Raw genomic sequence first — 55,962 nt, forward strand, 5'->3', positions numbered from 1 at the left:
GATCCCCGAAGACGAGCAGATCGGCACCGTGACCGCTGATGGCGCTTATGACACTCGCAGGTGCCACGCCGCCATCATTGCCCGGGACGCAGAAGCAATCATTCCGGTACGGCGCAACGGGCGATTGTGGAAAGAGGACGGCCCCGCCGCCAAGGCGCGCAACGAGATACTGCGCGCTTCGCAACGCTTCGGCAGGGCGCTGTGGAAACGATGGAGTGGTTATCACATCCGAAGTCGCGTGGAGGCCAAAATGCTATGCCTCAAGGCATTCGGCGAACGCATCATGGCGAGGGACCCAGACAGACAAACCGCCGAAATCCACATCCGCATCGCTCTCATGAACCGATTCTCGGCCCTCGGCACCGCCGAGATCGTGTGTGATGGATGAATCCGCCGCGGAAAGGGGAAGCTCGTCCTCAAAACGAGTTGCGCAACAACGCCGACCTGTAGGTCGGGGCTGTAGGTCTGCTCATGCATCCCAGCTACCACGCTGGATTCATGAGATGAATCCCACATGGGATTTGTGCAACAGAGCCGGCAGACACACAAGAAAATCTTATCTCCCAGCTGTCAAAACAAATCCCTTACCGGTCAAAAATCGACACTCTTGAGGAAAGTGCGTCCAATCGGGATCTCTTCTCCATCAACGATCAGTTTTCTTCCAACCTTCTTGGATATCCATTGCTTATTGACAATGAAGCTTCGATGGACGCGCGCAAACTTCTCTGCAGGAAGCAGGTTCTGCCAATCCCCAAGAGGACCGGGCACGTGAATCTTCCCGCCCGTCGTTCGGATAATGACATAGTCACCGTCTGCACCAAGCCAAACAATTTTCCCCACGCTGGTTCTCTGAAAGCTGCCACCGCCGAGGGGGATCTTAATCAACTCCTCCTCTTTCTTTTCTTTCAAAAACACCTGCGCGCGGGAAACCGCGACCCCAAACCTGTCAAAAGTTATTGGCTTGACCAGATAATCCGCCACCCCCAAATCAAATCCTTGCACTGCACGACCAGGATACGCAGTCGTCACGATCGTTACGGGTGGCGGTGTCAGAGAGGCAAGGAATTCAAACCCATCTGCCTGCGGCAGGGACAAATCCAAAAACATCAGGTCTACTGTTTCCGCCTCGAGCATTTCTCGCCCAATCGATGGCAGAGCAGTGGCCCCAACAACGTTCAGGTCAGGATGCCGCTCCGCAAAGGTTTCAAGCAAGCGCCGTGCCGGGGCCTGATCTTCCAGAATTATACAACTAATTGTCATTGCGGCTCACCATCCACGGCTAATCTAAGACAATAGACACTCTCAGTTTGTTCAATTTCCAGTTTGTACCGGTTTCTGTAGGCAAGTTCCAAGCGAGAGCGAATGTTGTCCATTCCAACCCCGCCAGCCACAGTTTCGCCCAGTGCCGTTTGATAGGGGTTCCTACTTTCAAAGAGTATTGAACCGCCGTCCGCCTGCAATCTAAAGGAAAGCTTGAGCGTTTGCCTATCGTCCAGGTTTGCACCATGCTTGAACGCATTTTCAACGATTGGCAGCAGTATAAGAGGTGCAATTCTATACTCCTGCATGTTTCCTGAGGTTTCGAAATCCACTTCAACTCTGTCCTCAAGCCCCAGTTCCTGGAACGAGATATACATCCTTAGAATTTCCATCTCTCTTTCCAGAGAAATAGATTCTGCATCCGCTTCATACAAAGAGTATCGAAGTATGTTGGACAAGTCTAAAATAGATTTCGCGGCTAATGGGCTTTGCGCAATCGCGATTGCATAAATATTATTCAATCCATTCAGCAGGATATGAGGGTTTATTTGCTGACGCAGCGCGGTGAGCTGTGCTGTTTTTTCCAGTCGCTTCAGTTTTTCCACCCGGCTTTGCTCGACGGCATTGTCCGAAAATGCAAGGATGGAAAAAATGGATAGGACAATAAACCAAATCTTGAGAGAGGTCCAGAAAGGCCCTTCAATATTCAGAGTATATTTCGACACCCCATCTTCAAGAAAAAACGCCTCGAGAACCTCAGAGGCAATTGCAAAGAAGAACAGTGAAAAAAATGTGGCCCAGATAAAGTGCCACAGCTTCCCCTTTTTCAGATAGCGGGGACGAATGAAAAAAACTAAAAACGCGGCCAGAATGGCGCGCAACAGATTGTTAAATGTCATAAACAATTGAGAGTCTGTATCAGCATTGCTCGGAAGAACAGCAAGCGTCCCCAAGACAGCCGCCAAAGCAAAGAAGCTTGCAAGGTTCGTTGGCAATCCAAGAGAGACTTTTTCCACCAATCCCCTGCCCCGCGCGCCTTTACCGTCCAACCATACCGCCAAAATGCTAGCCTACGATGGTATCAAGTACTGGCGCTGTAGAAAACCGACTAACGGCGGAATTCTTTCGACGAACGATCGCGTTTGGCCAACTTGTCCAACGATGCATCCTTTCACCGAATGTGTCTGGCGCGGGCTCCCGGGATGGAGAAATAGAGGACAGAGCGACATCGCCTCCGTGTCTCCTTCTTACTATCAGCCGGAAACAAACAATGCGCATATCAAAGAAATCTGGAAACCTGAGAGCTGCTCGCAGGAAAAGCCTGGGCTGCGGAAGGCTTTGGACTGCGGCGCTCCTCATTTTCTTGAGTGCCAACATCCCCAATTCGGCAGCGGCACAATCAGGCCGCATGAACCGGCACGTTCCAGTTGCGACGCAAAACGTGACCACGTCGCCAAACATCACCACCTATAAAGCGGTTGCCGTGACCCGCGCCATCCAGTCTGCCGTCCTGAGACCGGATTCAGAAGGGCGGGTCGAGACAGTTTTCATGACATCCGGCCAGACTGTCGTGCAAGGGCAGCAGCTGCTAAAACTCGACTCCGCGAGCGAAGAGCTGAAACTTGCGGCCGCCAAAGAAAATGTCGAAGTCGCCGAACGGGTTTTTGAACGGATCGGTGAGCTGAAGTCACGGGGCGTTGCACCGGATGCTCAATATGATGACGCAATTCTTCAGCTGAGTGAGGCGCGCTTTGCGCTGAAAGAGGCTGAGCTGGCGCTGGAGCGCCGTTATGTGGTGGCGCCATTTTCGGGCACACTTGGGCTTGTGAACCTGAGTGCAGGAGCACATGTCACAACCGATACGGATGTAGTGCAGCTAGAGGATCTTTCCTCTTTGTTGTTGGACTTTTCCCTGCCCGAGCATACCGATGGGTCGCTGCAGCCCGGAAGCAGCGTGTCCATGTCCCAAATGACCAGCCATGCAAGCCACACTGCAAAGGTTATTGCGATCGCCTCCGGTATTGATCCGCAAGCCCGCACCTATTGGGTCCGCGCCGCCATTGAAGATCCGAAGCCGTGGATGAAACCCGGCATGAGCTTTATGGTCACACTCACCGTTAAGGGCGAAGAGTACCCCGTCATTCCTGAGGTTGCGATACTCTGGGGCAGCCGAGAGGCCTATGTCTTGAAAATTGTCGAGGGTAAAGCGCGCCGGACTGCCGTAACAGTCATCCGGCGGCGCAACGGGAATGTCTGGGTGGATGGCGATCTGACCGATGGCGACATCGTTGTCTCGGACGGTGTGCACAAGCTAAGGGACGGCCACCCGGTTTCGGTGCCGCAAAACCAGTCTGGTCAGCCCGCGTCGGTCGGCGAGGCAACACAATGACCCAGCATTCCGATCAAGGTCAGCACTCTGATCAGGGCCTGTCAGCACTGTCCATTCGCCGACCATTGCTTGCAATGGTCATGAATCTACTGATCGTTTTGGCTGGTTTTGCAGCCTTCATGGGGCTGGACGTCCGCGAACTCCCAAATGTCGACCGGCCTTTTGTGATGGTGCGGGCCAACTATCCCGGCGCCTCGCCCAGCACGGTTGATTCCGAGTTAACCAGCCCGCTGGAAGACGCGGTTGCCCGAGTTTCCGGTGTCCGCCGGATCGGCGGATCCAGTGAAGAGGGCAATACCCGCGTCTGGCTGGAGTTCGAGCCCGGCACGAACCTGGATGTGGCAGCTACGGATGTTCGCGAGGCGGTCAGTCAGGTTGAAGCCAATCTGCCTTCGCGGGTGGAGAAGCTGACGATCACCAAAACAAATGCTGACGCGGAACCGATCGTTCAGATTGCGGTTGTCGCCGACCAATTTGAGGTCATGGATCTCAGCGACCGCATCGAAAACGATATCATGCCGCGCTTCTACTCGATACCCGGCATCGCAAGTGTCGAACTATTCGGAGTTCGCAACCGGCAGCTTCGGATCGAGCTTGACCCGTTGCAGCTGAACCGGTTCCAAGTTTCGGCCTCTGACGTTCTGGATGCATTACGCAACGCGCCTTATGATATTCCTGTGGGCAGCTATCTCTCCAAGGATCAGGAACTGCTTGTTCGCGCAGATGCGTCTGCCATCACCGAAGATCAGGTTGAACAGATCCAGATCAACGAGGCCTTGCGTATCGGCGATGTGGCGCAAGCGTATTTTTCACCGGAAACCGCCGAAAATTTCGTGAGGCTGAATGGGGAACCCGCAATCGGACTGGGCATTCTGCGTCAAGCCAATTCCAACACGGTGGAGATTTCTGATGGCGTTCACGATTTGGTCGCGACGCTCAATGATCGCTACACCGACCTGACATTCACGATCACTTCCGATCAGGCCGTTTTCATTAAAAGTGCCACATCTGAAGTTGTGACCACTCTGCTGCTGACGATTTTTATCGTTGTCCTCTCCATCCTGCTCTTCTTTGGCAAGCTGAGGCCAACTCTCATCCCCAGCCTGGCCATTCCAGCAGCCTTGATCGGCAGTCTCGCCAGCTTTTGGCTTTTTGGGTTTTCGATCAATTTGATCACCCTGCTCGCCCTTGTCTTGGCCACCGGCCTGACCGTCGACGATGCGATTGTTGTGCTGGAAAACTGCCAGCGCCGCCAGGCCCAAGGTGAAAGCAGCCGTCAGTCAGCACTCATTGGCACACGCCAGGTATTCTTCGCGGTGCTGGCCACAACAGCTGTTTTGGTCGCAGTCTTTGTTCCTATTTCCTTTCTGCCTTCCTCCACGGGCCGTCTGTTTCGGGAATTCGGCTTGGTGCTCGCGGTTTCGGTCTGCATTTCATCCTTTGTGGCTTTGACCTTGGTCCCCGCAATGGCTGCGCGCATGAACCTGGCTGTCCAGAACCCGAAACAAGGGCCGGTGCATCGTGCCGGTGCCGCCGCACAGCGGGCTTATATGGTTTTGGTGCGGAAAACGCTGGCACATCCCATGCTGATGATCGGCGGCTGCCTGATCTTTCTGGGCGCTATCGGGTATATTTCTCCGCAAATCCAAAGTGAGCTGGCACCAGCCGAGGATCGCTCGCAGTTGGAAATCATGGCAAGCGGCCCTGATGGGGTCGGCATTGAATACATGCAAAAGCATGCTGACAGCATTGAAGATATCCTGCTGGATCCTAAGCACAATGATGTCATTGCTTCAGTTTACACCATTGTCGGCCGCCGCGACAAAAACCGCGTGTCCTCGGCCGTGACCTTGGTTCCCTGGCAAGAAAGAAGCCAATCCCAGCAGGACATTCTGGCAGACCTAAATCCTTCTCTGAGCAGCGTAGAAAGCCTCAGAGCGCGCGGGTTCAGCCGCGGCAGTCTCGAACTTGGCTGGGGCAGCAAAGCTGCATTTCAGGCGTATCTGACTGGTCCACGCTATGACCTCATACACCAAGCCTCACTGGAGCTTGCCCAGGCAATGGAGGCAGGCCCCTTCGAAGATGTGGAGATATCATACAATCCGACACAGCCGCAGATTTCCTTTGAAATCGACAGAGCCAGCGCCGCTGAATTGGGCGTGTCTCTTGATGATCTGGGCATACTCTTGCGCGTTCTGGTTGGTGGTGAAGAACTGGTTGATCTGAATATTGATGATCAGGCGGTGCCAATTGTCGTGACAGGTCCAAATGGGTTTTTGCAGGATCCAATAGATCTGCAGGGCATCTACATCTCTTCGGAGACAGGCATGCAGGTTCCCTTATCCAGCGTCACGCGGATTTCACAGCAGGGGGTCGCGTCAGAACTGGATCGGGCAGGACAGCGGCGTTCGATCGAAATCGAGGCTGAAATCGGGGATCTGCCGCTCAGCGATGCCATCGTGGCCTTCGAAGAGCTTGCGGAGCAGGTTCTACCGCAGGACATCGACCATATACTCACCGGCGAAGCACAGGGGTTTATTGAAACGAACCGTGATATTCTTCTGTCTTATGCTTTCGTCTGCGTCATTGTCTTCCTAGTTCTCGTAGCCCAATTCGAAAGCTTGAAGAGCCCGCTTGTGGTGTTCCTGACTGTACCCTTTGGGTTGGCGGCCACTTTGGGTGCGATGATTGTTCAGGGGCAGACGCTGAACATCTACTCCCAAATCGGGCTCATCCTGCTGATTGGACTTATGACCAAAAACGCCATTCTGCTGGTTGAGTTTGCCGATCAGGAACAACGGATGGGCAAAGAGCTGCGACTGTCAGTCGAAAATGCAGCAGCTGCACGGCTCAGACCCATTGTCATGACTTTGCTCTCCACGATGCTCGGAACATTGCCGCTGATCCTGTCAACAGGCGCAGGCGCCGAAGCGCGCGCTGCGATTGGGTGGACCGTGTTTGTTGGTCTGGGCCTGTCTAGCTTTTTCACGCTATTCCTTGCGCCATCCCTGTATGTGCTTCTAAAGCCTAAACGCACCTAATTCGCCAACACGGCTTCAGCAATCCGCGCCGAGGGCACTCAGCTCCCGGCGGGACAAGCCCACTGGCCTTCAAAGCAGGGGCTGCAGAAAAGAGCGGTCGGAGCGGTCGCAACACTGGGAGCCCGCTTTGCGTCACTGCAACAGGCGGATGTGCGAAACCGGAAATTGCATGACCGGCTTACAGTAATCAGTGCAGGCAGATCCCTAAAACTCACAAGGCAAAAATCGCCGAGTTCCGCAAACTACTGATCCAGGCCCTAGAACCCTTATGCCCTGACAAGTCTCCGTTCCATCAGATGATACCCTGTTGGAGCAATCTGTTTACGGAATTCAGGATCATGGCTGACCAGAAGAACCGCCTGATCAAGCTCGGTCAGGCTTTCAACCAGACGTGCATAGTTTTCCGGATCCAGCGCGTTTGTCGGCTCATCCAGAATGAGCACTTCCGGTTCCATTGCCAGAACCGTGGCCAGCGTCACCAGCCGTTTCTCGCCGCCCGACAGCTTGTGGGTAACCCGGTCGCGCAGGTGCATCAGCCCCAGACGTGACAAGACCGCGTCAACCATCGCCAGGGCTTCTTGCTTGGATTTGCCCAGGTTCAACGGGCCAAAGGCGACATCTTCGGCCACAGTCGGGCAGAACAGCTGGTCATCGGCATCCTGAAAAACGAACCCGACACGGCGGCGTACCTCATGAAAGTCCGGTTCGCTGATGCAAGGTTTTCCGAAGGCCGTGACAGTACCGCTATCGGGCGCAATCAATCCCATGATGATTTTAAGGAGCGTCGATTTCCCTGCTCCATTTGGCCCCACAATCGACAGCCGTTCCCCCGCATGAAGCTGCATCGAGGCGCCCTCCAGCACCGGGTCGAGGCCGGGATAGGCAAAATGAATATCCTTCAGATCAAGAAGCGGCATAGACAACCTCAGCCCAGATCAGGGCGGCAAGGGCGGCGGCAAGGGCCACGGCAAACAACAAGTCGGCCCTGTTTAGGCGGAAGTCTTCCAGCAGGATGATCCGACCAGAGAAGCCCCGGCATTTCATCGCCGCCAGAATGCGTTCTGACCGTTCGATGGCACGCACCAGCATCATCCCCACCAGATAGCCGTAGCTGCGGTAGGTGTGCCAGTTGGTGCCGGGACGAAAGCCGCGCAGCTTCATTGAGGTACGCAGGCGCTGGTATTCCTCGCGCAGGACGTCGATGTAACGGATGGTGAACATCATCAGATGCACCAGCCGCTCCGGTGTCTTGAGCGCAAAAAGCGCATGCCCCATCGTCACGGGCTCCATGGACCCGACCAGCGTCATGACCGCCAGGATGACGGCATTTGCGGTCAGGGCAATCTCGGCTGCGCGCCGCAGGCCTTCCCAGCTGGCCTCCAGCCCCCACACAGAAAAGACAGGGGTGCCCGGGATGGTGAACGGCAGCAGCACCAGCATGAAGATGATGAAACTGTCCATCATCGCCATCCGTTTCAGCGTCTTCCGCGGCGGCAGACCAGAGAACGCCAGAAGCCAAATCGACAGGCCAAGCGCAGCTGACAGCACCCAAAGGTTGCTGAGCGAGACCACCACAACGGCATAGACGGCTGTCATCACGATGCGCATCCGCGGATCAAGCACTGTGACCTTTGCGCCCAATGCGCCAAAGCCGCTCAGCGGCTTTTCATCGCCCGTCAGAACATAAGTCATGTACCACTGCCGATCTTGCGCCGCGCCGCGATGTAAAAGCCCAGGCCGAACAGGCCAAGGATGTAACCAATACCCCCAAGGACGGATTGAAAGTTCGATTTGTTCTTGAACGCGGTCAATTCCTGTCGCAGGGGGCGCAACTCGGTGCGCAGCATGGCTGCAAGTTCCGTGCGCGCCTGATCGGACAGGCCTGCAGCTATGGCAGCTGACGGCACTGCAGCAACGCCGGCCGTTGTGGGGGGCGCTGTGCCGGGGCTTTGTCCCAGAATTTCTGCAACCTCGGCGGCGTCCATGACGGCCTCTGCAACATGACCGGCACCAAGATCGCCGCGAAAGATATGCGTCACAGGTTCAGAGGGGGTGAACAGGAAGAAACCGTCGGCATCAGTCGTTGTGTCGCCCAGTTTTCCGCCAGCTTCGTCAAAAACCTCGATCAGCAAGTCCGGAGCCATTTCGCCATTGGAAAAGCCGACTTCGCCCTCGATGTCTGATCCAGAAGGAAACACAGAAGAAATCACATTGTGCGCCAGTGCAGGCAAAGGCGCCAGCAGTGCAACGACCAGAACGCAGAAGCGGATCATGCCAGGCTTCCTTTCTTTGTGTCAGCAAACAGTTCGGGCTTCACCCGCCGGGCAAGGAAAATGGCGGCGCCGGACAAAAGCGCCTCGATCAACATCACTGGGATATGGGAAAAGAACACAAGCTTGGCGGCAAGAATGAATTCGTCACCAGACAGCATCAGCGATACTGCAACAGCAAGAGTCGTGAGGGCAATTGCCACACCGCCGCCAATGCCTCCCCAGATCGCCCCCTGCAGCGGCGAGCCACGGGCCACCAGTGGCCGGAACATCAGGCCGACCAGAACTGCAGGCAAGGCAATGTTCACGGCGTTTACGCCCAGCACTGTCAGCCCGCCAAAGCCGAAGAAAACCGCCTGCAGCAACAGGCCGACAAACAGGGCCGGGAACGCGGCCCAGCCCAGCACCAGCCCAGCCAGCCCGTTCAGGATCAGATGAACCGAACTGGGGCCGATCGGCACATGGATCAGCGAAGCGACAAAGAAACTGGCCGAAAGCACCCCTGCCGCCGGAATACGTTCCAGCGGCAGTTTACGCAGACCCATAGCAACACCGCCGACGGCGGCAATCGCGCCGCCGATGACAACCGGGTTCGACAGTGCGCCGTCTACGATATGCATCGGTCTACTTTCACTTCAGCTCTTCAGCGTGGATCCACAGCACTGCATCCTGGCTAAGCTCCTTGCCTTCGTGTTCCGTCGCCGGACCGGAGCCCAGAGCGGCAAAGCCCCAGTAACCCGCTCTCGGAATCCCAAAAGAGAACACGCCGTTTTGATCGGCAATGGCCACAATCGCTCCGCCCGGCATCTCACCAACGGTGGGGCTGGTGGTGGCAAACTTGTCGAGATCAGGCTCAGCCGCCATAAATTCGATTTCAATCTCGGCACCCGGAACCGGTTTGCCGTCAGCCAGAACCTGACCAGAGAACGTGGACCCCACAATGACGTTGTAAGGCTTGTTCAGCGGCAGGATTTCGGTGTCCAGGCCAACCGGCTGATCCCAATCAGACGGCAGCGTGTTGCGGTTCAGCACGACCTTGGCAATCTGCTGGATGTAGATGTCTTCGCTTTCCTCGTAATAAGGCGCGGGCACAGTCACCACAACATAGTCGCCGGAGCGTTTCACCGGCACCGAGGCCTTATAGGCCGAGGCTTCGTTCTCAACTCCTTTGAAGGTGGCTGGCTCCAGACGATCCGACAGGTCAATCTTCTCGCCCTTGTGGATCATGAAGAATTCTTCCGGCTTGCCCATATCCATCGCATGGCCATTGGCCATCGGGTGCCAGAACACCAGCCCCATCGGCACATCGCCAGGTTTTTCGATCAGCGCTTGCTCAGTGTAGTTCAGCTGGAAATGCGCCGACGCAGCAGTCGGCAGGGAAACGGCCAGAGCTGCGGCCAGGTAGTTCAGTTTCATTTCGTCCTCATTCAACGACGCAGGCGCACCTGCAATCAGGAATGAACAACGGGGAGTAGTGGCACGGGATCGCCTGAACGACAGTCGCGCCAGACGCGCACCCCGGCGTCCGGTGGAAAAGACCCGATTCTCCGCAGACGGAGTCTCGGCCCTCGTGTCCGGCAGGTCTCCTGACTCGCGGGTCTCGGTTCCGCTGGCCTTCCCGGGACATGTCCCAGTGGCGTTTTCAGCGTCACTCACCGCTCACAGTTGCGGGGGCAGTCACGGATTTGGTCCCTTTTGGGTACGCCGCACCGTGTTCCCTATTTCTTCCGCTGCGCATTGAAACACTCGCGGAACCGGTCACTCTGGCTGAATGTCAAACCGCCTATTCTGTGTCAAGAGAATCCTATTCTATTCACCTGACCGCTGCCTTCCATAGTTTTGCCTGTCTGGCTGTTCCGCCCGATGTTTCGCCGCCTGTGCCGCAACAACTGCTGTCAGAGGAACAACATCAAGTCGCGGTGCATCCCCCAGTTCACTTTGCCGGTTCTGTTGCTGGCGGCGCCAAACTTCACCGTGGTCGATTAATGGGATGATGGGCTGTGCAGACAGCTATCTGCACATGGGTCATCCGTCGCTTGACCGGCTGAAGTAGGTAAACTGGCACAGGTTATGGGACTATGCCTTGGGCTGGCTGGACCGCCTGCTGTCGGTACCCCGTTTTTCCTGCCTGAAAATGCGGCTGCCAGATGAACTGACACCACCCAACGGACACACCACTATTTCAGCTGGCTGTCCTTGGAGCCGCGCCGGTTGATGCCTGCGCGCGCCTGGCGGACTCCATCGCGTTCTTGCTGACAGTCAAGGCACAGCTTAACGCCGGGAATTGCAATGCGGCGCTTTTCCGGGATTGGCTCCTCGCATTCGGCACAATGGGTCAGGCTTTCGCCCATGGGGCGTTTCTGCGCCTTCAGCCGCGCCAGTTCATCATTGATCGAAGCTTCGATCTGCTCGGTCACTGCGCCGTCCTGCGCCCAGCCGCCTGCCATGGTCCTTCCTCCTGTGCCAGAGGCGAGATTTTAGGGACGTCGAGGCCAGCTGACCAGTGGCAACCGACGGCAATTTCCGAGTAATTCTGTCAACTATTTGATTTTGTTGAACTTTTCGTTGACCACCCTGCCACTGGCCGCTACATAGAATACAGAATTTGCACGCAAGCCAGAATCACCGGCCGCAAGCAGCCAGCGCTCCAGCCCCCCCACAGGGCAGCCAGACAGCTCGCTACGCCAGCAACCAAAGTGATTTCAGCCAGCCGCACAATGATGAGCGGACCACCAGCCAGCACTTCTGCCAGCTCTCCGCCGCGCACCCAGCAATGCGCCAGGCCCGCGCCAGGCAGATCTCCCCGCAAGCACTTGCCAGCAAGGAAGGTCAGCACATCTGACCGAATGTTTCGCGTGCGAAACATTGCGGCAGAAGCACTGCCGTAACACCAGCGTCATTGTCAGAAGCAAAAAAAGCGGTGCAATGCACCGCCCTTCCCTTTGCTGCCGCCCCCTGAGATCAGGCGCCGTTCAGCATCCCTTTGTCCATCGCCAGGTCGCGCATCTTCTTCTGAAGCTTCTCAAACGCCCTGACTTCGATCTGCCGGATACGCTCGCGGCTGACATTGTACTGGGTGCTCAGCTCCTCCAGCGTGACGGCCTGATCCATCAGGCGGCGCTGGGTCAGGATGTCTTTCTCGCGATCGTTCAGCACGTCCAGCGCCTCGACCAGCAACTCGCGGCGGGCCTCCAGTTCATCACGGGCCTCATAGTCGCCAGCCTGGTCAGCGTCCTCGTCCTCCAGCCAGTCCTGCCATTGCATCGTGCCTTCGCCCTCTGAGCCGACGGTGGCATTCAGGGACGCATCCCCGCCGGACATGCGGCGGTTCATCGAGATCACCTCGTCCTCAGTCACGCCAAGGTCGTAGGCAATCCGCGCGACATTCTCGGGGCGCAGGTCGCCATCTTCCAGCGCGCCGATGCGGGCCTTGGCCTTGCGCAGATTGAAAAACAGCTTCTTCTGCGCTGAGGTGGTGCCGAGTTTCACCAGCGACCAGGACCGCAGGATATATTCTTGGATCGAGGCACGGATCCACCACATGGCATAAGTTGCCAGACGGAAGCCCTTTTCGGGGTCAAAACGTTTCACCGCCTGCATCAGGCCAACGTTCGCTTCTGAGATCACTTCGGCCTGCGGCAGGCCATAGCCGCGGTAGCCCATGGCAATCTTGGCCGCGAGCCGCAGATGGGAAGTCACCATCTGATGCGCAGACTTTGCGTCCTGCTCCTCGACCCAGCGCTTGGCCAGCATGTATTCTTCTTCCGGCTCCAGCAGCGGAAACTTGCGGATTTCCTGGAGATACCGGTTCAGGCCGCCTTCGGGCGTCGGGGCAGGCAGGTTTGCATAATTCGCCATATTAAAGTGTCCCTCCCAAATGTATAAGGACTTAACATTAGCGCATATGTGATAGCGCTAAGCCCTTTTCAAGGACCGCTTATGGAATTCTTGTATGTTAGCCCGATGATACCGGTCTGTGAATTGCATCACAGGCTGGAACACGCTTATTTGCTGGCAATTTACTGACGCAGTGCGGCCAGCAACTGCGCCATGTCCTGCGGCAGCGGCGCCTCAAACCTGAGCGGCGCGCCCGTCACCGGGTGATTGAACCCCAGAACAGCAGCATGCAGCGCCTGGCGCGGGAAAGCCTGCACCGCCGCCTGTGCGGCTTCGTTCAGAGCCTTGCTTGCCAGTTTGCGGCGACCACCATAGGTGGGGTCACCGATCAACCCATGGCCGGCATGGGCCATATGCACCCGGATTTGATGGGTGCGGCCGGTTTCCAGCCAGCATTCGATCAACGCTGCACAGGACGGATTACCGAACCCCTCCACGATGCGGGCACGCGTTACCGCATGACGACCACCCTGAAACAGCACGGCCTGGCGCTGGCGGTCCGTCTTGTGGCGGGCCAGCTGGGTGGTGAGCTTGAGGATATTGCCCGGCTCAAAACTGGCACCTCTAACGCCGCGCAGGCGGGGATCGTTTCCATCCGGCACCCCATAGCAGATTGCCTGATAATAGCGCTCCACCGTGTGTTTCTCGAACTGCACGGCTAGCCCCTGGTGGGCAGCATCGGACTTGGCCACAACCAGCAGACCGCTGGTCTCCTTGTCGATCCGGTGCACAATGCCGGGACGCTTCACGCCGCCGACACCAGACAAGTTGCCACCGAAATGGTGCAAAAGCGCATTGACCAATGTGCCCGACGGCGAACCCGGCGCCGGGTGCACCACCATGCCTGCAGGTTTATTGATGACAATGAGATCGTCGTCCTCGAACAGGATCTCCAGCGGGATGTCTTCGGGGCCGATGTGGCTGTCCTCGGCCTCTTCGACTTGGATGGCGATCTGCGCGCCCTCTTCAACCTTGGCCTTGGCGTCCTGCACCACAGTGCCATCCACAGTCAGTGCACCCTCTTCGATCAAACGCGCCAGTCGGGTGCGCGACAGCGACGCCTCCTCTGGCACATCACGCGAAACCGCTTTATCAAGCCGCTTAGGCGGGTTTTCCGCGATGACAAATTCAATCCGGCGGCTGCCCATGACTGATCCTTCCGAGACCGAAATCCAACAGGAACCGCCACAGATCCGGTTTCTGCGGCGGCTGGTGACCACGCTGACCGTGGTGATGATTGGCGGGCTTGTAGTGATTATCTCGCTGCTTGTCATCCGCCTGCAGTCAGGCGATGCGCCGCTGCCCGCAGAAATCACACTGCCCGCAGGCGCCAAAGCCGAGGCCGTGACGCTGGGACCCGACTGGATCGCCATTGTCAGCCAAGACAACCGCATCCTGATCTTCGACCGCGACAGCGGCGCGTTGCGCCAGGAAATTCAGATCACCAAGTAACCGGCACCGGGCGCAGGTCCGGTCAGGACCGGAGCAGCACCTTGTTGGAATCAATAGCAGCGGCAATCTGTGCGTATTGCGTCTGCCGTTCCTGCGCAGCTTCTGCACTGCGCAAAAGGACGGTGGCCGCCTCCTCAAGAATACGGACCGCCTCCTGGTTTACTGCAGCCTGGGCGACAGAACTGACGGCTGTCAGCGGCCGACTGGTGCGTTCGGCAGGATTCGCAGAGCTGGTCACGGTCACCCGGCCTCGGGTGGGATCGCTGTTTTGGCGGGCCAGCCGCTTCAACCGCTGAGACGTTTCCTGCAGGACACCGCGCACCTCGTCGTAATCGGTGCCGTCCGGAATTCCATCTGCGGCGGTTTCCAGGCGCTCAGACAGGCAGTCCACATTCAGCGCCGGATCACCCGCTGCCCGGCAGAACGCCTTTGCTGCCGCCAGTGTCGCGAGCATTTCACTCAGGAAGGCGGCCGAACCGAACTCCCCTGCGGGGATCACAACCGAATACGTAACCGGAGCCTGAGCCAAGGCCGGCACGCTTCCGGCCGCCAGGCAGGAGATGCCTGCGGTTAGACCTTTGATGGCTGTCTTGAACATCTCATACCCTCGCTACGCTCCAAAAACCGCCTATTGCGCGGCTTGCTCTGGCAGCATCCCGCCAGACCACCCCTTCTGCCCTGTCGGCATATTGCCCGCCGCACGGCCCTCAGCTAAATTTCACCCATCTTAAAGCATAAGGTTGTTTTTTCATGCGCACTAGTATCTTGCACGCAGCTTCCCTGATTTTACCACTTATTCTTGCGGGACAAACGGCACTGGCCCAGGCTGATCCGGCTCTGGACGAAGCCAAGCGGCGCCTGGCCTGTGGCGCCGGTATTCCGGTTGCTGCCAGCTACTTGCCGGGCGGCTCTCTGCAGGTGACATGCCAAGCCACTGGTGCCGAATCCGTAGCGCAGGCAAACAGCAGCAGCCTGCCCCAAACAGGTCTGTCAGCCGGTACCACTGCCGGGGTGGTGGCCGGCGCATTGTTTATCGTTCTGGTCACCGATGATGATGACAGCACCTCGACAACAACAACCACAACAACCGGCGGCAACTAGAGCAGATTGCCTTAAAGACAGGGAAAACATTGCACCTCACGCCTCTTGCCGAGGTTCGCAAAAAGGGGCGCTGCAACACACTGCAGCGCTCCTATTTCCCTGATTGCCCCGCAGAAGCAGACCGGCCAGCCCTGCATCGCCGCACGGCGGAAAAATCAGTCAGGTCGGATGGCCGCCTGCAGTGAAGGCAGCAACGCAACCAAATAGCTCGACAGGTTCAAGGAGAGAATGGTACCGCCTCCCCGGCTTGAACGGGGGACCTCTGGATCCACAATCCAGCGCTCTAACCAACTGAGCTAAGGCGGCACTGAGGGGCGATTTATAGCACGCACCTGAGGCGTGCAAGAGGTTTTTCGTCTTTCCCAACGATAAAACTGCAGCGAACAGCAATGCCGGATGCGCCTCAAATCCCGCACAGCAACTGCCGCGGACATTTATCCACAACCGATTGCAATTGCTCCCTAATTTTGCACCGTCCCAATCAGCACCCGGCTTACGGGAACGACAGCTGCCAAGTCTGCTCCACCAGATCCTGACCATAACTGCGCACCGGACGGCTGTCGCGCAGCTGCCAGCCGAATGCCCTGTACAGCGCACACGCCGTGCGATGGCTCTCATGGGTCTTCAGCATCATCCCGCGGTACCCGGCAGCCCGGGCAAATTCCATGCAATCCCGCAAGAGCCGCTTGCCAAGCCCTTTGCCGCGTGCCTTGGGCGTCAAAAGGAACAAACGCAGTTGCGCAGTTTCCTGGCTTTTCCTCATGCAGAACACCGTGCCCAGCCGCTCCTCAGCACTGGCAGCCATCCAACCGCGCTCATATACCGGATCATGTCCCGCACAGAAACTGTGCAGAACATCCGCCACCTGCGCCCCGAAACTGCTGTCGAACCCAGCCTCGCGGGCATAAAGATCCTGGTGGCGGGCTATCAGCCACTGCATGTCAGTGGGGGCGAATCGGCGCAGGGTCACATCCTTCATACAGGCAGTGTAACCCAAACCCGGCTTGCGTTTCAGCCTGTACCGGGCTAGCACCGGCATTCAAGCGGTTGGCCGCCAGTGGAGTGCAGGATGAGCATCAATACCGAACGCGACGTGGAAGCAAACATGCAGATCGGGCCGACCGATCAGGGCATGGTGCGGATATTCATCGAGGCGGGCGGCGTCGAGATTCCGATGGACTTTGACCCCGAGGAGGCCGAGGAAATTGCCGATGAGCTGCTTGCCGCCGCGCAGGCCGCCCGGACCATCAAGTAAGGCAAGCTTTCGGAAAATCCACCACGATTTTCAGACGATTTTTCTGAACTGCAATTTTACCTATTATATCTATCTAAAACCCCAGCGTTCACCATTGCTCCCAGCCAGTTATCGGAGTGAGTGAAATGGTGAACCTGACGAGCAGTACAACAAACCCCTTTTTCTTTTCGGCGCAGCTGACGGCTGTAACCAGTGGCGCCCGCGCCTCTTTGGGCGGGATCAATCCCGCCCTTGGGCTCAGCGCCGATGAACTGCAGCAGGAGGCAAACGGGCTATTCGGCGGTCAGGGCCGCCGTGCTCCCGGCGCATTGCCGCCAGCAGCACATGGATGGGAGAAACCGCAGGTCCAGAATGCCGTTGTGAAGCTTGGCGGTGAGCCTGCTGCTTCGACCTCTGCCCCATCGCCTGCACCCGCAGCTGCTGCTCCGCAGACCAGCGCCCCCGCAGCACTTCCGGCACCGGAAGCAACCGTCACACTGCAAACTGCTCCTGCTCCCGCGGTAGAGCTTCTGCCACCGCAAGACGTGACCCAGGCCAGCACGGCCGGCCCGGAAGGCGGATATTATGAGAAACGCATCTTTGAAATGGCAAAGGCGCTGCACACTTTGACGTCCCAGCATTGGCCGCAGAATTCGGTTGCACTTGTCCTGCTGACCGGCCAGCCGGGTGATCAACTCCAGGCCCCGGTGCAGCAGCCCGCGGAACAGCCGCAGCAGCAGGCTGTCCCACAGCTGCCACAGGGCATGCCAGCCGAAGTTACCGGCCCGGACGCGACCGCAGGCGACGATACAGTGGAGCTGCGCGCAGACGTGATCCGGCGGGTTGCCACGGGAGACGGAGCAGACGCCGTGGCGCTGGAGGGACGCATCGTGCAAGGCGTTCACACAGACCGCAACACTGCCACCCCCTTTGACGGCCGCGGCTTCGGTTATGGCCGCCGGTTCGGCGCCATGAACGGGCTTGCCCTCGGACACCAGCATGCCCCCGGACGCGGTCGCTCGCAGGCACAGTTCGCAAATGCAGATTCGGTTTCCATCCGCGCCCGCCATGCCCGCAATATCAGCACCGGCGGCGGAGATGATGCCATTGCTATCCAGGCAGGCACTTTGCGCGGGGTCCGGGCTGGCGACGGTGACGACAGTATCGCCGCGGCGGCAACACTGGTGTCACGCATCCGCGGCGGAGCAGGCAACGATACGATTGCAGTTGCAGCGCAGCGCGCTCTGCGCGACTGGCGCGACGCACCGGCGGCGGCATATAATCCCGACGCCTCAGCGGCCGAAAAGATGCGCCAGGCGCTCAGCAACTATGCACAGGTAAGCGGCGGCAGCGGCGACGATCAGATCAACCTGCAAGTGGGCGAAACCCTGGCCGCGCGCGGCGGCAGCGGTGACGACCGCTTCACCCTTCAGGGCGGCACCGTCGCGCTTCAGTACAGCCATGGCCACGGTCACGACACCGTCGAGCTGACCGAGGGCGCAAATGCCGTCGTGCAGCTGCGCGAAATGGGAGCCTCGGCCTACAGCACCACACGCGACGGGGACTCTCTAACGCTGACATTCGACACCGGCGGCAGCATCACTTTCAACAATATCAGTCAGGGCGGCGCCATCGGCGTGGCAACGGATCCCAACGCCCCCATCGCCCTGCTGCACCAGCCCGCGGCGCTGAACGCAACGGCCTAGCCGACAGAGCCGCCCGCAGCGCACCGCAGGTGCGCTGCCCGGCCCAAGGCTGCCAAGATACCCCGGCGCAGCCGGGGCATCTGCAGGCGCGGGAGCTCTTGCCAGTCAGCACTCCGACTGCTTTGCGTCCGGCGCGCCCATCAGCAGACCGTCTTTGCCCGGACGCGGGTCGCGCAGCGCCTGCAGGCGGCGGGCAGCGTCCATGGCAATCTTCTGCACCAGTTTTTTGCGCCGCGCTGGCGCCAGCTTTTCTTCCGGCGCCATGCGGACGATTTCCGCGTCATAGGGATCGGCAAGAATCAGGCCGGAACCATCCGGCAGCAACTCCTCAGGGAAATCCACATCCACGGCCCAGAAATAGCGGTCGCACCACTCCAGATAGCCCTGCCACTTGCTGTCAGACTGAAAATCCGCCCGGCTGGACTTGCACTCAATGATCCACAGCTCCCCCTTGGGGCCCAAAGCCATCACGTCCACCCGCAGGCCGCGGACTGGCACGAATTCTTCAATCGGCGCAAAGCCAAGCGAGCGCAGATAGCGCGACACTCCGCGAGCAAGTTTCTGTCCCGGCTGCAAATCTTCCATCATGCAGGCAAATGTGAACAATCAGGGAACAAAAGGCAATGCTGCGGATTCATCAGGAATGCGTGCCGCATACCTGACAGGGCCTTGTAACGGTGGCGCCGGCAGACTACTTACGGGCTTGGCGGGTTCTGCCCTTCTCGTGACAGGCAGCATTCCGGTGGCCTTAAGCAATTCCGAGGGAGCTGGCTCTGTCCGGATCCTGGTCCGTTTACCTGGCGCCCACCTGTATATACAGGTCCTCGGGAATCAAAGCCGCACGGTTGACTGGTGGTCCCGCCACTTTTCCCCTTTTCCCGACACAGAAAAACCGCGCGATCCGGATGGAAAGCGCGGTACAATGCCAGATTTTCGGTTGCTCAGCGACGGCGCAGCTGTCGCTGTTGCCGCGAAGGTGCCGCGGCACGGACCCGTGCCGGCTGTAGATCCTGCTGCAGAACACCGCCCTGGGTCCATGCAGCGAGCCCAGACAGCAAATTGCGAAGCGTTGCGGCGATCTGTTTCAGCATTTCAATTCCCCATGTTTCAAACAGAGGCTAGCAGGCTCAGAGCTGGCGTCCAGCGCTACTTTGCCGGATCGGCGGATTTTGCCGCAGGCTTTCCGGAACCTTCACGTAGAAAGTCAAAAAGGCGCACCAAAAAATGCGCCTTTCCTCATTCTGTTCCGAAACCGCCGCGCTCAGAAGGCTTCAGGCTTCGCTTCGCGCGCCATGTGATCCAGCACGGCGTTGACGAACTTCGACTCCTTGCCTTCCGGAAAGAATGCACGGGCGATGTCGACAAACTCGTTGATCACCACTTTGGGCGGTGTGGCAGACTGAACCAGCTCTGCCCCGGCTGCGCGGAACAATGCCCGCAGCGTCGGGTCGATGCGGGCAATCGGCCATTTCGCCACCAAGGCACGATCAGTCATCTGATCGATCTGCGCCTGATGATTGACGGCTTCGCGCACCAGCTGGCGGAAAATCTTGTTGTCACCCTCCGCCATTTCATCGCCTTCGTAGACAGCGCCAAAACGGTGGTCTTCGAACTCGACGATCACCTTGTCGAAGGTAAGGCCGCTGTGTTCCATCTGGAACAGCGCCTGCACAGCGTAAAGCCGTGCTGCCGATCTCATCTGATTCTTGCCGTTGCCCTTGGGGCGGCTGTCCTGGGTGCTCATGCGCTGGTGGATCCGTTATCTGTACCGGCGATCCTGTACGCCTCGCTGGGCGCCTTGAAGCCGATGCCTTTGGTCTGGTCGCCCCACTTACGCGTGAGTGCGATCAGATGCAAGGCCGCAGCGGCCGCTCCGCCGCCTTTGTTCTGATCGGCAGTATCGGCGCGCACTTCGGCCTGCTTGCGGTTCTCCACAGTCAGAATGCCGTTGCCGATGCACAGGCCCTGCAAGCCCATCAGCTGGATCGCGCGAGAACTGTCGTTACAGACGGTTTCATAATGGGTGGTCTCACCACGGATCACACAGCCCAGCGCCACATAGCCGTCGAAGTTGGATGTACGGTCGGCAATGGCAATCGCAGTCGGGATTTCCAGCGCCCCCGGCACCTGGATCAGCTCATACGTTGCGCCGGCCGCTTCGATCTCCGCTGCTGCGCCGGCCACCAGATTGTCGGCGATGTCCTTGTAGTAAGGGGAAACCACGATCAGCAGCTTCACCGACTTATCAAATTCTGCACGTGGCATAATGTAGTGGGTTTCATGTCCGGCCATGTCAGGCGTCCTTCAAAATCGGGCGGGTACCCACAATGGAAAGACCATAGGCATCCAGGCCCAGGTAGGTGGTTTGCGGCGAGTCCGTCAGCAGCTCCAGCTCATGCAGGCCGAGTTTGGAGAGGATCTGCGCACCAAGCCCCGTCTGCTTGACGGTGCGCGGGCCTTCGTCCTCGGGCGCATATAGCGAATGGCGCGGCTCGCGGAACAGGCAGACGACCCCCCTCCCCTCGGCTGCGATCAGCTCCATTGCCTGGGGCAGTTCACCCGCAGGTTTCGGCCCAAGGCCCAGGAGGTCGGAGGCCTCATGCAGTGCGTGGGTGCGGCACAGCACCGGACCAGGGGTGGAAATGTCCCCCTTGATCAGCACCACATGCTCAACACCATGGGTCTGGTCGGTAAAGATCCGCATCTCCCAGTCGCCGCCGAATTCGGAGGAGACCTGGCTGCAATCTGTTTCGACCACCAGGTTGTCGTTGCGCGAGCGGTAGGCGATCAGATCGGCGATGGTGCCGATCTTGAGGTTATGTTTCTGAGCGTAGTCCACGAGATCCGGCAGACGCGCCATGGTGCCGTCTTCCCTCATGATCTCGCAGATCACCGATGACGGGTAATGACCTGCCAAACGGGCCACATCGCATCCTGCCTCAGTATGGCCGGCGCGCACCAGAACCCCGCCCCGGCGGGCGCGCAGCGGGAACACATGGCCCGGAGTCGCGATATCGGCTGCAGTTTTCTCGGGGTCGATGGCGGTCGCCACGGTCAGCGCCCGGTCAGCGGCAGATATGCCGGTGGAGACGCCCTCGCGGGCTTCGATCGAAACGGTAAAGGCGGTTTCGTGGCGCGAAGAATTGTGCAGCGCCATCATCGGCAGGCCCAGTTCTTCAATCCGCTCTGCCGGCAATGTCAGGCAGATCAGCCCGCGGCCATGGGTTGCCATGAAGTTGACTGCAGCCGCATCTGCATGCTGGGCAGGGATCACCAGGTCGCCTTCGTTCTCGCGGTCCTCGTGGTCAACGAGAACGAACATGCGCCCCTGGCGGGCTTCTTCGATGATCTCTTCGATCGGGCTGATGGCATCGCGCAATTGCGCCTCAACCGGCCCTGGTGTTTCAAAGCTCATGTGGCAGCCTTTCGATGGGCTTGAGGCAGTACGTCCTGCACTGCGGGTTCTTTCCCAGCCAGATAGCCCAGAGAGGCGGCAAATGCCAGTCCCGCAAGCGGCAACCGATGGTCCGGACACGCCCTGCGCAGATGCGCATTACACATTGAGGGGCGCTGCCCCTCGGCCTTTCGGCCTCACCCCGGGGTATTTCCGGCCAGAAAGAAGCTGGGGCCGCACGGGCGGCGTCAGCCTGCCTCTTGCAGCCGAGCGACGTAGCGGGCCAACGTATCGATTTCCAGATTGATGCGGTCGCCCGGCTTCACATCCCCCCAGGTGGTGACTTCCTTGGTGTGCGGAATGAAATTGATGCCGAAATCGCAGCCGTCTACATCGTTCACTGTCAGCGATGTGCCATTCAGCGCAACCGAGCCTTTGGGCGCAATGAAACGGGCCAGCGACTGGGGGGCGCGCAGGGTGACCCGTGTGCTGTCGCCCTCATCTTTCATTTCTGTCACTTCGGCAACGCCGTCCACATGGCCCGAGACGATGTGGCCGCCCAGTTCGTCGCCCACTTTCAGGGCACGTTCAAGGTTGACACGCTTGCCTTCCGCCCAGCTGTCCAAGTTGGTCTTGGACACCGTTTCTGCGGAAATTTGCACGTCATACCAATCATCCCCAAGCGCAATGACCGTCAGACAAACGCCGTCAGAGGCAATCGAGGCGCCAAGATCAATGGATGCGGTGTCATAACCTGTGCGGATGCGGGCGCGCAAATCGCCCTGCTGCTCCAGTTCGGCGATGATGCCGACGTCGGTGATGATGCCTGTGAACATGGTGCGCTCCTCGCCGGTAAAAGGTCATTCCTGCCGCAGAGGTAGCCAAGGCGTACCGTCTCTACAAGCCCCGGCTTGCCTTTGCACCGTGGCCGGACATAGTTTCGCCCCAGTCAAATGTTAATCAATTCTTGAAATGATCTCTGTAAGACCTTCCTTGTGATGCCCTACGCCCCCAAAAAACAGCGCAGCTTCTTGTTTCTGCAGGGCCCGCACGGGCCGTTCTTCGCCGCGCTCGGCCGGGTGCTGCGCGCAGCGGGCTGCGCGGTTGCGAGGGTCGGCTTCAATGCCGGAGATCAGGCATTCTGGCGCGCCAGTGACAGCTATATCCCCTTTACCGGGGGCCCGCAGGATTGGCCGGAGGTCCTGAATGAGCTGCTGGAAAGCCACCAGGTTACGGACATCGTTTTATACGGAGACACCCGCCCCATTCATGCAACTGCAGTTGCTGCAGCCAAGCGGCGCGGCATCACTGTGCATGTATTCGAGGAAGGCTATCTGCGGCCCTATTGGGTCACCTATGAGCGCGGCGGCGCCAACGGCCATTCGCGGCTGATGGACATGACTGTACAGCAGATGCAAGATGCGCTGGCACTGTCCGACATGGAAGCACCGCTGCCGCCTGCCCATTGGGGAGACATGCGCCAGCATGTGTTTTACGGCGCGCTTTACCATTGGTTCGTGATGTTCCGGAACCGCAAATACCGCAATTTCCGCCCGCACAGGGCGCTGTCTGTAACCAAGGAGTTCCGGCTTTACCTAAAACGGCTGCTGCTGATGCCAGCCCAGGCGATGGAACGCCGACTGGCTGAGCGGCGCATCCGTCATGGTGGCTTTCCTTACCACCTGGCGCTGCTGCAGCTGGAGCATGACAGCTCTTTTCAGATACATTCCCCCTTTGGCAGCATGCGCGATTTTCTGGCAGAAGTGATCACCGGCTTTTCCGAGGGCGCGCCACGTCACCATCATCTGGTCATCAAGGCGCATCCGCTGGAAGATGGCCGCGCCCAGGTGCGCCGCACTCTGCGCCAGCTGGCACAGGAGCACGGTATTGCAGGCCGGGTGCATTACGTGCGCGGCGGCAAACTGGCACAGCTGTTGAACGAGGCGCGCAGCGCCGTGACCGTCAATTCCACCGCGGGACAGCAGGTCCTTTGGCGCGGTATTCCGCTGCGGGTGTTCGGGCGGGCGGTTTATGCCAAGCCGCAGTTTGTTTCGCAACAGCCCCTGGCCCAATTCTTCGAAGCTCCCAGTCGGCCCGACAACCGCGCCTACAAGGATTACCGCCGGTTCCTGCTGGAAACCTCGCAGGTGCCGGGCGGCTTTTACTCTCGCGAGGGGCGGCGCCAGCTGCTGCGGCAGGTTGCAGATATGATGCTGGCAGAAGAAGACCCCTATGACGCCTTGCGTCTGGGCACAGCGGCACCGCGGCAACAGTTGCAGCTGGTCACCTGACAGACCTTTACCCTAAGACTGGATTTTTTCCTGCCAGCCAGTTAGGTTGCTCCTAAAACTTGAGGCAAACAATAATTGGTCGAGGAGACCGAGCAGTGAAATCCGTTCCCCTTAGCTGGGCGCGTCCGGTGGCGATGCTGGCTGCATTGACCCTTGCTGCGTCCTGCGGGCTGCCGAAAGTCGGCCCAAACAAACGCCAGATATTTGCCGGTTCGGTGCAGCGCGAAGGCGACGCCTTCATTGTGTCGGTCAATGACCGGGTCGCACGGACCACGGCCGTGGTTCCGGCTTTGGGCTTTTCTTCCGGCTTCATTTCAGCCGGCAAGCTGACGTCCGACACTATCCGCCCCGGCGACGTGCTGGGTCTGACTGTCTGGGAAAACGTCGATGACGGGCTTTTGGCGGCAGAGGCGACCAACGCCACCGTTCTGGAAGAAGTGCAGGTCGACAGTGCCGGTTACATTTTTGTTCCCTATGCCGGCCGTCTGCGGGCCTCGGGCAATACTCCGGAGCAATTGCGCGCAACCATCACCAAAAAGTTGGAAGACCAGACCCCGGACCCGCAGGTGCAGGTGCGCCGCCTTGCCGGCGATGGTGCCACAGTCAGCCTGACAGGTGCCGTTGGCGGGCAAGGGGTTTACCCGATTGAACGGCCAACCCGGACCCTGTCGGCCATGCTGGCCCAGGCCGGCGGTGTAACGATCCAGCCGGAGATTGCCCAGGTCACCGTGATCCGTGGCCAGGAAAAGGGGCGAATCTGGTTCCAGGATCTGTTTGACCACCCGGAGCTGGACGTCGCCCTGCGCGGCGGTGACCGCATCCTAGTAGAGGAAGACACCCGTTCCTTCACCGCATTGGGCGCGACATCCGCCCAGGCCCGGGTTCCGTTTGAAAGCCAGGACCTGTCGGCATTGGAAGCCATTGCCCAGGTCGGCGGCCTGATATCGACCGCTGCTGATCCGACCGGTGTCTTCGTGCTGCGCAACGAACCCGCTGAAATTGCCAACCAGGTGCTTGGCCGGGAGGATCTAATCGGAGCGCAGCGTATGGTCTATGTGCTGAACCTGACGCAGCCGAACGGCCTGTTTATGGCCCGCGATTTTGTCATCCGGGACAACGACACCCTTTACGTCACCGAAGCGCCTTACGCACAATGGACCAAAACCATTTCGCTGCTTCTGGCCCCTGTCGGCTCCCTGGCCAGCACGACGTCTGCGGTGGGCGGCTAACGCGATATGCGCCTGAATTCAGGTTCTCATGAAGCCGGGCGGGCACCGTCCCGGCTTTTTGTCTATAACGGCGGATTTCTAACCCAGCGCCGGGTTCGGCGGATTTTGGAACTTTCCGGTTACAGCATCCGACTGGGCCTGCCGCAGCCGGAGGATTTGGTGGGGATCTGGGGGGCCTCTCCCACAGCACACCGTGGCCGTTCCATCGCTGGAAAGCGCGGCTGCGGCTTGCTTCGGGTCGAAGATGCCTTTTTGCGCTCGCTTCACCCGGGCCGCGCCGGAGAGCCGCCTGCGGGGCTGATATTGGACCGGGCAGGCGTGCATTTCGATGCTGGCAATCCGTCAGAGTTGGAACAGCTGCTGGCGGAGCATCCGCTGGATGATGCACATTTGATGCAAAGGGCGCGCGACGCCATATCCCGCATCAAATCCGCGCAACTCAGCAAATACAACGCCTTTGATCCCGAAGTTGCGGCGCCGGAACCCGGTTATGTGCTGGTGGTGGATCAGGCACGGGACGACGCCTCTGTCACTGCGTCGCGCGCGGACCGGGCCAGGTTTCTGGAAATGCTGGCCTTTGCCCAAGAAGAGCACCCCGGTGCCCGGGTGCTGATCAAGACCCACCCCGAAACTCTGCGCGGCTTCCGCGCTGGCTATTATGACGTCAATGACGCGCAGGGGCGGGTTCAGCTGTTTTCTGACAATGTCTCCCCCTGGAGCCTTCTGGACGGGGCTGTCGGCGTTTACACGGTTTCCTCCCAATTGGGCTTCGAGGCGATTCTTGCGGGACATAAACCCCGGATCTTTGGGCAACCGTTTTACGCAGGCTGGGGCCTGAGCATCGACGATGCACCCCCACCCCGGCGTCAGCGCCGGCTGACCAGAGCGCAGCTGTTTGCAGCGGCAATGATCCTCTTCCCCAAATGGTACGACCCGTTCCGGGATGAACTGTGCCCATTGGAAACGGTTCTGGACAATCTGGAGGCCAGCGCGCGCGCGTGGCGGCAGGACAATCAAGGCTGGGTTGCCTCGGGCATGAGACTGTGGAAGCGCAAGCCGCTGCAAACGTTCTTTGGGTCCGAAAAGCGGATGCTGTTTGCAGAAGACCCTGCCAAAGCACAGAGCCGCGGCCGCAGACACATGGTCTGGGCCGGCAAAGCCACAGAGCGCCACGCCGACGCGGTACGCATCGAAGATGGTTTTTTGCGCTCACGCGGTCTTGGGGCTGAACTGGTGCCACCGCTCTCATTGGTGGCAGACAGGCAAGGCATCTATTATGATCCCCGCCAACCATCGGACCTTGATGTGCTGATTGCCCGCCGTCAGGAGATGACCCAGACAGAAGCGCTGCGGGCGGAACGCCTGGTGCAGTCGCTGATCCGCGATGGCGTTTCGAAATACAATCTTGGCGGCACGGTCCCTGCCCTGCCAGAAGGCCACCGCGTCCTGGTGCCCGGCCAAGTGGAAGACGACGCTTCAATCCTTTGCGGCTCTGCGACAGTCCGGACCAACCTGGACTTGCTGCAAGCGGCCCGAAAGGCAAACCCCGGCGCGGTGATTGTTTACAAACCCCACCCGGACGTGGAAGCAGGCCTGCGCCAAGGCCAAGTTGCGGCGGCGGGGCTGGCCGACGTGGTTGCCAGCCAGACAGATCCGATGGCGCTGCTGGACCAGGTGCAGGAAGTATGGACAATGACCTCTCTGCTGGGGTTCGAGGCCCTGCTGCGCAGTGTGAAAGTCACAACACTCGGCACCCCGTTTTATGCAGGCTGGGGGCTGACCACCGACCTGGCCCCTGCGCCATCCTGGCGCCAGCCGCTGGTTTCGCTTTTGGGGCTGGCTCATGCAGCGCTGATCGATTACCCGCGCTATTTCGATCCAGTGACCGGCCAACCATGTCCCCCGGAAGTGGCGGTCATGCGTCTGCGCGAGGGCAGCCTGCCCCATCCCGGCCTTGGCAACCGGCTGCTGTCCAAACTTCAGGGACTGTTTGCCACGCATGCCCATCTGTGGCGCTGACTACAGCGGGACATCTTTTGCGCCGACCGAATGTGCAAGCCCAAGGCGGGTCAGTTCCGCTGGAACATGCCCCAAGGGAACAAAGGCAGTCCTGATACGTCAGCGGCGCACACGCGCGCCTGCGCCGTTCAACCAAGCAAGATGGATCAGCGCAATGCGCGGGTCCAGCGGTGCAGGATATCCTTGCCAAGCGGACGTGCCTCGACCAGTTCGAACCGTGGCGCCTCCTCCAGCCGACCGATGCCAAGCGCGCCGATCGCAGGCAACCCTTCAGCCCCGATGCCCAAGCCCGCAGTAACGCCGACGAGTTCATCCACCAGGTCAAAGGCCAGCAGCGAGGCCGCCAGCGCGCTTCCGCCTTCGCAGAATATCCGCGTAAGCCCCGCGGCGCCAAGCTGCTGCAGGATATCACCGGCGTCCAGCTGCACACCATGCGACGCGCAAGGGATCAGTTTGGCCCCCAAGCCTTCCCAAGCTTGAATGCGCTCTTGATCGGCACCATGGCCATGGCAAAGCCAGACCGGAATTTCCGTGGCCGTGCGGGCCAGCTGTCCCATCAGCGGCAGATCCAAGTGGCGGGAAATGACCACCCGCACCGGCTGATGCTCCACGCCCAGATCGCGAACTGTCAGCGAAGGATCATCCGCCCGCGCAGTGCCACCGCCCACCATCACCGCATCATGGCGTGCACGCATCGCATGCACCGCACGGCGCGCTTCCGGACCGGTTATCCACTTGCTTTGGCCCGACCCGGTGGCAATGCGCCCGTCAAAACTGCTGGCCAGCTTCAGGGTCACCAGCGGGCGACCCTGTTCCGTCTTCAGCAAAAATCCGGCATGGTCACGGGCCGCCTGCGCGCCCCAGATCCCCGTGTCCACCTTGATGCCCGCATCCCGCAGCATCCGCAAACCCTGGCCTGAAACGCGCGGATCACTATCCCCGATTGCGACCACAACCCGCGCCACACCCGCATCAATCAACGCCTGCGAACAGGGCGGCGTTTTCCCCTGATGGGCGCATGGCTCCAGCGTGACATAGGCAGTGGAACCGCGCGCGGCATCTCCTGCCTGCGCCAGCGCTTCCGTTTCAGCATGTGGGCGGCCGCCCGGTTTGGTCCAGCCGCGGCCGATAACCCGACCGCCCTGCACGATGACGCAGCCGACTGCCGGGTTTGGCCAGCAATTGCCCTGCCCGCGCCGCCCCAATGACAACGCCAGCGCCATGTAACGGTGATCTGTGTCCATTATTCTTCGGGAGCTTCCGGCGGGCGCAGTTCGTGAACAAAGTCTTCGAAATCATCTGCCGCCTGGAAATTCTTGTACACACTGGCAAAACGCACATAAGCAACGGTGTCGATCCGTGCCAGCGCCTCCATCACTATCTCGCCGATCTTCTTGGAGGCAATGTCCGTCTCTCCCATGCTTTCCAACCGCCTTACGATGCCAGAGATCATCTGGTCGATCCGTTCCGGTTCTATCGGGCGTTTCTGCATGGAAATGCGAATCGAGCGTTCCAGCTTGTCGCGGTCAAAATCCTCGCGCTTGCCGTTTGTTTTTATCACCACCAGATCACGCAACTGCACCCGTTCATAGGTGGTAAAGCGGCCTCCGCAAGCCGGGCAAAACCGACGACGCCGGATCGAAACATGATCCTCGGCGGGGCGTGAATCCTTGACCTGAGTGTCGATATTTCCGCAAAATGGGCAGCGCATCCGCCTGCTCCCTCAATCCTGTCAGCCTGTTTATTGTGCCGGAGTTTCTCCGGTTATCCACAACTATAGGCCACCCTCCAGAATTTGGGTAGGGGGCATTTTTCGCCGCAAGATAATGAGGTTCAGGCCAGATGTGCCGCCACCTGCCGCTGGTGCGGTGCGTCGCGGTGCTCAAACAGGTAGATGCCTTGCCAGGTCCCCAAGGCCAGGTTGCCGCGGCGGACCGGGATGGACAGGCTCACTGGCATTATGGCCGCCTTGATATGCGCTGGCATGTCGTCCGGCCCCTCATAGGTATGGCGCAGATAGGCCATCGATGGATGCGAGGACGGCGGCACGAGGCGCGAAAAGAATGCCCACAAGTCTTCCTGCACTTCCGGATCCGCATTCTCCTGTATCAGCAGCGAACAGGACGTGTGGCGGACAAAGAGCGTCAGAAGCCCGTCCTGAATGCCGCTGTCGGCCACCCAGGCCTGCACCTCACGGGTAAACTCAACAAGCCCCTGTCCGCGTGTCGGAATGCTGAAATCATGCTGCATACAGGCTTTCTGGCGAATGCAGTCTTTTCACGCAACCCGACAACCGCAACGGCTGCGTGTCATGGCAGCCAGCGGTCCCGTCCGGGCAGCCGGTCATAGCAGTAATTTTGCGCCGAAGTTACCCGCAGGCTGTCACCCGCCTCGCGGATATTCAGGGAGAGGCTACCGGACCGGTCCGGAACCCCCGGCGGCAGACCAAAGGCAAACTGCACCGCCTTGCGTCCGGGCCGGCCTACGGACGGCCCCTCTCCGCGCCAGACGTAAATCCGCTGGTTTACCGGCGCCCGCAGCTGGCGAATGGCGAAATCGGCGATGCTGCACCAGTAATCCTGTGCGCCGGAACGGCTCCGGGCCACCACTTCCCAAACGCCTTCCGAGACTGGCAGCACTTCATTCCGGTTGATCGCACGCCAGGCCGATGCAGGCACAGGCGCCACCAAAATCGCGACCAACACCGCTGACAGCCACGGTTTTTTGCCAGTCATCTCAACCTCCTACACCGCTGCCGTGGGCGCTTTGCGGACCAATAGCATTGCACGGGTCCCCAATCGGCGAAAAACAACAATCCAAAGCCCCCAGGGCCTTCATTCTATCATCAGCGCAAGGTCTGTTAACAGACCTGTTTCCGCCCGCCCGGAAAGCCGAGCCCAAATGCCCCCCCCTTCTCGCGTTGAAACAGCGGCTAGAGAGCTGGCCCCTGCACGCAATAGCCGTGCCCCTGCTGCACCGACAAGCTCTCTCCGGGTTGGAAGCCCAGTGACAGCCAGCCTGTTTTTGGCGGCACCCCAGCCTGTTCCGGATGCAGAGTGAATTGCACAGAGGAGCGGCGCCCCGTGGTAACGCTGACATCCCGACCGCGCACCACATAGTACCGGTCAGTCCAACTCGCCCCAAGAACCCGGCGGGCGTACTGCGCCGCAGCACACCAATAGTCCCAAGTGCCGCCGGACCGGCCCGGCACCACTTCATAAACGATATCATTCACGGGCAGAACCCGCACACCGCGGTTGGCCAGAAATGTCCCTGCAGAAACGGGAATGGCAGTGGCCATGGAACAGGCCAGCACAGCGGCGGTAATGAAGTTTTTCATCCAAAAATATCCCTTGGTTCACATCAACATAGGGATTGCCAACCATAGCTCCAAGAGGGGACTGCCGCCCGGGCCGCGACCTCTCGCAGATGTGTGCGGGCCCGGTCAGGCGTGCATTGGTCAGGCGCGGACAGGAAAGGGAATGATCTCTGCACTTTCGTTCTGCTGGCCCAGGATCTCTTCCAGAATGGCCAGCACTGCCGCATCCGGCTCGCTGCCGTTTTCCGGGTGAAACTTGGCGCGGGCCTTCCGGCGCAGCATGTCTCTGGTGCGGGTGCTGCTCATCTGTTTCAGCGTATCGCCCTGACCGGCCAACATCTCCACCATGAACTGGTTGGCGCTCACCAGATCATTCAGCGATTTGAGTTTAAGCTGCAGCGCATCCAGCGCCCCGTTCAGATCGGTATATGCAGACATGTCCTCCCCCCGGAAGTTCGATGCAGATACGAAAAATCTACGACAAGCAACGCCGCCCGGCAATGTCAGGGTTAGCAATTGGTTAACGCCTGAGATCCAGATCAGGCAGAGCAATGTGACCACTGTAACGCACCAGAAGACCGATCCCTGGCAAGCTGGCAGAAATATCAAAACCCAAGTGCCCCTGCGGCGTTTCAAATTCCATGGCCGCGCTTTCCGGGCAAAGCGCTGTTGGCAGCGGCAGCCCGAACAGGCGGGCCTTTTCCACTGAAACCAGCAATGCGTCCTGCTGCACCTGGATTGACAGCTCCAGCTCGACCGGGCCGAAACGCTCCAGCGCCCGTCCTTTGCGCGCATCAAAACGCAGATGGGACCGGGTCTGATACTTGCCGAACACCCGCCGCCAGATGTGGCCCTCTCCCTGCTGAGCAACATCCAACCGGAACCGGGTTTGCGCCATTGCAGGCGGAAAGCCTGCGATCCTGGCCAGCAGCCGCGCCCAACGATGTCCGCTTTCGACCTGCACAACGCCAAAGCTGCGCTCCGGCGGCTCCGAGTGAAACCGAATCAGGGCCGGCGGCACCTCAAGGTTCTGTGCTGCGATGATTTCGCCAAAAGCATCCCTCATGTGTCATAGCCCCCTTTGGCAAATCGTGCGCGGATCTCAGGGACAGGGATCATGCAGGCATCAAACCTGCCAAACAGCCGGTAGCGGTTGCGGGCAACGCTGAAGTAGAGCGGATCCTTCAGCCATAGTGGCAGGAAGCGGCAGACAGACAGCACCGGCCAGGGCCAGGGCAGCGCCCGCATCGCCGCAGCAAAAGCATCCAGCCGCTGATAGGTGCGGCCATCAACAATTACCAGATTGGTTTCAAATTCATCGGTGGGCAGGCCAAGCTCCCGGTAAAGCTGCTGCCCCAGTGGAGATTGTGCTGTGGCAAAGAAGAACCGCCCCGCCCGATCATGGCGCAGCATGAAGCGGAAGAAGCGCGAACACAGAACGCATTCGCCGTCAAAGACGATGAGGTCCTTTGCTTCCCAGGCTTCATCCATCTCAATCGACTTTGCCTTTGCACTTTCTGCAATCATCCGGTTGCACCGCCCCTTATCACGTGCGAGATCTCACGCGCAAAATCAACCAATAGGAGAAAAAGCCTTGGCAACTCCCTTTGAAATCATTCTTGGAACAGCCACCTTGGGCATCGCCATTTATGTCGCATTCCAAACCCAACGCATAGCTAAATCCGCAGATACCCTCAGCGCAGCTTCCAACAACATTTCCCACGAGGCAAACAGGATCGAAGCCGAGAAGGTTCTCATTTGCTGGGCACAGCGCGTAGCCAGCAATATGTCCCAGGCCACGGCACTGCGTATCGAGGGCGAAAAGACTCTCGCTGAACCGGAATTCTATGAAAGACGTCGCAGCATCCGCACTGAGCTTCTCTCTTTGCTCGCTGAAGGGCAAATTATCCTGCAACGCAACGAATCCAATGTGCTTAAACTGATGAGCGAGATGGACAAGTTTCTAAAATCCAAAGATCTAAAGCCGCCTCAAGAGGGCGACTACGAAGCAGTCCGGCGTCCGCAGGTTCACAATCTACGCCGGATCCAATCAGCTTTTGTCGATGAAATGCAGAATCTCGTAAACACCCACTGGCTACACGGAGCCGTGGCCGGATAAGAAAAAAAAGAGCGCCTAACGGCGCTCTTTTGGCTCTCGCTGAACTTTACTGATCCAGGAAGCTGCGCAGTTTGCGCGAGCGGCTTGGGTGCTTCAGCTTCCGCAAGGCTTTTGCCTCGATCTGGCGAATCCGTTCGCGGGTCACGCTGAACTGCTGGCCGACTTCCTCCAGCGTGTGGTCAGTGTTCATGCCGATGCCAAACCGCATCCGCAGGACCCGTTCCTCGCGCGGGGTGAGCGAAGCCAGAACCCGAGTGGTGGTTTCCTTGAGGTTTTCCTGAATGGCGCTGTCCAAGGGCAGCACGGCATTCTTGTCCTCGATGAAATCGCCCAGCTGGCTGTCTTCCTCGTCGCCGATCGGGGTTTCCAGAGAGATCGGCTCCTTGGCGATCTTCATCACCTTGCGGACCTTCTCCAGCGGCATTTGCAGCTTGTCTGCCAGTTCCTCCGGGGTCGGCTCGCGGCCAATCTCGTGCAGCATCTGACGGCCGGTGCGGACCAGCTTGTTGATCGTCTCGATCATATGGACCGGGATCCGGATGGTGCGGGCCTGATCCGCGATCGAGCGGGTGATCGCCTGACGGATCCACCAGGTCGCATAGGTCGAGAATTTGTAGCCGCGACGGTATTCGAATTTGTCCACCGCCTTCATCAGGCCGATATTGCCCTCCTGGATCAGGTCCAGGAACTGCAGGCCGCGGTTGGTGTATTTCTTGGCGATCGAGATCACGAGGCGCAGGTTGGCCTCGACCATTTCCTTTTTGGCCTGACGCGCCTCTTTCTCACCTTTCTGGACCTGCTGCACGATGCGGCGGAATTCCGAGATATCCAGACCGACATACTGGCCGACCTGGGCCATGTCAGCGCGCAGTTCTTCGACCTTTTCAGTGGAGCGCTCGATGAACATCTGCCAGCCGCGGCCGGGCTTTTCACCCATTTCGGACAGCCAGTTCGGGTCCAGCTCACGGCCACGGTAGGCGTCGATGAACTCACGGCGGTTGATGCGGGCCTGGTCGGCCAGCTTCACCATCGAGCTGTCGATCTGCATGACACGGCGGTTGATGCCGTAGAGCTGGTCGATCAGCGCTTCGATACGGTTGTTGTGCAGGTGCAGGCCATTCACCAGCTCAACGATTTCCGAACGCAGCGACTGGTAACGCGCTTCGTCGTCGGCGCTGAAGGAACCGTCCTCGTTCAGGGTTGCCGAAATCCGGCTGTCCTGCATTTCACTGAGTTCGGCGAAATCGGTGGAGATCCGCTCCAAAGTGACCAGAACCCGGTCCTTGAGCGCAGCTTCCATCGCGGCGAGCGACATGTTGGCCTGCTCGTCATCATCGTCATCGTCATCGTCTTTGGAGATGGGGTTGCCATCGGCGTCGAGTTCCGGACCGGTGTCCTCTTTTACAGGCTTGGCTGCCTGCACCGCGGCGGTGTCGACGACCGGCTCTTCCTCTTCGCCGTCCTCATCCATCTGGTTGCCAAAGGTGGCCTCCAGGTCGATGACGTCTCGCAGAAGAATGTCTTCGGACAGAAGTTCGTCATGCCAGATGGTGATGGCCTGGAAGGTCAGCGGGCTTTCACACAGCCCAAGGATCATCGTGTTGCGGCCCGCTTCGATGCGCTTGGCAATCGCGATCTCACCTTCGCGGGACAGCAGTTCAACCGACCCCATCTCGCGCAGGTACATGCGCACCGGGTCGTCGGTACGGTCCAGCTTCTCGGTCTGAGCACCGGACAGGGCAACCTCTCGCGGGCCCTCGGTGGTGGCCAGCTCGGTCGAGCCCTTGTTCTCTTCTTCCTCGGCCTCTTCGTCCTCGATGATATTGATGCCCATTTCGCTGAGCATCGACATCACGTCTTCGATCTGTTCCGAGTTGACCTGATCCGGCGGCAGAACCTGATTGAGCTGATCGTAGGTGATGTAGCCCTTCTCGCGGGCCTCAGCGATCATTTTCTTGACCGCGGCCTGGCTCATGTCCAGCGAGATTTCGGCGTCCTGATCGTCAGGTTTGCGGTCGTCGGTGTCTTTGGCGGCCATTCATTGCTCCATATCAGGGGCTGCGGGGGATGATTCGCTGACGCGAATCATTAGCGCGATCTTCTGATTCGTCACCCCGTTTACCCAATTTTCCTGTGCTCTTCCTTAGCAAAACGCAGAATCACCCTGCATGTTACTTTTCGGAGAAGCCGATCCGGTCCAAAAGGGCGCCAAAGGCGTCGCGCTCATCCCGGTTGAGCCGCGCGCCGTTCTTGCCCACATCATAGGTCGCCTTATCCTCATTCTCACTGCGCACGGCCCTGTTTCTGGCTTCGGCAGCCTGCCGCAGTCGCCAGGTCAGCGCTTCATCTGCAAGGCCGTCCAAATCCTCTTCGGCCTCTGCCAATTCTGCATCCAGCCCGCGCCGCGCCTCGAGTTTTGCGAGTTCCTCGGCCAGGGTCATGCTGGCCAGTTCCGTATCGCCGGGTTTGCGCAGGCAGGGGATGATTGCCACATGGCGCAAGGCAAAGAGGTTTTCAAGGGCATGAGGCCCCAAAGACCAGTCAATTTCCTCGCGCAGCCGGTCGGGCGCGTCGATACCGTAGCGCAGAACCATGTCGCGCAGCGCCGCCAGATCCGGGTCGGCGCATTGCAGCCGTTCCAGGCTGGTCTCGAACTCGCGGATAACATCAGGCGTGGTGATCGCCGTGGCCAGGATCACCGCTTCACGCATGGCGGCAAAATATTCGTCCTCGGCACCTGCCACCAGCGACGCACGGGTGGTTGCCCGCGGCTGCGGGATCGGGCCAAATCCCTTGCCTGGTTTCCACGGTGCGCGGGCACCGTCGCGGAAACCACCGCCCTTGCCGCTACGCGGCTGGTAGCCGCCCCCGCCGCCACTGTCGCGGTTGCCGCGGAACAGCTGCCAGCGCATTTCCTTGACGTCTTCGCCATAGTGCTTGCGGATCGATGGATCGCGGATCAGTTTGATTTTCTCACGCAGCGCCTTATCCAGCGCCGCCTTGCGCTCGGGGCTGTCGAAAACCTTGCCTTCGGTTTCCCGCTGCCACAGCAGCTTGACCATCGGCATCGCCTGATCCAGCACCGCCTGCACTGCATCGGGGCCTTCGGAGCGGATCATATCGTCCGGGTCCTTGCCCTCTGGCATGATGGCAAAGCGCAGGGACTTGCCCGCCTCCAATAGCGGCAACGCAAGATCAATCAGCCGCATCGCGGCGCGGATACCTGCCTTGTCGCCATCCAGCGCAATGATCGGCTCATCCGACATCCGCCACAGCATCTGCAGCTGGTTTTCGGTGATGGCAGTGCCGAGCGGCGCCACCGAAGACTGGAACCCGCCCTCGGCCAGCGCAATCACATCCATATAGCCTTCGGCAACGACCAAAGTAGAGCCGCGCCCCGATGCAGAGCGCGCAGGACCATGATTGTAAAGGCTGCGGCCTTTGTCGAACAGCTCAGTCTCGGGCGAATTCAGATATTTGGCGTTGTCATTGGGGTCCATTGCCCGGCCGCCAAAGGCAATCGCCCGGCCGCGCGCATCCCGGATCGGGAACATGATCCGGTTGCGGAAGGTGTCATAGGGCTTGCCGCCCTTGTTCGAGGGTTTCGCCAGCCCCGCGCCGATGATCAGATCCTCGGGCACGTTCTTGCCGCGCAGCGCATCCCACATGTTCTGCCAACCGTCAGGGGCAAAGCCGATTTCCCAACGGTCCAGCGCCTGCGCCGTCAGTCCACGGCGCTGCAGATAGGCGCGAGCGTCCCCTGCAGCACCCGTTTTCAGCTGCAAGCGGAAGAATTGCACGGCCTGCTCCATGACGTCAGCAAGCAAAGTCCGGCGGTCCTGTTTTTCCTGCGCGCGCGGATCGCGTTTGGGCATCTCCATGCCTGCTTCCTGCGCCAGAATCTCCACCGCTTCCATGAAACCGACATTCTCGGTTTCCTGGACAAACTTCAGCGCATCACCTTTTGCGTGACAGCCGAAGCAATAGTAAAAGCCCTTGCGATCCTCCACATGGAAAGACGCGGTCTTTTCGTGATGGAAAGGGCACGGGCTCCAAAAATCCCCTTTGCCCGGCTGCGACTTGCGCTGATCCCACATGACTTTGCGCCCGACAACATCAGAGATACTGATGCGGGTGCGCAATTCATCCAGAAAGCCAGGCGGCAATGACATATCAGTTGGACTTCAGCTGTTTCTGCATCGCCTGGATCTGATCCCAGTTCTGCAGGCACTGTTCCTCGAACAGCGCACCAAGGTCGGTGGTCTTCAAGTCACGCCGCTTCAGTGTGTAAACGTGGCTTGCCAGTTGCGGGATCGCGTTTGAATAGGCATCGGGCCATTCCGGTTCGCTGTCCAGAATGACCTGCTCCACCTCTTCCTGCTTTACCCGGTCCAGCCGCGCCTGCTGCACTGCGGCCATGACCTGGCCCTGATATTTGCAGCTTTGTTCTTTGGTTTCAGAAGCATAGGCCGGAGCCGCCAGCAAGGCGGCTGCAAAGGCGATGCGGATCATAGATGCGCTCCGGGAATCAGTTGGTGATCCCCAGAGGTTACCCCCGCGCCGCGACAGCTTCCATCGCTGTTTTCAAATCATGCACAAGCGTTTTCGCCATTGAGCGGAACACCAGGATCTGAAGCGCCTGCGGGCCGGTCCTGGTGACCGAGGCCATCATGTGCTTCAGTTCGGTGCGTACGGTATGCCCGCGCTTGAAAACCTGCGGCCGTAGATCCACCGGCACCAGCCGCGCCAGCACGTCTTCGGCGCCATTGCCATCCAGCTTCACCACCGCCCAGGCATCGCTCTGATCGGTCAGCGCCGCGTGTTTGGCCAGCTTGGCGTCCGGCACCGGCCCCATCAGCAGCGCCATGTCCCGGCCAAACCAGACCGCACGGCTGCCGACCTTTCCGGTCGTCCGGTTCACAGCCGGAAAGGCCATGCCATGGGCGTCTTCCAGCGCCTTGCTCAGCGTGTCCTGCTGCCCTTTGAAGGGGGCTACGATCCACATATTGCCAGGCTGTTCCTCAGTCAGGCTCATTCCGCCGATAGTCACCGGCAGCAGCCCGTCGCAGGGGCTTTTTGCAGTCAGTTCAGCCACGGGCACGCCCTCCTTCAGGGTCAAAGAACACAGGTGAAACAACCTCGCACAGGGTGTCGACACCGCGCATATGATCGATCAGGCGTACGGTTTCGCCGATGCGGTCCGGGCCTTCCTTCAGAAAGGCGAGACCAATCGGATGACCCAAAGTCGGCGAATAGCCTGCCGAGGTCACATAGCCCTGGTCATAGATCCGCTCGACCGGGTCTCCGGGTGTGAACAGATGCGCACCGGCGGTGATTTCCTTGGCTGCACCGACGGGTTTCAAACCCACCATGCGCATCCGGTCTTCGGCCATCAGGCCTTCGCGGGTAGACATCGCCTTGCCCAGGAAGGCCTTCTTCTTGGACATCATCCCCTGCAGACCAAGGTCAAAGGCGGTCACGGTGCCATTGATCTCTGCATGGGTGATCAACCCCTTCTCGATCCGCAGCACATTGAGCGCCTCCATGCCATAGACGCCCCCGCCCATCGCTTCGGCCCGTTTCAGCAGTTCGCGGAACAAAGCGGCGCCAAAACGCGCAGGCACGGCAATCTCATAGGCATGCTCACCCGAGAAGGAGATCCGGAACAGCCGCCCCTTGACCCCCAGCACGGTCGCCTCGCCGCAACCCATAAAAGGCCAGGTCCCGCTGTTCACGTCCTCGTCCAAAAGACCGTTCAGCAGTTCCTGCGACTTCGGACCAGCCACAGCGAACTGCGCCCATTGCTCAGTCACCGAGGCAAAGCGCACGTCCCATTCCGGGTGCAGCACCTGAGAGACAAACTCCATATGCGCCATCACCTGTCCCGCCGCAGCGGTTGTGGTGGTCATCACATAATGGGTCTCACCCAGCCGCGCGGTGGTGCCGTCATCCATGACAAAACCGTCCTCGCGCAACATCAGCCCATAGCGGACCTTGCCCACCTTCAGTGTGCTGAAGGTGTTGGTGTAGAGAAAGTCGAGGAACTTGCCCGCGTCGGCGCCCTGGATGTCGATCTTGCCCAGGGTGGAGACATCGCAGATGCCCACCGCATTGCGCACCAGCGTCACCTCGCGGTCGCAGGACTGGCGCCAATTGGTTTCACCCGGCTTGGGGTAATAGGCCGCACGGTACCACAGGCCCACCTCCAGCTGATGCGCTCCGCGGGTATCACTCTCGCCATGCGAGGTCAAAAAGCGCTGCGGCTTAAAGCCCTCATCCACAGCCCCGGCGCCCATGGCGCCAATGGAAACCGGCACAAACGGCGGCCGGAAAGTAGTGGTGCCGGTTTCGGGAATGGTCCGACCTGTCGCATCTGCCAGCACCGCCAGTGCGGCAACGTTGGAGTTCTTGCCCTGATCCGTCGCCATGCCTTGGGTGGTGTAGCGCTTCATATGCTCGACCGAGCGGAAGTTCTCCACCGCCGCCTGTTTCACGTCCTTGACAGTCACGTCATTCTGGAAGTCAAGCCAGGCACGACCTTTGCCCGGCACGGCCCACAGGGCGGCGATGCGGTAGGGATCATCCTCTGCATCCGGCAAATCAGCCGCAGCGGATTTCAGGCCCAGCGCCTCCACCACCTTGCCGGCAGCTTCAGCGCCTTCGCGCAGCGCACCGGCAGTAGAGAAGGTGCCATTGCAGGCCCCAGCCGTGACCATCCCGGGCACAGCACCCTCAGCCGGAACAAAGGCCAGCGCCTCACGGTTCCATTGCGGGCGACTGTTCAGATGGCAGGTCAGATGCACAGAAGGGTTCCAGCCGCCGGACATTGCCAGACAGTCGGTCTGAACCTTCTCCTCGCCTTTTACTGAGCGCACAGTAATGCTCTCGATGCGCTGGCGGCCCGCACTGCCGCAAACCTGCGCTCCCTTGATCACCTGATACGGGCCATCGACAGGCGCGTCATGGCGGCTGTCGATAACTGCGGCGATGTGAACACCGGCGTCATGCAGGTCGCGGGCGGTGCGGTGGGCCTGATCGTTGTTGGCAAACAGGGTCACCCGTTCACCCGGCGCTACTCCCCAGCGGTTCAGATAGGCACGCACCGCGCCCGCCATCATGATGCCGGGACGATCATTGTTGCGGAACGCCACCGGACGCTCGATCGCGCCTGCTGCCAACACCGCATGCTTGGCCGCAATCCGCCAGAAGCATTCGCGCGGCAGATGGCTGCCCCGCAGCGAATGCCGCCGCGGCAGATGGTGCGAGACCCGCTCCAGCACGCCGTAGGTCCCCTGATCATAGGCACCGGTTACAGCGGTGCGGGTCATCAGCCGCACATTATCCATTGCCTCCAGCTCGGCCAGCACCTCGGCAGCCCATGCGTGGCCCGGCTTGCCGCCGATCTCCTCGCGTTCGGCCAGCAGGCGGCCTCCCATGCGGCTGTCCTCCTCCGCCAGGATCACATCCGCCCCGGCCCGGCCCGCAGTCAGCGCAGCCATCAGACCAGCAGGCCCGGAGCCGATCACCAGCACGTCGCAGAAGGCAAAGGCCTTCTCATAGGTGTCACGGTCCGCCTCACCCGATAGCGCGCCCAGACCCGCAGCATTGCGGATCATCGGCTCATACAGCTTCTCCCAGAAGGCTGCAGGCCACATGAAGGTTTTGTAGTAGAACCCGGCGGTAAAGAACGGTGCCGCCAGATCGTTCACCGCCATCACGTCGCGCTCAACAGAGGGCCAGCAGTTCTGGCTGCGTGCCTCCAGCCCCTCGAACACCTCCTGCTGCGTGGCGCGGATGTTCGGGTCCTGCTCGCCGCCGGTGCCAATGGTCACCAGCGCGTTCGGCTCCTCGCTGCCCGCCGTCAGCACCCCGCGCGGGCGGTGATACTTGAATGACCGCCCCATCAGATGCACATCATTTGCCAGCAGCGCCGAGGCCAGCGTGTCACCTTCCAACCCCATCATGTGGCGGCCATTAAAGCCAAACGTGACCGGCTTCGCGCCCTGATTCAAACCTTTTCCGGGAAGCCTCATTTCTCACCTCCCAGCCCGGCTTCGGAGGCCAGCTCTACGTCCAGAATCTCATGGGTTGCTGTATTGCGGGTCACTTTCAACCAGGAACCGCAGCCCAATTCGTGATACCACAGCTCATCCAGCGGCCCTGCCGGGTTTTCACGCAGATTCACATGTTCATGCCAGGTCTCCAGATCCGCACCCTCAGCCGGGCGCACCAGAGCGGCGCCTTTGTAATAGAATTCGCGGCGGTCTCTTTCACCGCAGAGCGGACAGGCAATCCTCATGACCAGCGCCCTTTCATCTTTGCAAAAATACTCCGGGGGTGAGGCCGCAAGGCCGAGGGGGCAGCGCCCCCTGCTGCGGCAGAGATGAAATCAATGCAAGTTATGCTGCGCACCGGTTCCCTCCTCATCCATCAGGCCCACGCCGCTGCGGAAGCGGTCCAGCTTCAGTTTCGTCGCCGCCCCATGCGGCCGGTCCGTGGCAATCAGATGCGCATAGACATGGCCTGAGCCCGGTGTCGCCTTGAAACCGCCGTAGCACCAGCCGCAATTCAGGTAGAGACCATCAACGGGTGAATGGTCGATGATGGGCGAGCCGTCCGGCGTCATATCCATGATGCCGCCCCAACTGCGCAGCAGCCTGGCCTTACTAAGGGCCGGAACCATCGCCACAAAGCTTTCCATTGTATGCTCCACCATCGGCAGGTTGCCCCGCGCGGCATAGGAGCTGTAGAAATCCAGATAGCTGCCAAACACCATGCCGCCCTTGTCGGACTGGCTGATGTACAGATGCCCCTCGGCAAAGGTGATCACGTGATCAACGATTGGTTTCAACCCTTCAGAGACAAAGGCCTGCAGGACGTGGCTCTCGATCGGCAGGGTTAGACCAGCCATTGCCGCCACCTGACCCGACCGTCCCGCTGCCGCCAGCGCCACCTTCTTGGCCCGGATGGGACCGCGGGCGGTCTGCACCCCGATCACTTTGCCGCCTTCCACGTCAATGCCGGTCACTTCGCAGTTCTGGATCAGATCGACGCCGCGCATGTCAGCGCCGCGGGCATAGCCCCAGGCCACAGCATCGTGGCGCGCAGTGCCGGCCCGGCGCTGCATCAGCCCGCCCATGATCGGGAAACGGTTGTTGTCATAGTTCAGGAACGGGGCCAGCTCACGCACCCGCTCGCGGCTCAGAAGTTCGGCATCATCCCCCTGATTGATAATCGCATTGCCCCGGCGCACCGCCGCGTCGCGCTGGCCGTCATTGTGGAACAGATTGATGATCCCGCGCTGGGACATCATTGCGTTGTAGTTCAGGTCCTGCTCCATCCTCTCCCACAGTTTCAGAGAGTGGGAGTAGAACTCGGAATTGCCCGGCAGATAATAGTTGGCCCGCACAATGGTGGTGTTGCGCCCCACATTGCCGCCGCCAAGATATCCCCTCTCCAGCACCGCAACATTGGTGATGCCATGCTCTTTGGCCAGGTAATAGGCCGTCGCCAGCCCGTGGCCGCCGCCGCCGATGATCACGACATCATATTCGGATTTGGGCTCAGGGTCCCGCCAATGAGGTTTCCACCCCTTGTTTCCGGTGAGCCCCTCCTTGAGCACACGCCAGCCCGAAAACCGCATGTCGTCCCTCCCCGTCAATTCACTTTCGCTGGCCGGAAAAACTCCGTCCCGGCCCTGGCCGCATTGCTACCCGCTTTCACGTGCTACTCCTAGTCCCAAGACTAGGGCTACGGCACTTCAGCATGGCTTTGCCGCAAATCACATTAACTATTCACTTATGTCTAGTGCTAATTGCGACGGCAGATGACGCAATGTGGATCAGTGCCAAGAAAACAGGGCAGAGAGTTTCCCCTCTGCCCCGCCAGTCATTTGCCACTCTTCAAGCCCGGTCAGAGCCCCTTGGCGTGATAGCTTTTGGCGACCTTGTCGATCGACACCAGATAGGCGGCAGTACGCAGGTCGGTGACATCATCGCGGCTGTGCCAGACTTCGCGCATCGACTGGTAGGCCGCCCGCATGGTGTCATCCAGACCGGAGCGCACCAGTTCCAGCTCACCTGCGCCTTTCAGATACTTGTCCTTAAAGTCAGGCGACATCGACCAGGTATTGCCCAGAACATCGTCCAGGCGCTGCAGCTCGTCGATCACCAGCTGATGGCGCGCCTCTTCCTGGCGGCGCTGCATGCGGCCGAAACGGATATGGCTCAGGTTCTTCACCCACTCAAAGTAGGATACGGTCACACCGCCTGCATTGGCATACATGTCGGGTATGATCACACAGCCTTTGTCGCGCAGGATTTCATCCGCGCCGGCAGTCACAGGGCCATTCGCCGCCTCAATGATCAACGGCGCTTTGACACGTTCAGCATTGGACAGGTTGATCACCCCTTCCAGGGCCGCCGGGATCAGGATGTCGCAGTCCTCCTCCAGCAGAACAGAGCCATCTTCCATGTACTGCGCATCCGGGTAGCCCGACACACCGCCGTGCTTGACGATCCAATTGCGCACCGCCTCTACGTCCAGGCCATCTGCACTGAACAGACCGCCGTCGCGTTCAATGATCCCGGTAATCAGCGACCCGTCTTCCTCAGACAGGAACTTGGCTGCGTGGTAACCCACATTGCCGAGCCCCTGGACAATGACCCGCTTGCCATCCAATTTCCCTGTCAGCCCGGCTGCAGCCTTGTCTTCCTCATAGCGGAAGAACTCTCGCAGCGCGTATTGCACACCGCGCCCCGTCGCCTCGACACGGCCAGCGATACCGCCCGCGTTCAGCGGCTTGCCGGTGACACAGGCCTTAGCGTTGATGTCAGTTGTATTCATCCGCGCATATTGGTCTGCAATCCAGGCCATCTCGCGCTCGCCGGTGCCCATATCGGGCGCAGGCACGTTTTGCGACGGGTTGATCAGATCGCGCTTGGCCAGTTCGTAAGCAAAGCGGCGGGTGATCAGCTCCAGTTCATGTTCCTCGTACTCGCGCGGATCAATGCACAAGCCGCCCTTGGAGCCACCGAACGGTGCCTCAACCAAGGCGCATTTATAGGTCATCAGCGCCGCCAGCGCCTCGACCTCATCCTGATTTACACCGGTGGCATAGCGGATACCGCCCTTTACGGGTTCCATATGCTCGGAATGCACCGACCGGTAACCGACAAATGTATGCATGGAACCGCGCAGGCGCACACCAAAGCGCACTGTATAGGTCGCATTGCACACTCTGATCTTCTCTTCCAGCCCCGGCGGCAGGTCCATCAGTTTTACCGCCCGGTTAAACATCAGGTCCACGCTCTCGCGGAAGCTCGGCTCTGTGCGGCTGCTCATAAAAAATTCTCCGTGCTCAAACATCGACTCGCTGCCGATGATGCTCTCACTCTATGCAGAGAAGCTTAAGGAGTGCGACCTTTTTGACCCTTTTCGATCAAAAAGATTCGCATCCCTGCGACCGCGCAAGTTTCACCCGTGCCGTTCAGGCGATTGTTCCGCCTTTCGCCACAACATCGTGAAATCGCCCAAGATTAGAATTTCCACGCAATACAATCGCGAGCAATTTGACCCATTTCCGCCGCAATTCCGCCCATTTTACCAAGCAATAATTAATGGAATTCCGCTGCAGAAGCCGGGCTGGCCTGTTCCCCAGCCGCAAGGGGGTATTTAGATGAGTATGCACCACAAGAATTCTACCGCGCTGAGCAATCCGCTCAGGCTGCGCTGCCCAACCAAGATACGCTCCTTCCTGCGGGAAGAGGACGGCGTTCTGGCAAAGCCGATGATCGGCACCCTGATCCTTATGCTGGCCATCGGCGGCATCGGCGTCGATCTGATGCGGATGGAGCGTGACCGCACCACCCTGCAATACACGCTGGACCGGGCCGTTCTGGCCGCTGCTGACCTGGATCAGGTGCTTGAACCTGAAGATGTTGTTCAGGACTACCTGAGCAAAGCAGGTCTAGGCGACTATTACAGCACACCGATTGTACAGGAATCACTGGGCTACAAGAGTGTTGAAAGCACTGTAAGTGCTACCTTCCCCACCCATCTGGCAAAGTTCGCCGGTCTCGACGACCTGCCGATTTATGCCAATTCGCGCGCGGAAGAGAGCATCGACGGTGTCGAAATCTCGATGGTTCTGGACGTTTCAGGTTCCATGAGGTCCAACAACCGGCTGACCAACCTGAAAGTCGCGGCGAAAGATTTTGTCGATACGATGGTGGCAAACACAACCGACGGCAAAATGTCGATTTCCATCGTACCCTACGCGACCCAGGTTTCGCTGCCAGAAGACCTGTACAATCAGTATAATATCTCCACGCCGGGTGACACGATCTACTCGCGTTGTGCAAATTTTGCAGGCTCGGATTTCGAGTCCGCATCTCTTTCACAGGAAGATGAGCTGGACGGCACCATGCACTTCACCCCCTGGGGCAGTACGAGGCGTGACAACCGGACTTACTATTCCAACCCCCAGTTGGTGAGTTCGCCGGTGTGCGAAGACGATCCCACCCGGGAAATTCTGCCATTCCAAAAGGATGCCACGGTACTCAAGAGTTACATCGATAGTTTTTGGGGCGGCGGCAACACTTCGATCGACATCGGCATGAAATGGGGCACGACCCTACTGGATCCTTCAGCACGGCCTGCCATCAGCGCCCTGACCACAGGCACAGAGGCATCGGTGCCGGATGATTTTGCGGCACGTCCTTCGGAATATACAGATACCGATACCGTAAAAGTCATCGTGTTGATGACAGACGGCCAGAACACTTCGCAATACTATGTTGAAAGCGATCACCGCGAAGGTGCCTCAAACGTCTGGTACGACGCGGCGACCAAACGCTATTCAACTTACAACCCGTCGAACGGAAAGTATTACTGGCATGATGTGTCTTCGTACTGGAAGACACAGCCATACGGCGACGCCCCGCAAAGGCTAGGCTATTCTGACCTGTTTGCATCGACGTCACTGAAATATCTTTACTATAACCTCTACCGCGACTGGATGGGCACCAGCTCTGCCCGCAGTGCCTGGTACTATGGTGTCTATGACTACTATGGCAATTCGACCAAAAATGCGCGCACTCGCAGCATTTGCCAGGCAGCCAAAGATCAGGGGATAATAGTCTATACAATCGGCTTTGAAGCCCCCAGCAACGGGGTAGCGGTCCTGCAGGATTGCGCCAGTTCCGACTCCCATTATTTCGACGTTGACGGGCTTGAAATCAGTGACGCGTTCGCATCGATTGCAACGTCCATCCGCCAGCTGAGGTTGACCCAATGATTAGACGCATGAAACGAAACCTGCGCCATTTCCGGGTGCATGAAGATGGCAATGCTTCGCTAGAGTTCGCCATTGTCATCCCCGCCTTTCTATTGATCTTGATGACGACAGTTGAGCTGGGGATGATCAACCTGCGCCACTCGCAACTGGAACGCGCTCTTGACCAGACTGTCCGCGACATCCGCCTGACTACCGGCGCAAGCCCACAGCATGACGATATCCGCGATGCAGTATGCGAGCGCTCGGGCTTCATTAACGATTGCAGCACGTCGCTGCGGCTGGAGATGGTACAGGTTGATCCGTTCAACTGGACGCCGATCAGCTCCACTGCGGACTGTGTCAACCGTATCGAGGATGTCCAGCCTGTCCGGAACTTCGTCAACGGCCAATCGAACGAGCTGATGCTGATCCGCGCCTGCATGAAATTCAAACCGCTTTTCCCGACTTGGGGTCTGGGGGACAGCTTGGCCAAGGACGAAGACGGCCGTATCGCCCTGACCGCATCATCCGCATTTGTTCAGGAACCGAGGTGACCTATGCTGACTGCTCTTAAACAATTCCTACCCGAGCGTCTGCGCAGCTTTCGGCGCCTCACTGATGGCAACGTCTCGATCGAGTTTGCGCTTTATGCTCCGCTCCTGCTTGTCGTGTTTGCAGCGATCTATACTTTTTTCGATGCATTCCGCCGCGACAGCGTCAATCTGAAAGCCGCCTTTACGATCTCCGATCTGATCTCCCGAGAGACCACGGCGATCAACGACGACTATCTCGACAGCATGTATGAGATGGCCAAATTGCTGATCCGTCAGGATACTGAGCTGGGCATGCGGGTTTCAGTGGTGCACTGGGACGAAGACGATGCCAAATTCTACGTCGACTGGTCCGAAGTACGTGGCACCTCTGACTCCAGCTGGACAGACGGAACGATCAACAACGTGTCGGAACAATTGCCGGACATGCCAGACCAGGAGCGTGTCATTCTGGTGGAAACCTTCAACGAAGTTGACCCATTCTTCGATGTCGGTCTGCCAACTCTCAACTTGGACAACTTCGTCTTCACCCGTCCGCGCTTTGCTCCGCTCGTCCCCTTTGAGGGAAGCGCCACCGGTTCCGGCAGCCACAATGACGACACCGACGGCATCGACTAAGGTTGACCCAAGAACTGTACAAAGCTCACTGGCCGCGCTGCACCAGCATCGCGGCCAGAATTTCTGACATCGCCTTGCCTTGCGATCCGGGTGTCACACCGCCAATGCCGATCCGGCGGCCAGATCGCCACCAAAGCCCGGGCATCCAGACCCTGGCCTCTGTTGTTTTGGTACGGATCAGAAAACCGTTCGATGGTTTGAAGGCAAAAAAGCCACGGTCGATGGCTTCGATGTCCTTTACCTGTGCAATGACCCGCCCATCAGAACACCGCAGCACTTCTGTCGTCAGCTCGATCCTGTGAACGGTCGCTTGCCACATCCGCACCGACAGCCACAAAGCCGCAAATCCAACCGCAAGCAGGAACACCAGCCAGGGTGGAGAAGGCGGCGCCGCAAAAACGACAAATATCAGAAGGCAACCGGTCAGCCCCAGCATTGCCGTTCCCATCACACGCCGCCCGGCCGAGGCTTCAATAGCAGCCAAAACGTCCCCGTTCATCCGTTGCTCCCTTTTCTGCCCTGCCGGGCATAGACCGTATCGGAAAAAGAAAACAGCCCCCGCCGGAGCAGGGGCTGGCTGCAGCCGTGCAGTTTTGGGGAAACTTACTCCGCAGCAGCGCGGCGCACGACCACCTCGTAACCGGGTTCTTCCGGCTCATCGTCGATCAGTTCCTGCGGGAAGCCCGGTGCAGTGATTGACAGGCCAGTGGCTTCTTCCAGGCGTTCGATCATCCGGTCGGACTGCGCCCGCTCGCCATAGCGGCTCTGACCGTCCTTCATCATCTCGATCATCAGAGGCGACAGCTCAAGCGGCACGTTGTTGCGGTCCGCCAGGGTCTGGAACAGACCGATGTCCTTCATCACCAGATCCATGGTGAAATTCACATCGCGCGACCCCGACAGGATCAGCTGGCTTTCGGTTTCATGCGCAAAAGACGTGCCTGAAGACATCGAGATCGCCTCAAACGTCATGCCCAGATCCATGCCGCAGGCCTTCATGACCGTCAGTGCTTCCATGACCGCCAGCAGGTTCAGGTTGGCCAGATAGTTGGTCATCACCTTCAGGGTTGAGGAATTGCCGATATCGCCCACATGCAGGATGCGGCGGCCCATGGTGGTCAGGATTGGCAGGATGCGTTCAAAGGTTGCGCGCTCACAGCCTGCGTAGATCGAGATATTGCCGGTGCCCGCCCGGTGGCAGCCGCCGGAAACCGGGCAGTCAACCGGCTCGCCGCCGCGCTCTGCCACCAGGGCGCCGAGGCGCTTCACTTCTTCCACGTCGGTGGTGGACATTTCCATCCAGACCTTACCGGGCTGCACATGCGGGATCATTTCGGACACCACTGCGTCAGACGCCGCCGGGCTCGGCAGGCAGGTGATCACCGCATCGCAATCCTGCATCATCTGTGCCGGGCTGCCACCCGCCTTTGCGCCGCGCTCCACAAAGGATTGCACCAGATCCGCATCCAGGTCGTGCACGCTCACGTCCAAGCCGTTGCGCACCAGGCTGCCTGCCAGTTTACCGCCAACGTTGCCAAGGCCAATAAAGCCGACTTTCATGTCCGTTGCCATTTTGTATCTCCTCACAGGGGAATTCATTTGCGGCATGGCTAGCTTGACCCCCGCCAAAATTAAAACGAATAATATCGCAGTCTGACCCTATGAAATTTTGCAACACATGTCTGATCTGCCCAATCTCGTCTGGCTGCGTGCATTTGAGGCCGCCGCCCGCCTGCAAAGCTTCACGGCCGCCGCCGAAGAACTGGGGCTGACCCAAGCCGCCGTAAGCCACCAGGTCCGCAGCCTGGAAAAAAGCTTTGGCATCACGCTGTTCATCCGCCGTTCGCGGCATTTGGAGCTGACGCAACTGGGCCATGCCTATTACCCCTCTGTTGCCCAGGCTCTTACCGATATCGCATATTCTACCCGCGGGCTGCTGGGGCATGCGCAGACGCGTACGGTGACACTAAGAGCGCCTGTATCGACCGCTGTTTTGTGGATCGCCCCGCGGCTGGGTTCGTTCCATACCGCCTATCCGCATATACGCATCCGGCTGATTTCGGCCGTCTGGGCCGACAGCACCCAGGACGAAGACGTGGATATCGACCTGAGGCTGGGACCATCCGGCTGGTTCGACCGGCGCGCCCATCTGCTGTCTGCCGAAAGCGTGATCCCGGTGGCGCAGCCACAGCTGGCGCAGCAGCTGCAATCGGTTGACCAACTGTTTGACCAGACACTCATCCACATTCACGGATATCAGGACCACTGGCTGCGCCTTTCGGAACAGGAGGGCGTGCCGCTGAAAAACCGATCTGCGCCGCTCTATGTGGACACGTCGCTCGCCGCAATTGAAATGGCAGCCTCCGGCCCCGGGGTTGCGATGCTGATGCGACGCTATGCCGAGCTGTCGCTGTCGCAAGGACGGCTGACACAGGTGCTGAAGGCCGAGATCCCCATGGGACAGGGGCATTATCTGATGCCTGCTGCAGGCGAAGCCCCAAACAGCGCCGAGGTCGCCATGGTGCGGGATTGGGTTGTCTCCTTGTTCTGTTGACTCCCCCCGCGCCCGCTCTTGCCCATATCTGAATTGACCGATAGCGTCCGCCCATGCCCTGGCCCCAAAATACCCCGCCCCAGCGCGACGGCGATGCAGCCGCCGGAATCGAAGTCACCGATGATTTCGAGCGTTTCTCACAGCGAAACGACGTCTTCACCCGTGCCTTCTGGGACGAGAAGGTCAAATCCAAACACACCGCCAAGTTCTTTTCCTCCTACCGGATGGAGGCCGCACCGCGGCGCGGCGACGGGTTTACCCAGCGCGACTTTGCCCTGCGCAATGCCGCGTGGCTGATCTCTGATGTGGTTTCCAGCCGCCGCGCCAAGGACGGTATCCGCGAAGGCTTCCAAGCCGCCATCCAGCCTGACACACCGGTGGCCAAGGACGCGCTGGAAGTGGACGATCCTGCCAAAATGTCAGCCGAGGTGAAGCGCATTGCAAAATTCTTTGGCGCTGATCTTTGCGGCATCACGGATATGGACGAGCGCTGGCTATACAGCGCCCGCGTCGATGCCCGCGACATGTCCGAGGCGCCGCATAACCTGCCCGAAGGGCTGAACAGTGTCATCGTGCTGGGCCATGAGATGGACAAGGAGCTGGTCGCCACCTACCCCTCTGCCCTGGCAGGCGCTGCAACCGGGCGGGAATACAGTCATGAAGCCTCCATCGTGATGCAGCTTGCCGCCTATGTGCGGAACCTGGGGTATGAGGCGGTGCCATCGATGAATGACACCGGCCTGGTCATTCCCTATGCGGTGAAGGCAGGCCTGGGCGAATACGCCCGGAACCAGATGGTCATCACGCCAGAGTTCGGGCCGCGCCTGCGGTTTTCCAAGATCTTTACCAACCTGCCGCTGGCCCATGATGTGCCGCAACCCTCAGGGGTGAAGGATTTTTGCGGCATCTGCACCAAATGCGCCGATGCCTGCCCGGTGAAAGCGCTGCCTTACGGGCCGCCCTCTGCCGAGACTGCCAATGTCTCAGCCATCAAGGGCGTCAAAAAATGGACATCGGATGCCGAGAAATGCTTCTCCTTCTGGGCCAAGATGGCTTCGGACTGCGCGATCTGCATGCGGGTCTGCCCCTTCAACCGCGACTATTCCAAACGCCGCAACCGGCTGTGGCTGAAACTGGCGCTGAGCCCGCTGCGCAAACTGGCACTGCGGCTGGCAGCAAAGCACGGCGGGCGGAAGAAGCCAGCTGAGTGGTGGGCCGGCTCCGCCTCTGAACAGGACTGAGGCATCCGGCAACAAGGCAGCAACTCCCGCCCGTCCTTGGCGCCTCCGGCGCCGCGTTCCGTTGGGCCGGGCAGCCCTGCGGGCTGCAGAGCCGCTGGCACATTCGGTTCATCAACGCACAGTTCATGTGGCTTGCGGCTGGTTTTATCTCATGTGCGCACAGGCTATTTTGACTGCAGCAACGATGATCAGGAGACAAGAAGATGTCCCTCAGACCCATTCTTGAAAGCCGCCCGGCCCAGCCTCATACCGAAGGCGCCGGTGTCAAACTGCACCGCGCCTTCGGATTTCAGGATCCGTCGGAGCTGGATCCGTATCTGCTGTTTGACGACTTTCGCAACGAAAACCCAGAAGATTACCTGCGCGGTTTCCCCTGGCATCCGCACCGGGGCATCGAAACCATAACTTACGTGCTGGCAGGATCAGTCGAACACAGCGACTCGCTTGGCAATGCGGGCACCCTGGGCGCAGGCGATGTGCAGTGGATGACAGCCGGGTCCGGCATCCTGCATCAGGAAATGCCTTCAGGCAACGCCAAGGGGCAAATGCATGGGTTTCAGCTGTGGGGCAACCTGCCTGCGGCCGAAAAAATGACTGCTCCGCGATATCAGGATAAGCGCGGCGCGGATATTCCCGAAGTGATTGACGACGACGGCACAAGGGTAAAGGTGATCACCGGCGAATTCTGGGGCAAGCGCGGCCCGGTGGACGGGATAGCCGCCGATCCGCAGTATCTGGATGTTTTCCTGCCGGCAGGTGTGAAAAAGACCCTGCCAATAGACACCTACCGCCGTGCCTTTGCCTATGTGTTCGAGGGTAAAGCAGCTTTTGCCGATGCCTCAGCGCCACAGGGTGTTCTCCTGGAAAAGGAAGTTGCCGGCGAAGAGGTCAACATCCGCGACATGTCCGGCGACCGCACCCTGATCCGTTTTGGCAGCGGCGATGAAATCACCGTGCAGGCAGGGCCGGAGGGCGTGCGTTTTCTATTGATCTCGGGTGCGCCGATCAATGAACCGGTTGCCTGGCACGGGCCCATCGTGATGAACACCCAGGCCGAGCTGCGCCAGGCGTTCCGCGATTTGCGCAACGGCACCTTCATCAAGCCCGCACACTGACCGGAAAAACCCGCTGCCCCTGTTGTGCCATGCGGTGCAGGCTACGCCTCCTTGCGCCCATGACGCACTGCGCTTTCCCTGGCCAGCGACTGCTGGGGAAAGTGATAATTGTCCCGGCGTTTCGCGCCGCAGTCAGGGGCGACAAGATCCAGCTCTTCAAGGCCTTTGTGATGAACACCGCCCTGCCAAAAGTGACCCGCCCCGAATAATTTCAAAGGGCCATGGCTTTGGCTTGCGACGATAGCGCCTGCAGGAACCCAGATTATACGCCGATATCTGCTGCCCCCAGAAATCCGGCCGACGGCCCCCCGACAGCTTTCGGCGCAAACAGATCCGGCAATTCCCCAGCGACAAGATCCTGCCGCGATACTGCCCGCCTGCGGTCGGGCTTCAATGTCTGCATGCTCACGTGCTGACTGATTTTTGCACCATGCTCCAATAAACCCGCTCCACTTCATCCAGCGACAAGCGGCCCTCAGAGCGGTACCAGGTATTGACGCCGTTCAGCATCGCAATCACCGCCAGCGTCGCAACCTTGGTGTCGGGAATGTCGAATTCCCCCTGCTCCATCCCCTGTTTCAGGATATCTTCCACCCCGTTCTCGTAATTCCGGCGCAGCGATTCGATGACAGCGAAGTTTTTCTCTGTGAGGTTGCGCAGCTCCATGTAGGCAATGAACACCGCATCCGGGCGTTCCAGATGAAAGCGGATGTGAAAACCGGTAAAGCCGCGCAAACGCTCCAACGCACTGTCGGCCTGAGGCACGGCGTCCCAGGCAGTTTGCAAGTCCGCCATATGGCCCGCCATGAGGTTGAACAGCAGGCTTTGCTTGTCTGGCGTGTAATTATACAGCGCTCCGGCTTGCACCCCGACGTCCTTGGCGATCTGGCGCATAGAAACCGCCGCATAGCCATGCTGCGCAAACAGCCGCAATGCCGCCTCCCGGATACGGGGGCCAGTGATGTCGGAATGAGAACCTTGGGTGCGTGCCATAGTCCGAGAATAACTGAACGATCGTTCAGAAAAAAGGGAATATGCGCCATTATTGCTGATCCGCTGAGCTGCTGCAACAGCGGCCATCTGCCAGCAGCGGCGGAAAATCAATTGCCGCCCCCCGCGGTTGCGCCTAAAACCAATTTTGTAAAGCAAAGGACGACAGGCAATGCAGCTTGGCTCAGCAATCGCATTTATTCTGGCTGCAGCGGCAGCCACCGCCTGCACCCGTGTGCCAGAGCTGGAGGACAGGCTCACCCCCGATCTGCGGGGGGCTGCATATCCGAAACTGCTGCCGCTGGACGGCGCGCTGGAGCCGCTGGACCCACCGCAACTGGCGGGCCAGGATCTTCAGGATGAGCTCGACGCCCGCAGCGCCCGCCTGAAACGCCGCGCCGAAGCTGTAAAAAACGCCGAACTCTGACCGCATCGCGGCATTCCTGCCCGTATCACCCCCCATGTTCCGCAGCAGCGTTGCACGCCTGCGCTGAACCGGCTAAGGCGGGGCGGAAAATTTCGGACAAAGGACCCCCAGCCATGACAGAACCGCTACGCCTTGGGATTGCAGGCTTGGGCACCGTCGGCATCGGCGTGGTGAAGATCATCCGCCGCCACGCGGCGCTGCTGGAGGCGCGGACAGGACGCCCGGTCGTAATCTCCGCTGTGTCGGCACGCGATCCGGACAAGGATCGTGGTGTTTCGCTCAAGGACTATGCTTGGGAACGCGACCCGATGGCGCTGGCCGTGCGTGATGATGTCGATGTCTTTGTCGAGCTGATGGGCGGCCATGAAGGCGCGGCCAAGACCGCAACCGAGGCAGCGCTGGCGGCGGGCAAGGATGTTGTCACCGCCAACAAGGCGCTGCTGGCAATCCACGGACAGGCGCTGGCCGAACAGGCCGAGGGCGCAGGGCGGGTGATCCGCTTTGAAGCAGCCGTTGCCGGTGGCATTCCAGTCATCAAGTCACTGACCGAAGGGCTGGCCGGAAATGAGATCACCCGTGTCATGGGGGTCATGAACGGTACCTGCAACTACATCCTGACCCAGATGCAGGCCACTGAGCAGGGCTATAACGCACTGTTCGAAGAATGCGGCCGCCTGGGCTATCTCGAAGCGGACCCGAACCTCGACGTCGGCGGCATCGACGCAGGCCACAAGCTGGCGCTTCTGGCCTCTATTGCCTTCGGCACCAAACCTTCTTTCGACGATGTCGAACTGGAAGGCATCCAGCGCATCCAGCTCGAAGACATTCACGCCGCCGCCGACATGGGCTACCGCATCAAGCTTTTGGGCGTGGCACAGCGCACCGCCCGTGGCCTGGAACAGCGGATGTCCCCCTGCCTGGTGCCGGACAACTCCCCGCTTGGCCAGCTGGAAGGCGGCACCAATATGGTGGTAATCGAAGGCGACTCGATCGAGCAGGTCGTGCTGCGCGGCCCGGGCGCCGGCGAAGGCCCGACTGCCAGTGCCGTGATGGGCGATATTATGGATCTTGCCCGCGGCTTCCGCTTGTCGACCTTTGGCCAGCCTGCTGACACCCTGCAGGAAGTGCCTGCCGCCCAAACCGGCCTGCCTGCCCCCTTCTATCTGCGCATGGCTCTGCTGGACAAACCCGGCGCCCTGGCAAAAGTGGCCTCTGTTCTGGGCGATGCTGGTGTCTCGATTGACCGCATGCGTCAATACGGTCACTCCGAACCGACAGCGCCGGTGCTGATCGTCACCCACAAATGCACCCGCGCCACTTTGGATGCTGCACTGGAGGGCCTCGCCGCCACTGACGTTGTCGATGGCGCCCCCGTCGCCTTGCGCATCGAAGAGGTCTGAACCGCCTTAAACGGCCAGATTTTGCGATTTTGTGGACCGCGGCAGGGCTTTCCTGCCGCGGTGACCGCTATCGCCCCTTGCGAGCCTGCCCTGCCCCGCGCTATTCGGCTTGGAACGCCCATTCACATCTTTCCCGTTGAAACAGGAATTCCGGTATGACTTCGAACACCTCTGACGCGCCCTTTCACGACCGTATGCTGTCACTGGGGCTGGCCCGCGTTGCCGAGCAGGCCGCTCTGGCTTCCGCTTCGCTGATCGGCCGCGGCGACGAGAAGGCCGCCGATCAGGCAGCCGTGAACGCCATGCGCGAACAGCTGAACCTGCTGGACATCGCGGGCGTGGTTGTGATCGGCGAAGGCGAGCGTGACGAGGCCCCGATGCTGTACATCGGCGAGGAAGTCGGCACAGGCAACGGCCCGGGCGTCGATATCGCACTGGACCCGCTGGAAGGCACCACTCTTACCGCCAAGGACATGCCGAACGCGCTGACCGTGATCGCCATGGGCCCGCGCGGCTCCATGCTGCACGCGCCGGACACCTATATGGACAAATTGGCAGTTGGCCCGGGCTACCCGGAAGGCGTTGTCTCTCTGGACATGTCTCCGCGCGCGCGTGTCGAGGCGCTGGCAGCCGCCAAAGGCTGCGCACCCTCTGACATCACCGTCTGTATCCTGGAGCGCCCCCGCCATGAAGCCATGATCGCGGAAGTTCGCGAAACCGGCGCCTCGATCCGTCTGATCACCGACGGCGACGTGGCTGGCGTGATGCATTGCGCCGAATCGGAAACCACGGGCATCGATATGTACATGGGCCAGGGCGGCGCGCCGGAAGGCGTTCTGGCAGCCGCTGCGCTGAAATGCATGGGCGGCCAGATCTTCTGCCGCCTGGTGTTCCGCAACGAAGACGAGAAGGCCCGCGCCGCCAAGGCCGGCATCACCGATCTGGACCGTATCTACACCCGCGACGAGATGGTCACCCAGGACGTGATTTTTGCCGCCACAGGTGTGACCGGCGGTTCGCTGCTGCCCAGCATCAAGCGCACCCCCGGCTGGGTTGAAACCACCACTCT

The 55,962-nt window shown here is 59.6% G+C and carries 56 protein-coding genes, 1 tRNA gene and 1 riboswitch (1 of these 58 only partly in view); of the genes, 20 read left to right on the top strand and 37 right to left on the bottom strand.

Annotated features, from left to right (window positions below):
- The coding region (locus tag ACP151_RS13240; protein ID WP_424979375.1) for a transposase at positions 1-388 on the top strand (388 nt) is incomplete at its 5' end.
- A 203-nt stretch (positions 389-591) separates the two neighbouring features.
- Here ACP151_RS13240 and ACP151_RS13245 read toward each other — a convergent pair.
- Positions 592-1,260 carry a LytR/AlgR family response regulator transcription factor gene (locus ACP151_RS13245; protein ID WP_424979376.1) on the bottom strand — a complete coding sequence of 223 codons (669 nt, stop codon included), beginning with the start codon at positions 1,258-1,260 and terminating at the stop codon, positions 592-594.
- Positions 1,257-2,309, bottom strand: a complete 1,053-nt coding sequence (locus tag ACP151_RS13250) for a sensor histidine kinase (RefSeq protein WP_424979377.1) — start codon at positions 2,307-2,309, stop codon at positions 1,257-1,259. The genes ACP151_RS13245 and ACP151_RS13250 overlap by 4 nt, the downstream gene beginning before the upstream one ends.
- Positions 2,310-2,668: 359 nt before the next feature.
- Between ACP151_RS13250 and ACP151_RS13255 the strand changes: the two genes are divergently transcribed.
- The gene (locus ACP151_RS13255) at positions 2,669-3,649 is read left to right on the top strand and encodes an efflux RND transporter periplasmic adaptor subunit (RefSeq protein ID WP_424979378.1); all 981 of its coding nucleotides are present in this window, start codon (positions 2,669-2,671) and stop codon (positions 3,647-3,649) included.
- Positions 3,646-6,690, top strand: coding sequence for an efflux RND transporter permease subunit (locus tag ACP151_RS13260; protein WP_424979379.1), 3,045 nt, complete (start codon positions 3,646-3,648; stop codon positions 6,688-6,690). Before ACP151_RS13255 ends, ACP151_RS13260 begins: the two co-directional genes overlap by 4 nt.
- Before the next feature lie 266 nt (positions 6,691-6,956).
- On the opposite strand, the gene ACP151_RS13265 is transcribed toward ACP151_RS13260, so the two are convergent.
- From ACP151_RS13265 to ACP151_RS13300, 8 genes are all read right to left on the bottom strand, one after another.
- Positions 6,957-7,607, bottom strand: coding sequence for an energy-coupling factor ABC transporter ATP-binding protein (locus ACP151_RS13265; protein ID WP_424979380.1), 651 nt, complete (start codon positions 7,605-7,607; stop codon positions 6,957-6,959).
- Positions 7,594-8,382, bottom strand: a complete 789-nt coding sequence (cbiQ, locus tag ACP151_RS13270) for a cobalt ECF transporter T component CbiQ (protein ID WP_424979381.1) — start codon at positions 8,380-8,382, stop codon at positions 7,594-7,596. Before cbiQ ends, ACP151_RS13265 begins: the two co-directional genes overlap by 14 nt.
- Entirely contained in the window at positions 8,379-8,963 is a 585-nt protein-coding gene (locus tag ACP151_RS13275) for a cobalt ABC transporter permease (RefSeq protein ID WP_424979382.1), read from the bottom strand. The genes cbiQ and ACP151_RS13275 overlap by 4 nt, the downstream gene beginning before the upstream one ends.
- On the bottom strand, positions 8,960-9,580 hold the full coding sequence (gene cbiM / locus ACP151_RS13280) for a cobalt transporter CbiM (RefSeq protein WP_424979383.1): 621 nt from the start codon (positions 9,578-9,580) through the stop codon (positions 8,960-8,962). Before cbiM ends, ACP151_RS13275 begins: the two co-directional genes overlap by 4 nt.
- Positions 9,581-9,590: 10 nt before the next feature.
- Positions 9,591-10,376 carry a DUF4198 domain-containing protein gene (locus ACP151_RS13285; RefSeq protein ID WP_424979384.1) on the bottom strand — a complete coding sequence of 262 codons (786 nt, stop codon included), beginning with the start codon at positions 10,374-10,376 and terminating at the stop codon, positions 9,591-9,593.
- A gap of 143 nt (positions 10,377-10,519) precedes the next feature.
- Positions 10,520-10,734, bottom strand: a riboswitch (cobalamin riboswitch).
- 403 nt (positions 10,735-11,137) lie between these two features.
- Positions 11,138-11,407, bottom strand: a complete 270-nt coding sequence (locus ACP151_RS13290) for a DksA/TraR family C4-type zinc finger protein (RefSeq protein WP_424979385.1) — start codon at positions 11,405-11,407, stop codon at positions 11,138-11,140.
- A gap of 514 nt (positions 11,408-11,921) precedes the next feature.
- Positions 11,922-12,818, bottom strand: a complete 897-nt coding sequence (gene rpoH, locus ACP151_RS13295) for an RNA polymerase sigma factor RpoH (RefSeq protein WP_424979386.1) — start codon at positions 12,816-12,818, stop codon at positions 11,922-11,924.
- 161 nt (positions 12,819-12,979) lie between these two features.
- A complete protein-coding gene (locus ACP151_RS13300) occupies positions 12,980-14,005 on the bottom strand; it encodes an RluA family pseudouridine synthase (RefSeq protein WP_424979387.1) in 1,026 nt (341 codons plus the stop codon).
- On the opposite strand from ACP151_RS13300, the gene ACP151_RS13305 reads away from it, so the two are divergent.
- The gene (locus ACP151_RS13305) at positions 14,004-14,309 is read left to right on the top strand and encodes a DUF6476 family protein (protein WP_424979388.1); all 306 of its coding nucleotides are present in this window, start codon (positions 14,004-14,006) and stop codon (positions 14,307-14,309) included. The genes ACP151_RS13300 and ACP151_RS13305 overlap by 2 nt on opposite strands.
- A gap of 22 nt (positions 14,310-14,331) precedes the next feature.
- Here the strand turns inward: ACP151_RS13305 and ACP151_RS13310 are convergent, their stop codons facing one another.
- Positions 14,332-14,907: a hypothetical protein gene (locus ACP151_RS13310; protein ID WP_424979389.1), complete on the bottom strand. Its 576-nt coding sequence runs from the start codon at positions 14,905-14,907 to the stop codon at positions 14,332-14,334.
- 152 nt (positions 14,908-15,059) lie between these two features.
- On the opposite strand from ACP151_RS13310, the gene ACP151_RS13315 reads away from it, so the two are divergent.
- Positions 15,060-15,410, top strand: coding sequence for a hypothetical protein (locus ACP151_RS13315; RefSeq protein WP_424979390.1), 351 nt, complete (start codon positions 15,060-15,062; stop codon positions 15,408-15,410).
- 229 nt (positions 15,411-15,639) lie between these two features.
- Here ACP151_RS13315 and ACP151_RS13320 read toward each other — a convergent pair.
- Positions 15,640-15,716, bottom strand: a tRNA-His gene (locus ACP151_RS13320).
- A gap of 187 nt (positions 15,717-15,903) precedes the next feature.
- Positions 15,904-16,389, bottom strand: a complete 486-nt coding sequence (locus ACP151_RS13325; protein WP_424979450.1) for a GNAT family N-acetyltransferase — start codon at positions 16,387-16,389, stop codon at positions 15,904-15,906.
- 90 nt (positions 16,390-16,479) lie between these two features.
- Here ACP151_RS13325 and ACP151_RS13330 point away from each other — a divergent pair, with 90 nt between their 5' ends.
- Positions 16,480-16,665, top strand: coding sequence for a DUF6324 family protein (locus ACP151_RS13330; protein WP_424979391.1), 186 nt, complete (start codon positions 16,480-16,482; stop codon positions 16,663-16,665).
- 125 nt (positions 16,666-16,790) lie between these two features.
- A complete protein-coding gene (locus tag ACP151_RS13335; protein WP_424979392.1) occupies positions 16,791-18,350 on the top strand; it encodes a hypothetical protein in 1,560 nt (519 codons plus the stop codon).
- Between the two features lie 105 nt (positions 18,351-18,455).
- Here the strand turns inward: ACP151_RS13335 and ACP151_RS13340 are convergent, their stop codons facing one another.
- From ACP151_RS13340 to ACP151_RS13360, 5 genes are all read right to left on the bottom strand, one after another.
- A complete protein-coding gene (locus ACP151_RS13340) occupies positions 18,456-18,938 on the bottom strand; it encodes an MmcB family DNA repair protein (RefSeq protein ID WP_424979393.1) in 483 nt (160 codons plus the stop codon).
- 673 nt (positions 18,939-19,611) lie between these two features.
- Complete coding sequence (gene nusB / locus ACP151_RS13345) at positions 19,612-20,094, bottom strand: transcription antitermination factor NusB (RefSeq protein WP_424979394.1); 483 nt, start codon at positions 20,092-20,094, stop codon at positions 19,612-19,614.
- Complete coding sequence (locus ACP151_RS13350) at positions 20,091-20,642, bottom strand: 6,7-dimethyl-8-ribityllumazine synthase (protein WP_424979395.1); 552 nt, start codon at positions 20,640-20,642, stop codon at positions 20,091-20,093. The genes nusB and ACP151_RS13350 overlap by 4 nt, the downstream gene beginning before the upstream one ends.
- 1 nt (position 20,643) lies before the next feature.
- Positions 20,644-21,765 (bottom strand): 3,4-dihydroxy-2-butanone-4-phosphate synthase, encoded by a 1,122-nt coding sequence (gene ribB / locus ACP151_RS13355; RefSeq protein WP_424979396.1) that lies wholly within the window; start codon positions 21,763-21,765, stop codon positions 20,644-20,646.
- A 227-nt stretch (positions 21,766-21,992) separates the two neighbouring features.
- Complete coding sequence (locus tag ACP151_RS13360; RefSeq protein WP_424979397.1) at positions 21,993-22,580, bottom strand: riboflavin synthase; 588 nt, start codon at positions 22,578-22,580, stop codon at positions 21,993-21,995.
- A gap of 162 nt (positions 22,581-22,742) precedes the next feature.
- Between ACP151_RS13360 and ACP151_RS13365 the strand changes: the two genes are divergently transcribed.
- From ACP151_RS13365 to ACP151_RS13375, 3 genes are all read left to right on the top strand, one after another.
- A complete protein-coding gene (locus ACP151_RS13365; protein WP_424979398.1) occupies positions 22,743-24,035 on the top strand; it encodes a capsule biosynthesis protein in 1,293 nt (430 codons plus the stop codon).
- 95 nt (positions 24,036-24,130) lie between these two features.
- Positions 24,131-25,264 carry a polysaccharide biosynthesis/export family protein gene (locus ACP151_RS13370; RefSeq protein WP_424979399.1) on the top strand — a complete coding sequence of 378 codons (1,134 nt, stop codon included), beginning with the start codon at positions 24,131-24,133 and terminating at the stop codon, positions 25,262-25,264.
- A gap of 6 nt (positions 25,265-25,270) precedes the next feature.
- On the top strand, positions 25,271-27,283 hold the full coding sequence (locus tag ACP151_RS13375; RefSeq protein ID WP_424979400.1) for a capsular polysaccharide biosynthesis protein: 2,013 nt from the start codon (positions 25,271-25,273) through the stop codon (positions 27,281-27,283).
- 146 nt (positions 27,284-27,429) lie between these two features.
- Here the strand turns inward: ACP151_RS13375 and ribD are convergent, their stop codons facing one another.
- From ribD to ACP151_RS13415, 8 genes are all read right to left on the bottom strand, one after another.
- On the bottom strand, positions 27,430-28,527 hold the full coding sequence (gene ribD / locus ACP151_RS13380) for a bifunctional diaminohydroxyphosphoribosylaminopyrimidine deaminase/5-amino-6-(5-phosphoribosylamino)uracil reductase RibD (protein ID WP_424979401.1): 1,098 nt from the start codon (positions 28,525-28,527) through the stop codon (positions 27,430-27,432).
- Positions 28,527-28,994, bottom strand: a complete 468-nt coding sequence (gene nrdR, locus ACP151_RS13385) for a transcriptional regulator NrdR (protein WP_424979402.1) — start codon at positions 28,992-28,994, stop codon at positions 28,527-28,529. The genes ribD and nrdR overlap by 1 nt, the downstream gene beginning before the upstream one ends.
- 122 nt (positions 28,995-29,116) lie before the next feature.
- A complete protein-coding gene (locus ACP151_RS13390; protein ID WP_424979403.1) occupies positions 29,117-29,533 on the bottom strand; it encodes a secondary thiamine-phosphate synthase enzyme YjbQ in 417 nt (138 codons plus the stop codon).
- Positions 29,534-29,592: 59 nt separating this feature from the next.
- Positions 29,593-30,018, bottom strand: a complete 426-nt coding sequence (locus ACP151_RS13395; protein ID WP_424979404.1) for a hypothetical protein — start codon at positions 30,016-30,018, stop codon at positions 29,593-29,595.
- 197 nt (positions 30,019-30,215) lie between these two features.
- Positions 30,216-30,623 (bottom strand): hypothetical protein, encoded by a 408-nt coding sequence (locus tag ACP151_RS13400; RefSeq protein WP_424979405.1) that lies wholly within the window; start codon positions 30,621-30,623, stop codon positions 30,216-30,218.
- A 120-nt stretch (positions 30,624-30,743) separates the two neighbouring features.
- A complete protein-coding gene (locus tag ACP151_RS13405; RefSeq protein WP_424979406.1) occupies positions 30,744-31,040 on the bottom strand; it encodes a hypothetical protein in 297 nt (98 codons plus the stop codon).
- Between the two features lie 82 nt (positions 31,041-31,122).
- A complete protein-coding gene (locus ACP151_RS13410; protein ID WP_424979407.1) occupies positions 31,123-31,668 on the bottom strand; it encodes a DUF4166 domain-containing protein in 546 nt (181 codons plus the stop codon).
- Positions 31,665-32,129 carry a thiol-disulfide oxidoreductase DCC family protein gene (locus ACP151_RS13415; RefSeq protein ID WP_424979408.1) on the bottom strand — a complete coding sequence of 155 codons (465 nt, stop codon included), beginning with the start codon at positions 32,127-32,129 and terminating at the stop codon, positions 31,665-31,667. The genes ACP151_RS13410 and ACP151_RS13415 overlap by 4 nt, the downstream gene beginning before the upstream one ends.
- A gap of 67 nt (positions 32,130-32,196) precedes the next feature.
- Here ACP151_RS13415 and ACP151_RS13420 point away from each other — a divergent pair, with 67 nt between their 5' ends.
- Complete coding sequence (locus ACP151_RS13420; RefSeq protein WP_424979409.1) at positions 32,197-32,721, top strand: hypothetical protein; 525 nt, start codon at positions 32,197-32,199, stop codon at positions 32,719-32,721.
- 46 nt (positions 32,722-32,767) lie between these two features.
- Here the strand turns inward: ACP151_RS13420 and rpoD are convergent, their stop codons facing one another.
- The 8 genes from rpoD to ACP151_RS13460 all read right to left on the bottom strand — a co-directional run bounded on the left by rpoD (position 32,768) and on the right by ACP151_RS13460 (position 44,064).
- The gene (gene rpoD / locus ACP151_RS13425; RefSeq protein ID WP_424979410.1) at positions 32,768-34,759 is read right to left on the bottom strand and encodes an RNA polymerase sigma factor RpoD; all 1,992 of its coding nucleotides are present in this window, start codon (positions 34,757-34,759) and stop codon (positions 32,768-32,770) included.
- 133 nt (positions 34,760-34,892) lie between these two features.
- Positions 34,893-36,893 (bottom strand): DNA primase, encoded by a 2,001-nt coding sequence (gene dnaG / locus ACP151_RS13430; RefSeq protein ID WP_424979411.1) that lies wholly within the window; start codon positions 36,891-36,893, stop codon positions 34,893-34,895.
- Position 36,894: 1 nt separating this feature from the next.
- A complete protein-coding gene (locus ACP151_RS13435; protein ID WP_424979412.1) occupies positions 36,895-37,233 on the bottom strand; it encodes a hypothetical protein in 339 nt (112 codons plus the stop codon).
- A gap of 37 nt (positions 37,234-37,270) precedes the next feature.
- Entirely contained in the window at positions 37,271-37,816 is a 546-nt protein-coding gene (locus ACP151_RS13440; RefSeq protein WP_424979413.1) for a sarcosine oxidase subunit gamma, read from the bottom strand.
- Positions 37,809-40,754 carry a sarcosine oxidase subunit alpha family protein gene (locus ACP151_RS13445; RefSeq protein ID WP_424979414.1) on the bottom strand — a complete coding sequence of 982 codons (2,946 nt, stop codon included), beginning with the start codon at positions 40,752-40,754 and terminating at the stop codon, positions 37,809-37,811. Before ACP151_RS13445 ends, ACP151_RS13440 begins: the two co-directional genes overlap by 8 nt.
- Complete coding sequence (locus ACP151_RS13450) at positions 40,751-41,020, bottom strand: sarcosine oxidase subunit delta (protein WP_424979415.1); 270 nt, start codon at positions 41,018-41,020, stop codon at positions 40,751-40,753. Before ACP151_RS13450 ends, ACP151_RS13445 begins: the two co-directional genes overlap by 4 nt.
- Positions 41,021-41,110: 90 nt before the next feature.
- Positions 41,111-42,364, bottom strand: coding sequence for a sarcosine oxidase subunit beta family protein (locus ACP151_RS13455; protein ID WP_424979416.1), 1,254 nt, complete (start codon positions 42,362-42,364; stop codon positions 41,111-41,113).
- Between the two features lie 269 nt (positions 42,365-42,633).
- Positions 42,634-44,064: a Glu/Leu/Phe/Val family dehydrogenase gene (locus ACP151_RS13460; protein ID WP_424979417.1), complete on the bottom strand. Its 1,431-nt coding sequence runs from the start codon at positions 44,062-44,064 to the stop codon at positions 42,634-42,636.
- A gap of 334 nt (positions 44,065-44,398) precedes the next feature.
- Between ACP151_RS13460 and ACP151_RS13465 the strand changes: the two genes are divergently transcribed.
- From ACP151_RS13465 to ACP151_RS13475, 3 genes are read left to right on the top strand one after another with little or no spacing between them, the layout of a single operon-like run.
- Positions 44,399-46,018: a pilus assembly protein TadG-related protein gene (locus ACP151_RS13465; RefSeq protein ID WP_424979418.1), complete on the top strand. Its 1,620-nt coding sequence runs from the start codon at positions 44,399-44,401 to the stop codon at positions 46,016-46,018.
- A complete protein-coding gene (locus ACP151_RS13470; RefSeq protein WP_424979419.1) occupies positions 46,015-46,551 on the top strand; it encodes a TadE/TadG family type IV pilus assembly protein in 537 nt (178 codons plus the stop codon). The genes ACP151_RS13465 and ACP151_RS13470 overlap by 4 nt, the downstream gene beginning before the upstream one ends.
- Before the next feature lie 3 nt (positions 46,552-46,554).
- Positions 46,555-47,166, top strand: coding sequence for a TadE/TadG family type IV pilus assembly protein (locus tag ACP151_RS13475; RefSeq protein WP_424979420.1), 612 nt, complete (start codon positions 46,555-46,557; stop codon positions 47,164-47,166).
- Between the two features lie 25 nt (positions 47,167-47,191).
- Here ACP151_RS13475 and ACP151_RS13480 read toward each other — a convergent pair whose 3' ends face one another.
- Together ACP151_RS13480 and ACP151_RS13485 are read right to left on the bottom strand one after the other, a co-directional pair.
- Positions 47,192-47,665, bottom strand: a complete 474-nt coding sequence (locus tag ACP151_RS13480; protein ID WP_424979421.1) for a hypothetical protein — start codon at positions 47,663-47,665, stop codon at positions 47,192-47,194.
- Positions 47,666-47,769: 104 nt separating this feature from the next.
- Positions 47,770-48,738 (bottom strand): NAD(P)-dependent oxidoreductase, encoded by a 969-nt coding sequence (locus ACP151_RS13485; RefSeq protein WP_424979422.1) that lies wholly within the window; start codon positions 48,736-48,738, stop codon positions 47,770-47,772.
- Positions 48,739-48,844: 106 nt separating this feature from the next.
- Between ACP151_RS13485 and ACP151_RS13490 the strand changes: the two genes are divergently transcribed.
- The 3 genes from ACP151_RS13490 (at position 48,845) to ACP151_RS13500 (ending at position 52,076) form a co-directional block, all read left to right on the top strand.
- Positions 48,845-49,720, top strand: a complete 876-nt coding sequence (locus tag ACP151_RS13490) for a LysR substrate-binding domain-containing protein (RefSeq protein WP_424979423.1) — start codon at positions 48,845-48,847, stop codon at positions 49,718-49,720.
- A gap of 53 nt (positions 49,721-49,773) precedes the next feature.
- On the top strand, positions 49,774-50,961 hold the full coding sequence (locus ACP151_RS13495; RefSeq protein ID WP_424979424.1) for a 4Fe-4S double cluster binding domain-containing protein: 1,188 nt from the start codon (positions 49,774-49,776) through the stop codon (positions 50,959-50,961).
- Between the two features lie 203 nt (positions 50,962-51,164).
- Complete coding sequence (locus ACP151_RS13500; protein ID WP_424979425.1) at positions 51,165-52,076, top strand: pirin family protein; 912 nt, start codon at positions 51,165-51,167, stop codon at positions 52,074-52,076.
- A 405-nt stretch (positions 52,077-52,481) separates the two neighbouring features.
- On the opposite strand, the gene ACP151_RS13505 is transcribed toward ACP151_RS13500, so the two are convergent.
- Positions 52,482-53,069: a TetR/AcrR family transcriptional regulator gene (locus ACP151_RS13505; protein WP_424979426.1), complete on the bottom strand. Its 588-nt coding sequence runs from the start codon at positions 53,067-53,069 to the stop codon at positions 52,482-52,484.
- A 169-nt stretch (positions 53,070-53,238) separates the two neighbouring features.
- Between ACP151_RS13505 and ACP151_RS13510 the strand changes: the two genes are divergently transcribed.
- From ACP151_RS13510 to glpX, 3 genes are all read left to right on the top strand, one after another.
- Positions 53,239-53,493, top strand: coding sequence for a hypothetical protein (locus ACP151_RS13510; RefSeq protein WP_424979427.1), 255 nt, complete (start codon positions 53,239-53,241; stop codon positions 53,491-53,493).
- A 113-nt stretch (positions 53,494-53,606) separates the two neighbouring features.
- Complete coding sequence (locus tag ACP151_RS13515; RefSeq protein ID WP_424979428.1) at positions 53,607-54,893, top strand: homoserine dehydrogenase; 1,287 nt, start codon at positions 53,607-53,609, stop codon at positions 54,891-54,893.
- 155 nt (positions 54,894-55,048) lie between these two features.
- Positions 55,049-55,962, top strand: the 5' portion of a protein-coding gene (gene glpX / locus ACP151_RS13520) for a class II fructose-bisphosphatase (protein WP_424979429.1). 73 nt of this gene lie beyond the right edge of the window; the window shows 914 of its 987 coding nt (coding positions 1-914); it begins with the start codon at positions 55,049-55,051; its stop codon lies off the right edge, out of view.

Source organism: Leisingera sp. S232, from assembly GCF_049800895.1.
Lineage (GTDB): Bacteria > Pseudomonadota > Alphaproteobacteria > Rhodobacterales > Rhodobacteraceae > Leisingera.

Excerpts from the sequence above, each read along its gene's own strand:
- ACP151_RS13245 (WP_424979376.1), bottom strand. The coding sequence starts at position 1,260 with ATGACAATTAGTTGTATAATTCTGGAAGATCAGGCCCCGGCACGGCGC.
- ACP151_RS13255 (WP_424979378.1), top strand. The coding sequence starts at position 2,669 with ATGAACCGGCACGTTCCAGTTGCGACGCAAAACGTGACCACGTCGCCA.
- ACP151_RS13260 (WP_424979379.1), top strand. The coding sequence starts at position 3,646 with ATGACCCAGCATTCCGATCAAGGTCAGCACTCTGATCAGGGCCTGTCA.
- ACP151_RS13265 (WP_424979380.1), bottom strand. The coding sequence starts at position 7,607 with ATGCCGCTTCTTGATCTGAAGGATATTCATTTTGCCTATCCCGGCCTC.
- cbiQ (WP_424979381.1), bottom strand. The coding sequence starts at position 8,382 with ATGACTTATGTTCTGACGGGCGATGAAAAGCCGCTGAGCGGCTTTGGC.
- ACP151_RS13275 (WP_424979382.1), bottom strand. The coding sequence starts at position 8,963 with ATGATCCGCTTCTGCGTTCTGGTCGTTGCACTGCTGGCGCCTTTGCCT.
- cbiM (WP_424979383.1), bottom strand. The coding sequence starts at position 9,580 with ATGCATATCGTAGACGGCGCACTGTCGAACCCGGTTGTCATCGGCGGC.
- ACP151_RS13285 (WP_424979384.1), bottom strand. The coding sequence starts at position 10,376 with ATGAAACTGAACTACCTGGCCGCAGCTCTGGCCGTTTCCCTGCCGACT.
- ACP151_RS13290 (WP_424979385.1), bottom strand. The coding sequence starts at position 11,407 with ATGGCAGGCGGCTGGGCGCAGGACGGCGCAGTGACCGAGCAGATCGAA.
- rpoH (WP_424979386.1), bottom strand. The coding sequence starts at position 12,818 with ATGGCGAATTATGCAAACCTGCCTGCCCCGACGCCCGAAGGCGGCCTG.
- ACP151_RS13305 (WP_424979388.1), top strand. The coding sequence starts at position 14,004 with ATGACTGATCCTTCCGAGACCGAAATCCAACAGGAACCGCCACAGATC.
- ACP151_RS13300 (WP_424979387.1), bottom strand. The coding sequence starts at position 14,005 with ATGGGCAGCCGCCGGATTGAATTTGTCATCGCGGAAAACCCGCCTAAG.
- ACP151_RS13310 (WP_424979389.1), bottom strand. The coding sequence starts at position 14,907 with ATGTTCAAGACAGCCATCAAAGGTCTAACCGCAGGCATCTCCTGCCTG.
- ACP151_RS13315 (WP_424979390.1), top strand. The coding sequence starts at position 15,060 with ATGCGCACTAGTATCTTGCACGCAGCTTCCCTGATTTTACCACTTATT.
- ACP151_RS13325 (WP_424979450.1), bottom strand. The coding sequence starts at position 16,389 with ATGAAGGATGTGACCCTGCGCCGATTCGCCCCCACTGACATGCAGTGG.
- ACP151_RS13330 (WP_424979391.1), top strand. The coding sequence starts at position 16,480 with ATGAGCATCAATACCGAACGCGACGTGGAAGCAAACATGCAGATCGGG.
- ACP151_RS13335 (WP_424979392.1), top strand. The coding sequence starts at position 16,791 with ATGGTGAACCTGACGAGCAGTACAACAAACCCCTTTTTCTTTTCGGCG.
- ACP151_RS13340 (WP_424979393.1), bottom strand. The coding sequence starts at position 18,938 with ATGATGGAAGATTTGCAGCCGGGACAGAAACTTGCTCGCGGAGTGTCG.
- nusB (WP_424979394.1), bottom strand. The coding sequence starts at position 20,094 with ATGAGCACCCAGGACAGCCGCCCCAAGGGCAACGGCAAGAATCAGATG.
- ACP151_RS13350 (WP_424979395.1), bottom strand. The coding sequence starts at position 20,642 with ATGGCCGGACATGAAACCCACTACATTATGCCACGTGCAGAATTTGAT.
- ribB (WP_424979396.1), bottom strand. The coding sequence starts at position 21,765 with ATGAGCTTTGAAACACCAGGGCCGGTTGAGGCGCAATTGCGCGATGCC.
- ACP151_RS13360 (WP_424979397.1), bottom strand. The coding sequence starts at position 22,580 with ATGTTCACAGGCATCATCACCGACGTCGGCATCATCGCCGAACTGGAG.
- ACP151_RS13365 (WP_424979398.1), top strand. The coding sequence starts at position 22,743 with ATGCCCTACGCCCCCAAAAAACAGCGCAGCTTCTTGTTTCTGCAGGGC.
- ACP151_RS13375 (WP_424979400.1), top strand. The coding sequence starts at position 25,271 with ATGCGCCTGAATTCAGGTTCTCATGAAGCCGGGCGGGCACCGTCCCGG.
- ribD (WP_424979401.1), bottom strand. The coding sequence starts at position 28,527 with ATGGACACAGATCACCGTTACATGGCGCTGGCGTTGTCATTGGGGCGG.
- nrdR (WP_424979402.1), bottom strand. The coding sequence starts at position 28,994 with ATGCGCTGCCCATTTTGCGGAAATATCGACACTCAGGTCAAGGATTCA.
- ACP151_RS13390 (WP_424979403.1), bottom strand. The coding sequence starts at position 29,533 with ATGCAGCATGATTTCAGCATTCCGACACGCGGACAGGGGCTTGTTGAG.
- ACP151_RS13395 (WP_424979404.1), bottom strand. The coding sequence starts at position 30,018 with ATGACTGGCAAAAAACCGTGGCTGTCAGCGGTGTTGGTCGCGATTTTG.
- ACP151_RS13400 (WP_424979405.1), bottom strand. The coding sequence starts at position 30,623 with ATGAAAAACTTCATTACCGCCGCTGTGCTGGCCTGTTCCATGGCCACT.
- ACP151_RS13405 (WP_424979406.1), bottom strand. The coding sequence starts at position 31,040 with ATGTCTGCATATACCGATCTGAACGGGGCGCTGGATGCGCTGCAGCTT.
- ACP151_RS13410 (WP_424979407.1), bottom strand. The coding sequence starts at position 31,668 with ATGAGGGATGCTTTTGGCGAAATCATCGCAGCACAGAACCTTGAGGTG.
- ACP151_RS13415 (WP_424979408.1), bottom strand. The coding sequence starts at position 32,129 with ATGATTGCAGAAAGTGCAAAGGCAAAGTCGATTGAGATGGATGAAGCC.
- rpoD (WP_424979410.1), bottom strand. The coding sequence starts at position 34,759 with ATGGCCGCCAAAGACACCGACGACCGCAAACCTGACGATCAGGACGCC.
- dnaG (WP_424979411.1), bottom strand. The coding sequence starts at position 36,893 with ATGTCATTGCCGCCTGGCTTTCTGGATGAATTGCGCACCCGCATCAGT.
- ACP151_RS13435 (WP_424979412.1), bottom strand. The coding sequence starts at position 37,233 with ATGATCCGCATCGCCTTTGCAGCCGCCTTGCTGGCGGCTCCGGCCTAT.
- ACP151_RS13445 (WP_424979414.1), bottom strand. The coding sequence starts at position 40,754 with ATGAGGCTTCCCGGAAAAGGTTTGAATCAGGGCGCGAAGCCGGTCACG.
- ACP151_RS13450 (WP_424979415.1), bottom strand. The coding sequence starts at position 41,020 with ATGAGGATTGCCTGTCCGCTCTGCGGTGAAAGAGACCGCCGCGAATTC.
- ACP151_RS13455 (WP_424979416.1), bottom strand. The coding sequence starts at position 42,364 with ATGCGGTTTTCGGGCTGGCGTGTGCTCAAGGAGGGGCTCACCGGAAAC.
- ACP151_RS13460 (WP_424979417.1), bottom strand. The coding sequence starts at position 44,064 with ATGAGCAGCCGCACAGAGCCGAGCTTCCGCGAGAGCGTGGACCTGATG.
- ACP151_RS13465 (WP_424979418.1), top strand. The coding sequence starts at position 44,399 with ATGAGTATGCACCACAAGAATTCTACCGCGCTGAGCAATCCGCTCAGG.
- ACP151_RS13470 (WP_424979419.1), top strand. The coding sequence starts at position 46,015 with ATGATTAGACGCATGAAACGAAACCTGCGCCATTTCCGGGTGCATGAA.
- ACP151_RS13475 (WP_424979420.1), top strand. The coding sequence starts at position 46,555 with ATGCTGACTGCTCTTAAACAATTCCTACCCGAGCGTCTGCGCAGCTTT.
- ACP151_RS13480 (WP_424979421.1), bottom strand. The coding sequence starts at position 47,665 with ATGAACGGGGACGTTTTGGCTGCTATTGAAGCCTCGGCCGGGCGGCGT.
- ACP151_RS13485 (WP_424979422.1), bottom strand. The coding sequence starts at position 48,738 with ATGGCAACGGACATGAAAGTCGGCTTTATTGGCCTTGGCAACGTTGGC.
- ACP151_RS13490 (WP_424979423.1), top strand. The coding sequence starts at position 48,845 with ATGTCTGATCTGCCCAATCTCGTCTGGCTGCGTGCATTTGAGGCCGCC.
- ACP151_RS13495 (WP_424979424.1), top strand. The coding sequence starts at position 49,774 with ATGCCCTGGCCCCAAAATACCCCGCCCCAGCGCGACGGCGATGCAGCC.
- ACP151_RS13500 (WP_424979425.1), top strand. The coding sequence starts at position 51,165 with ATGTCCCTCAGACCCATTCTTGAAAGCCGCCCGGCCCAGCCTCATACC.
- ACP151_RS13505 (WP_424979426.1), bottom strand. The coding sequence starts at position 53,069 with ATGGCACGCACCCAAGGTTCTCATTCCGACATCACTGGCCCCCGTATC.
- ACP151_RS13510 (WP_424979427.1), top strand. The coding sequence starts at position 53,239 with ATGCAGCTTGGCTCAGCAATCGCATTTATTCTGGCTGCAGCGGCAGCC.
- ACP151_RS13515 (WP_424979428.1), top strand. The coding sequence starts at position 53,607 with ATGACAGAACCGCTACGCCTTGGGATTGCAGGCTTGGGCACCGTCGGC.